The following is a 54,823-nucleotide window of genomic DNA, read 5'->3' as shown; positions in this document are numbered from 1 at the left end:
ACCGCGCCGCACGCGCCGCACGCGATGACGCAGGTGGTGCCGAACCACACGATGATCCAGCCGCGCGAGGAGCTGCCCGCGCGGCGCGCCGGTTTCAAGCCCAACTGGTTCCTGGTCGCGCTCGCCGCGGTCATGGTGGTGGCGGTCGCGCTGACGGGCTGGTATTTCTCGCAGACCACGTACGTGCCGGTGCCCGACCTGGTCGGCAAGGACCTGGCAGTCGCCCAGAGAGCCGCCGCCGGCCAGGGCTTCCAGGTGAAGACGGCCCCCGGCCAGCACGACGAGAAGGTCGCCGAGGGCCTCGTGCTGCGAACCGACCCGGGGCGCAACGTCGAGGTCGAGCGGGGCGCGGCCCTCACGCTGGTCCCCTCGCTGGGCCCGAAGCGGGTGCTGGTGCCCAACGTCGAGGGCATGACCGAGCCCGAGGCCCGCACCGCGATCGGCAAGGCCGGGCTCGACGTCAACCGCGTCAGCCGGCAGGCCAACCAGGAGATCGCCCGCGGCAAGGTGATCCGCACCTCGCCCGACGTGGGCGAGAAGGTCAGGGAGAACTCGAAGGTCAACCTCTACGTCAGCGCGGGGCTCGTGATGCCCGACGTCAGCGGCATGCCCAAGGACGAGGCGGCCAACTACCTCGGCACCCAGGGCTTCCAGGTGCAGGTCAACGAGGTCGACGACAGGGCCGAGCCGTGCACGGTGATCGCGCAGGCGCCCAAGGCCAAGGCCGAGGTCGACAAGGGCGCGCAGGCCATGATCACGGTGTCCCGGTGCCAGACCGACTTCTGGGACTGGTTCGGCGGTGACAATGAGGACAACGAGGCGCGTGACGACCAGGAGTTCCAGCTCGTTCCGTCGGTGGTGGGCAAGAACGTCAGCGACGCCAGGAACGAGTTAGTGGGTCTCGGCTTCAAGGTGCAGATCCGCAAGCTCTCCAACGATGGAGTCGTACGATTCCAGCGCCCGGCGGGCAACAGCGAGCGGCCACCCGCCTCGACGGTGGTCCTCTGGCAGTAACCCGGCAGTCGTCGTCTGGCAGTGACCCGGCAGCCAGGCGAGGGCCGTCAGGCGAGGTTGCCGTGCAGCCGGACCCTTGCCAGCCCACCATCGGGATAGATGTCGACGCGCACCCGCGTGACCGGCTCGGCGTGCTCCAGGCGGAATCGGTGCGGCGTGTCGGGCTGCAGCCGCGTCCTGGCCAGCAACTCGATTTCACGGTCACCGTCGTAACCGGTCAGTGACACCCAGCCGGGGGCGTTGAACAGCAGGTTCGTGGTGTCGATCTCGGCCAGCCGGATGACGCCGCGCGCGGCGAGCCTGATGACCAGCCACTCGTTTCCGGCCTCGCGCCGCCGCGCGGTCTCCCAGCCCTCCGCCTGGTGGCGGGCCAGCCCGGGGGCCAGGACATTGTCGGGCGCCGAGTAGAACTCGTTGGAGCAGGCGATGACCCGCCCCCCGTTCGCCAGGGCGGCCAGGTCGAGGCTGAGCCCGTCGTAGAGGGACAGATCCGGCCGTACCTCACCGTGGACGCGCAGCCGGGCGATTCCGCCGTCGGGATACATGTTCAGCCGGACGTGCGTATACCGGGAGTCGTCGGTCACCTCGAAAGCGTGCTCGGCGTCGCCCTTGAGGTCGCTCCTCGGCACGATCTCCACCCAGTCGGCGTCGGCGAGCTCGGCGGGCGACGGGTAGCCGTCCACGGCCGCGGCCTCGACCGAGGCGTGGGGCGGGTAGTTGCCCTTGAACCAGGCCGTGTCGATCACCACGCCGCGGACGACCCCCGGCAGGCCGAGCCGGACGATCGCCCAGTCGTGGCCGGGCTCGCGCCGGCGCCGGGTCTCCCAGCCGTCGTAGACCTGACCCTTGTTGCCGAACGTCTCCGCCTGGAAGCCGGGGCGTCCCGGCCGGATCAGGCTCTCCTTCTCGGCGAAGGACTCGTCGCTGGCGGCGACCACCGAGCCGCCGAGGGTACGCAGCGCGAGGTCGGGCAGGTCGGTGAAGCCGGGCATCTACTGCTCTCCCAACAGGAAGGCTCCGTGCGGTACGCCGTCGGTGGGCCGGCCACGGAGCCAGGTGGTAAGGACGGCGCCCTTGAGGAGGTGGCCGTGGTAGGGGGTCACCGGGTTCTTGTGGTGGAGCCGGGCCGCGTCGACCGGGTTGACGGCTGTGGCATCGAAAGCCACCAGATCAGCGTCGTTGCCAACCTTTATCGCGCCTTTTCCGGAAATATGGGACATTGCTGCTGGTTGGGTGGACATCCAGCGCACCACGTCGGCCAGCCCGTGACCGCGGCGCGACGCCTCGGTCCATACGGCCGGCAGGCCGAGCTGGAGCGAGGCGATGCCGCCCCAGGCCGCCGCGAACGAGGGCACCTTGAGGTCGGCCGGTGCGGGCGAGTGGTCGGAGACGACGCAGCTCAGCACGCCGCCGGCCAGCCCGTCCCAGAGCCGGTCGCGGTTGGCGGCGGAGCGGATCGGCGGGCAGCACTTGTAGGCGGTCTCGCCCTCGGGCACCTGTTCGGCGGCCAGGGTCAGGTAGTGGGGACAGGTCTCGGCGGTGACGCGTACTCCCTCGGCCTGGGCGGCGGCCAGCGGCTCCAGGCAGTCGGCGCTGGAGACGTGCAGGATGTGCACCCGGGCGCCGGTCTCCCGGGCCAGCCGGATCACCTGCTCGACCGCGCTGCGCTCGGCCGCGCCCGGCCGGGAGTCCACGAACTCGCGGTACGTCGGACCCGCCGGCTCGGCCAGCAGCGCCGGGTCCTCGGCGTGTACGACCATGAGACCGTCGAACCCGGCGAGCTCCGTGAGCGCCGCGCGTACCTCCGAAGGGCTGAGCGGCGGGAACTCCTCCACACCCGACGGTGACAGGAAGCACTTGAAACCGTAGACCCCACGGTCGTGCAGCGGGCGCAGGTCCTTGACGTTGCCGGGGATCGCGCCGCCCCAGAAGCCGACGTCCACGTGGCACTGCCCGTCGGCGGCGCGCAGCTTGGCGTCGAGGGCGTCCACGGTGACGGTGGGCGGGAGCGAGTTGAGCGGCATGTCCACGATCGTGGTGACCCCGCCGGCGGCGGCCGCCCTGGTGGCCGAGGCGAACCCCTCCCAGTGCGTACGGCCCGGCTCGTTGACGTGCACGTGGGTGTCGACCAGGCCGGGCAGCAGCGCGAGGTCACGCAGGTCGATGTCCTCGGCCGCCTCGATGGCGTCACCGTACGCGCCGATGGCGGCGATCAGGCCGTCGCGGACGGCCACCGAGACGGCCCGCTCGCCGTCGGGCGTGACGGTCCTGCGCGATCGAACCACGAGGTCATAGCCGCTCATATCAACTCCGGTCAGAGGCGGTCGGCGGCGAGCTTGGCGGCCAGGCGTTCGAGGAGCGCGGCGGCGTCGGCCATGCAGCGGGCCGGGTCGGGCTCCAGGTCGGTGAGGGCGTAGGCGGCCTCGATACCGGCTGCCCGGAGCTCGGCGTCGGACAGGGTACGGCGACCGCACACGGCGACCACCGGAACGCCCGCCCGGGCAGCCGCCTGGGCGACGCCGACAGGGGCCTTGCCGCGCAGCGACTGCTCGTCCAGCGAGCCCTCACCGGTGATCACCAGCCGGGCCCCCTTGACGTGCTCACCGAACCCGAGCAGGTCGAGCAGGTAGTCGATGCCCGGCTGAACCTCGGCGTGCAGGAACGCCAGCGCGGCGAACCCCACGCCACCGGCGGCCCCCGCGCCCGGAGCCCCGGCGACGCCCATCGGGCGGGGTACGTCATCGTGCTCGACGGCTCCCGCGAGACCGTGCGTGCGCGTGGCGACGGCGGCGAGGCGGCCGAGCGCCCGGTCCAGGACCGGCACGTCCTCCGGGGTCGCGCCCTTCTGCGGACCGTAGACCGCCGCGGCGCCGTGCGGGCCGAGGAGCGGGTTGTCGACGTCGCTGGCCACCACCACCTCGATGCCCGACATATCCGTGAAACCGGAGATGTCGATGCGGTCGAGCCCGCCCAGGGCGGCTCCGCCGTACTCGAGCTCGTCGCCCTGAGCGTCGAGGAAGCGGGCGCCGAGCGCCTGCGCCATGCCCGCGCCCCCGTCGGTGCAGGCGCTGCCGCCCAGGCCCAGCACGATGCGCTTGGCGCCCTGGCGGATCGCGTCGGCGACGAGCTCGCCGGTGCCGTAGCTGGTGGCGGTGAGCGGCTCGAGCCCGCCGGGGAGACGGCGCAAGCCGGACGCCTCGGCCAGCTCGACGACGGCCGTGTCCCCACGCCGCGCGTACGAAGCCTGGACGGGCTCGCCCGTGGGCCCGGTGACCTGGCGGGAGACGCGCGTGAAGCCGCAGGCCACGACCGCGTCCACGGTGCCGTCTCCCCCGTCGGCCACAGGCAGCTCTATCGCCGGGACGCCCAGCCCCGCCGACACATGGGCCGCCACCTCGGCGGCGGTCAGCGACCCCTTGAACTTGTCGGGGGCAACGAGCACATGCTCAACCACTACGAACTCCCACACGGTGACGAACGGCGAACGGCCCCGCCTCCGGGGAGACGCGACGATTCATCATCACATCCCGGCGGACGGCGCCTCGAACTGGCGTCCGGTGCGTGATTCACGACAGACGGGCGTGGTCACCGGTGGATCTCCTTGGCGGCGGTGATGCCATGCTTCTCGGCCAGCCGGCTCAGGCGGCGGTGGGCCTCAACGCCCGCGCGGCCGACGGCGTCATGGGCGACGGTCCTGAGCTCGTCGTCCTCGACGACCGTCTCGCCGCCGACCAGCAGCCGGGCCAGCGGCGGCTGGCGGGTGGCGAAGACCAGGCGGCAGACCGGGTCGGTCACCGCCGAGGCGAACGGCCCGTCCACCCGCCACAGCGCGATGTCCGCGAGCTTGCCCGCCTCCAGCGTGCCCAGTTCGCCCTCACGGCCGAGGTTGCGGGCCCCGCCGAGCGTGGCGAGTTCGAGTGCCTGCCGGGCGGTCAGCGCGCCGGGACCGTACACGGCCCGCTGGAACAGCAGTGCCTGCCGCATCTCGCCGGACAGCGTGGTCAGCTCCGAGGAGGCGCTGCCGTCCACGCCGAGACCGACGTTCGCGCCGCGGCGCAGCATCTCCGACACCCTGGCGATCCCGGCGCCGAGCCGGCCGTTCGACGAGGGACAGTGCGCGGAGCCGGTGCCGGTGGCGGCGAGCTTGCCGATGTCGGAGTCGCTGAGGTGCACCGCGTGCGCGAACCAGACGTCGGGACCGAGCCAGCCGAGCTTGTCCATGTACTCGACGGGCCGCATGCCGAACTGCGCGCGGCAGTGCTCCTCCTCGTCCAGCGTCTCGGCCAGGTGGGTGTGCAGGCGGACTCCCCGGTCCCTGGCGAGGGCGGCGGCCTCGGTCATCAGCTCACCGCTCACCGAGAACGGCGAGCAGGGCGCCACCGCGATCCGCAGCTTCGAGGAGAACGACGGGTCGTGGTAGACGTCGACGGCCTCGGCGGTGGCGGCGAGGATCTCGTCGAGCCGCTCGACGACGACGTCCGGGGGCAGGCCGCCCTGCGATTCGCCCCTGTCCATGGAGCCGCGCGCCGGGTGGAAGCGGATGCCCAGCTCGCGTGCCGCCTCGATCTCGGCGGCGAGCAGGTCGCCGCGGCCCTTGGGGAAGACGTAGTGGTGGTCGCTGGAGGTGGTGCAGCCGGACAGGGCCAGGTGGCCGAGTCCCGCCCCGGCCGCGCCCCTGACGACCTCGGCGTCCATGGCGGCCCACACGGGGTAGAGGGCCACCAGCCACTCGAACAGGGTCGCGTCCTGGGCCAGTCCCTGCGAGGCCCACTGGTAGAGGTGGTGGTGGGTGTTGACCAGGCCGGGCGTGGCCAGGCAGCCGGTGCCGTCGATCCGGGTGGCCGGCGGGGTGGCGGGCGCCTCGGCCATGGGGCCGAGGCCGGTGATCAGATCACCCTCGATACGGACATATCCGGACTCGACCTCCGGCCCGGCAACAGGCGCGATGTAGACGTTGTCGATCTGCACAGAGCCGGGCGTCATCTGGTCGCCGCCTTTCGCTCGGCCGCCAGCCGTACCGCGTCCAGGATCTTCTCGTAGCCGGTGCAGCGGCACAGGTTCCCCGCGAGGGCCTCGCGGATCTCCGCGTCGGACGGCCGGTCGACGCGTTCGAGCAGGTCGTGCGTCTGCACGATCAGACCGGGCGTGCAGAAGCCGCACTGCACCGCGCCGCTCTCGACGAACGCCTCCTGCACGGGGTCGAGCCGGTCGCCGTCGGCCAGGCCCTCGACGGTACGCACGTGGCGGCCCTCGGCCTGCCCGGCGGCGACCAGGCAGGCGCAGACCGGCGTACCGTCGAGGTAGACCGTGCACGATCCGCATTCGCCCTGCTCGCAGGCGTTCTTGGAGCCGGGCAGGCCGACCCGTTCGCGCAGCACGTACAGGAGGCTCTCGCCCTCCCACACGTCGTCGGCGCACTCCTCGCGGCCGTTGACGGTGAAGGTGACGCGCATCAGGCGGCCCTCCTTCCTCGGTAGTCGTTCCAGGCCCAGGTCAGCGTGCGGCGGGCCATCACGCCGATGGCGTGCCTGCGGTAGTCGGCGGTGCCGCGCACGTCGTCGATCGGCGAGGCGGCCCGGGCGCACAGCTCGCCGAACCGCTTCAGCACGGCGGGGTCGAGCCGGGCGTTCCAGTCGAGTTCGCGGCGCAGGAACTCCTCGGCCTCCAGCGCCCTGCGCGGCGTGGGCGCGGCCGATCCGAGGCCGGTGCCGACCCGCCTCTCCCCCGGATGCAGCGCGACCGCGAACGAGCACACCGCGATGACCATGGCGTTGCGGGTGCCGACCTTGGAAAAGTATTGGGGGCCGGTGGCGGGTTCGAGGTGGACGGCCCTGATCAGCTCGTCCGGCCGCAGCGCGGACCGCTTGACGCCCAGGTAGAACTCGTGCGCGGGGATCATCCTGACGCCGCCGTCGCGCGACTCCACCTCGATCACCGCTCCGGCGGCGAGCAGCGGCGGGTGGCTGTCCCCGGCGGGCGAGGCCGCGCCGAGGTTCCCGCCGACCGAGCCGCGGTTGCGGATCTGCGGCGAGCCGACCGTCCGGGACGCCTGCGCCAATCCCGGCAGCGGGCCGCCGAGCTCCTCGATGATCGTGGTGTACGGCACGGCGGCCCCTACCCGGTACCGGCCGTCCTCCAGGGACCAGGTACGCAGTTCGGGCACGCGGGTGAGGTCCAGCAGCGCCTCCGGCCGTCGCACGTCGAAGTTGATCTCGACCATCACGTCGGTGCCGCCCTGGATGGGCACGGCCCCGGGCCGGTCCGCCTTGGCGGCCAGCGCCTCGTCCCATGTCGTGGGGCGCAGGAATTCCATCGTTCTACTCCCAGGCGAATGCGGCGTCAGGGGCGTCCTCGCGCAGTACGCCGCCCTCGATCAGGCCATAGGGGCGGTCGGCCGCGAAGTAGACCTCGTTGTCGTTGTCCAGGCCGAACGGCGAGAGGTCCACCAGGAAGTGGTGCTTGTTCGGCATCGCGAACCTGATCTCGCAGACCTCGCCTCGGGTGTCCAGTACCCGTTTTCCCATCGCGTACAGCGTCTGCTGCAGGGACAGGCTGTGCGTGTCGGCGAACGCCTCGAGCAGGCAGCGCCGTACCTCCTCGTACGACTTGCCGTACGCGGACCCTTCTGAAGCGTGGCGCCACCGGGCGGCGACGGCGGTGGCGAGGACCCGGTCGGTGGTCGGCGGCAGCGTGGTGTACTCGTCCTGGATGTAGCCGTGGAACTCCGAGCCCGTCGAGTTGAGCACGACCAGGTCCTTCAGCCCGGAGACCACGGTGGTGCGGCCGTCCCGGTCATGGTGGACGACGCAGGTGCGCACCTCGCCGCCCTTGCGCGCGAACGAGTGCGGCCGGTCGCCGCCGATCCGCTCCCAGGCGTACTCCTCGATCTCCACCCTGGCGTGGTGGATCGACGGCTGTGCCGCGACGTAGTGCCTGGCCAGCAGCAGCGCGAACTCCTCGATCTGGTCGACGCCGTGCTTCTTGGCGAAGGCGTAGACGGTGTTCTTCTGCGAGTCGGTCGGCAGCACGGTGGCGTTGTCGCCGGTCAGGTGGACGGCCTCCATGTCGCCGGAGAGCGAGGAGCTGACGCTCAGGTCCTTGAGGTGGTGGACGTCGCCCTCCCGGACGACGCGGACGAGCCTGGTCTCCGCCTTGCCGTAGCGGTTGGGGCCCAGGATGACGTCGGGCACGTTCTAGCTCCCTCGGTAGGTGGAGTAGGCGAACGGGCTGAGCAGCAGCGGCACGTGATAGTGCGCGGCCGGGTCCGTCACGGTGAAGGTGATGACGACCTCGGGGTAGAACGTGTCGGCCAGGTACGCGCCGGTGTCGAAGACCACCCGGTGGACGCCGGCGCCGGGGTTCCAGCCCTTGATCCGGCCGTCGGCGTCGGTGCGGCCGTCGGCCACGACCTCGCCCTCGTGCTCCAGCCGTACGGCCACTCCGGCGGCGGGGCGGCCGGTGACGGCGTTCAGGACGTGCGTGGAGAAGCTCATCAGGACCCCTCCAGCAGCTTGACCAGCCGCAGCCTGGTGATCTTGGCCAGCTCGTCGCGAACGGTGGCGCGTTCGGTCTCCTCGTCGTGGAGCAGGCGTTCGCGCAGCCTGGCCAGCATCTCCGCGCCTGTCAGGCCGGTGGCGCAGATCAGGTAGACGTGGCCGAAACGGTCCTCGTACGCCCGGTTGCCCTCGGCCAGCTCGGCGCGCGTGTCGTCCGCCACGCCCGACTGCTCCTGCCTGGACCAGGCGCTCTGGGCGCGCTCCCCGATCCTGGGGTGGGCGCTGAGCGCTTCGAGTACGTCGGGCCAGGCCAGGCCGCGCACGGCCGCGTCCGCGGCGTCGGCGAGCCGGTCCGGGTCACTGTAGGGGCGCCGGGCCGCGACGGACCTGGCGAAGGCGCGGGAGGCGCAGCAGGCGAGCAGCTCCGCCTCGATGTCCTCCCGGGCGTTGAACCCGGCCAGACCGGTGAGCGTGTTGGGCATAGCAGCAGTACACACACCCGCGTGGTGCCCGGTCCATCCGCAAGAACTCTCAAGTGGCCCAGCGGTTGGCTAGGACTTTTCGTGTCATGCTCCAAGCTCGCCGCATATCCCACTCGGCCGGCCCGCTCCGCCACCCGCCTAAACTGGTAGCCATCATGACCCCAACCTCTCTCATCGGCGGGCACGTCTCCGTCGCGGGCGGCCTGGCGACGGGCGGTCTCGCGTACATGGCCGAGATCGGCGCCGAGATGATCCAGGTGTTCGTCACCAACCCGCGCGCCTGGGCGCTCACGCCGGGCAAGCCCGCAGAGGACGCCGCGCTGGCCGCGTCGGGTGTCGATACCTTCGTGCATGTGCCCTACCTGGCCAACTTCGGCTCGCCCAACCCCGAGACGGTGGCCGGCACCATCGCGCTCGTCCGCTACACGCTGCGCCGCGGCGCCGAGGTCGGCGCCAAGGGAGTCGTGGTGCACACGGGCTCGGCGGTGACGCAGCCACGCGACGACGCGATGCGCCAGCTGCGCGAGCACCTGTTGCCGCTGCTCGACGAGATCCCCGAGGGCGGCCCCGACCTGCTGCTGGAGCCGATGGCGGGCCAGGGGGCGATGCTCTGCGCCACGGTGCAGGATCTGGAGCCCTACCTGGCGGCGCTCGACTGGCACCCGCGGGCCAACATCTGCCTCGACACCTGCCACGCGTTCTCGGCCGGGCACGACCTGGTCGCGGCGAGCGGGGTCAAGGAGACGTTCGACGCGCTGCACGCGATCGCGCCGGGGCGGCTGAAGCTGATCCACGCCAACGACTCCAAGGACGTGTGCGGCTCGAAGAAGGACCGCCACGAGAACATCGGCGCGGGGCACATCGGCGCCCAGCCGTTCGCCGACCTGATGCGGCACCCGGCCGTGGCGGGCGTCCCGATCTGCATCGAGACGCCGGGGAAGGCCGACAAGCACCGCGAGGACATCGCCACCCTCAAGAAGCTCCGCGACGAGCCGTGATCTCCGGCCTGCTCGGTTGAGTCGGGCCTTGACGCACGTGTCGGGACGCCCGCTCTCGCGATCCGGCCACCCCCGTAAGCCGGATCGCGGTCCTTTCCGCGGCCACAGCGGGCGTCCCACACGTGCTCGGCAGGCGGGCCCTGCCCCCCGGTAGAGGGCCCGACAGCCGTGGTGACCTGCGCGGTCACCGGAGGATCCGACGCATCAGACTAATCAGCGAGCCATTCGGCTCGTCCCCCCCGATGCGCCGGGTGGCTTCCGATGCGCAAACACTACGGTCGCGATCTTGCGGGCGAACCCCCGTTTACGGACAGCTCGTCGAACGGTCTGTAGTCATCGCCATACGGAGCGTACGGGTACGACGAACGGCGGTTCCGGCACGACGAGCGGTCACTTCCGCGGCCCCGCGATCCCGGACACGACGGCCGTCCGGACGCCACAGAGCCACCCGACCCGGTGTGACCAGGGAACTCGCCACCATCACGGAGAAATCGCCCGGCGCGCCGAACCGCGCGGGCGGCCGTTCACACTCCCCGCGTTCACGCCCACCCCACCCGGGAAACGGGCGGCACAACGGGTCGGCGACGGGTCAGGAAATGGCGCCGCGATGCTGGCGGACCAGCTGCTCGCGCACCTGACGGCTGTGCCGCCTGCTCACCTGGAGCGTCTGGGTGCCGACGGTCAGCATCACCCTGCCGCCCTCGAACCTGAGCTCGCTCACGTGCCTGGCGGAGACGAGAGTGCTGCGGTGCACCCGGATGAACCCGGCGTCGGCCCAGCGCCGCTCCAGCGCCGCCAGGGACATGCGTACGAGGTAGCTGCCGTCGACCGTGTGCAGGCGTACGTAGTCGCCCTTCGCCTCGGCGTACCAGACCGCCTGCTGCGGGACGAACCTGGTGATCCCGCTCAGCTCAACCGGGATCACGTCGTCGAGGGCCGGCTCGGCGGGCGGCGCCACGGCCACCTCCAGCCTGCGCACCGCCTCGGCCAGCCGCTCGGCCCGGACCGGTTTCAGCAGGTAGTCGACGGCCTCCAGCTCGAACGCCCGCACCGCGCAGTCCTCGTGCGCCGTGACGAACACCAGCCTGGGCGGGCTGGGGAATCCGCCGACGAGCTTGGCCAGGTCGAGCCCGTCGATGCCGGGCATCCGGATGTCGAGGAACACCCCGTCGAGCCGCTCGCCGGTCCCGATCATCTGGACCATCTCCTGCAGGGCCGCGACGCCGTCGCTCGCGGTCGTGACCCGTTCCACTCTGGCATCCTTGCGCAGCAAGTAGGCCAGTTCTTCCAAAGCGGGCACCTCATCGTCGACGGCCAGCACGCGCAGCATGACCACCACGCTGCCTTAATAACGCTGAGGTCACAACCCACTTGCGCACGCAGCGCGAAGAATTGACTACAGAGGGCTGAGGCGCGTCTTGGGCACGCGCAGCCGCACGGTGGTGCCCGAACCCAGCGCCGTCTCCACCACCAGCCCGTAGCCGTCGCCGTAGATCTGGCGCATCCGCACGTCCACGTTGGCCAGGCCGATGCCGTTGCCCTCGCGCCTCGGGTCGTCGTCCAGCACCCGCCTGACGTGCTCCGGATCCATGCCGGTGCCGTCGTCCTCGACCGTGATGTGCGCCTCCGGCCCGGCGTCGCGGGCCACCACGCGGACCTGCCCGACGCCGCCGCGGCTGCCCATGCCGTGCTTGATCGCGTTCTCCACCAGCGGTTGCAGGCACAGGAACGGCACCGGCACCGGCAGCACCTCCGGCGCCACCTGCACGCTGAAGCGCAGCCGGTCGCCGAAGCGCGCCCGCTCCAGCAGCAGGTAGCGGTCGACGCAGGTCAGTTCGTCGGCCAGGGTGGTGAAGTCGTGCGCCCGGCGCAGCGCGTACCGGGCGAAGTCGGCGAAGTCCAGCAGCAGCTCCCGGGCCCGCGCCGGATCGGTGCGGACGAAGGAGGCGATCGTGGTCAGCGCGTTGTAGATGAAGTGCGGCGAGATCTGCGCCCGCAGGGCGCGCATCTCCGCCTCCAGCGCGCGCCGCCGCGAGGTGTCGAGCTCGGCCAGCTCCAGCTGGCCCGACACCCACCGGCCGACCTCGGTGACGGTACGCACCAGCGCCGCGCTCACCTCCTGGTCGAAGGCCGCCAGCGTGCCGACGAGCTTGCCGTCGACGAGCAGCGGCACCACGACCGCGCCGTACGGCTCCCCGGCGAACACCTGCGGCCGCCCGGACGCCAGCGCGGTGCGCGCGTAGGTGAGCACCTCGTCGGTGCACGGGCCGTCCCAGGCCAGCGCCGCCTCGGTCGAGGTGATCGCGACGGCGTAGGTGCCGAGCAGGGCGTGCAGATGGCGTACGGCCTTGCGGGCCGAGTCGCGGTTCAGCCCGGCGCGCAGCGAGGGGGCCGCCAGGGCCGCGATGTGCAGCGCCGTGTACGTCGCCTCGTCCCTCCAGTCGCCCGGGGGCGGCCCGGCCGGATCGGACGGCTCGCGCCGCTCCCGGCGTCCCCGCGGCACCAGGGCGACGACGTAGCCGAGGACGAAGGTCAGGCAGGACAGCACCACGTACGCGGTGGTCGACATGCGGGCAACCGTAGCCAACAACGGACCGTGTTCGGGCGGAAACCCTACGGAGGGCCCTCGCCGGGTTCTTCCTGGTAGGAGTAGCGTTGCTCGCGCCAGGGATCGGCCACGTTGTGGTAGCCGCGTTCCTCCCAGAAGCCTCGGCGATCTTCGAGGAGATACTCGATGGCCCGCACCCATTTGACGCTTTTCCAGGCGTACAGATGGGGCACGACGGCGCGTACGGGGAAGCCCCGCTCGGCGCTGATCGGCTTGTCGTCCAGCTCCATGGCGAACAGCGTGTCCGAGGCGGTGAAGTCGGACATCCGGAGATTGGCGCTGTAGCCGTACTCGGCCCAGATCATCACGTGCCGCACGCCCGGGTCGGGCGGGGCCGCCGCGACGATCGTCGCCGGGCTGACGCCCCGCCACTCGTTACCCATGATCGAGAACTTGGTGACGCAGTGGAAATCCGCGATGACGCCGGTGCGGGGCAGGCTCTCGAACTCCGGCCAGGTGAAGCGGTGTTCCTCGCCCGAGGCGGTGGCTCCGAAGACGCGGAAGTCCCAGCTCTCGGGCCGGAACTGCGGCACCCTGCCGTAGTGGATCACCGGCCGGCCGCGCGGGACGTACTGGCCCGGAGGCAGCCGCGATTCCTCCACGTACACTCCCCTCGCCGGTTTCCGTGGTCTTGGGCCATCCTGCCATCGGCCTGTGTCTGCCTCGCGCCCGGGTGCGGTGCGCTACGATGGCGACTATGCGTAAAGCGTTCGTGTTTTGGTATGGCGGCGGACCCGTGTCCGTTCGCCACCTGACGCTGCGCTAGCAGACAGGCGAACGAAAGGCCCCGGGTCCACATGGACCCGGGGCCTTTCGCCGTTTCCAGGGCTTTTCCGCGCTTGATCAAAGGAGCAGCAGATGGTGATCGTGATGGGCCAGGAGGCAACCGGGGATGACATCGCGTCGATCGTCGCGGTCGTCCAGGCGGCCGGGGTAGAGGCGTTCGTGAGCAGGGGTGTACGGCGCACGATCGTCGGGCTGGTGGGCGATGTGACCCAGCTCGACGAGGCGAGCCTGCGGGGCATGCCGGGGGTGCGTGACGTGATGCGGGTGAGCACGCCGTACAAGCTGGTGAGCAGGGAGAACCATCCCGAACGCTCCACGGTCCATGTGGGCGGCGTGCCGATCGGCCCCGGCACCGTGACGCTGATCGCGGGGCCGTGCGCGGTGGAGACGCCCCAGCAGACGCTGGAGGCGGCCAGGATGGCCATGGCGGCGGGCGCGACCCTGCTGCGCGGCGGCGCCTTCAAGCCCCGCACCTCGCCGTACGCCTTCCAGGGGCTGGGCGAGCAGGGCCTGCGCATCCTCGCCGACGTGCGCGAGGAGACGGGGTTGCCGATCGTCACCGAGGTGGTCGACGCGCAGGACGTCGCCCTGGTCGCCTCGTACGCGGACATGCTGCAGGTCGGCACCCGCAACGCGCAGAACTTCGCGCTGCTGCAGGCGGTCGGCGCGGCGGGCCGGCCGGTCATGCTCAAGCGCGGCATGAGCTCGACGATCGAGGAGTGGCTGATGGCCGCCGAGTACATCGCCCAGCGCGGCAACCTCGACATCGTGCTGTGTGAGCGCGGTATCCGGACGTTCGAAACCGCCACGCGCAACACCCTCGACGTCTCGGCCGTGCCGGTGGCGCAGCGGCTGTCGCACCTGCCGGTGATCGTCGACCCGTCGCACTCGGGCGGCCAGCGTGGCCTGGTGCTGCCGCTGACGCGCGCGGCGATCGCCGTGGGCGCCGACGGCGTCATCATCGACGTGCACCCGCATCCCGAGCAGGCGATCGTCGACGGGCCGCAGGCGCTGGTCGACACCGATCTGGGCGAGCTGGCCCAGGTCATGCGGGACTTCCCGCCGCTGCTCGGCAAGACCGCCGCCGCCGCGCTGACGGTCTGATCCGCCTGGGGTGAGTACGGCCGGCACCACGCGCCCGGTCGGCCGTACTCATGAGTAACTTGAGTACGCAACCCCATGTGCCGACATGTCGCCCAGCCTGATGATGGTCGGCATGACGAAGCCCATCCAACCCACCCAGACCACCGCCTACTACGTCCAGGCCATCCTGTCGTTCGGGGTCTCCGTGTCGTCCGTGGTGCTCGCCCTGGTCTACCTCCCGGCCTCCGGGTGGATCAGGGCCTTCCTCGCCCTGGGCGTCCTGTACGTCATCACCTCGACCATTACGCTCAGCAAGGTCGTACGCGACCGTCAGGAGCTGTCGGGGGTCAGCACCCGCGTCGACCAGGCCCGCCTGGACAAGCTGCTCGCCGAGCACGACCCGTTCAGGGTGGACGCGTCCTGACCGTGCTTATTTGCCGCACTCCGCGCGGCGGGCTCGGTCGCCCTCTCAAGCCTGAGGCCGGGCCGCCCAGCGGAATGGTCCCCCACGAGCGGCCCGGCCTCAGCCCGAGCTCAGAGCTTGTATTCCTGGATCGAGTCGGCGAGCTGGACGGCCAGCTCCTCGGCGTCCAGCCGCTTCTCGATCTGCTTGAGGTCCTCGATCTTCGCGCGCGTCTCGGCCCGCTTGGGGGCCAGCAGCGTGCAGCAGTCCTCGTCGGGCAGCTCGGAGATCTCCAGCGTGCCGATGCGCCGGGCCTCGGCCATGATCTCCGTCTTGTCCCAGCCCACCAGGGGGCGCAGGATCGGCAGCTCGACCGCGTGGTCCTGGGCCGTGATGTTGGTCAGCGTCTGGGAGGAGACCTGGCCGAGGGCGTCACCGGTGATCAGCGCGGCGGCGCGGATGCGATGCGCGACCTCCTCGGCCGTCTTGAGCATGAGCCGGCGCTGGGCGATCACCGCGAGCCGGTCCTGGCCGGAGGTGCGGATCGACTGCTGGGCCTTGCCGAACGGCACCACCCACAGCCGCGACCGGCCCTGGAACCGGTCGAGTTTCCTGACCAGCGCGTACGCCTTGTAGATCGACTCGGACGTGGTGAACGGGATGCCGGAGAAGTGCAGGAAGTCGACGTGCAGGCCGCGGCGCATCATCCGGTAGGCGGCCACCGGCGAGTCGATGCCGCCCGACATGAGCACCAGCGCCCGGCCGCTGCTGCCGACCGGCAGGCCGCCCTGGCCGGGGATGCCGCCGGTGAAGACGAACACCTCGTCCTTGTCGACCTCGATGGAGACGGTCAGCTCCGGGTTCTTCAGGTTGACGGGCAGGCCGTACTCGTCGTTGATGGCGCCGCCGACCAGCCGGTCGAGCTCGTTGGAGCGCAGCGGGAAACGCTTGTCGCGGCGGCGGGAGCGCACCGCGAACGAGGCGCCGCGCTTGACCTCCTCGCGCTCGGACACCAGCTCCAGGCTCGCCTTGAGCACGGCGTCGGGGTCCTTGGCGACCCGCCAGGCCGAGTGGATCCAGACCAGGCCGGGCACGTCGGCGACCCGCTTGGCCACGGTCTCGGACTGTTCGGCCGTGGCGCCGTCGGGCAGGAAGATCGCGATGACGCCGTGCCGCTTGCGCACGTCGAGCTTGAGGCCGAGCTCCTTGACGGCTTCGCGGATGTTGTCGACCAGGCGGCGTTCGAAAATGTCGCGGTTCTTACCTTTGAGGACGATCTCGCCCAGCTTGAGCAGAACGCACGGCTCGCCCAGGGCGGACATCGACATGGCAGAACCTCCGGGAGTGATGGGGACGTGCCGAGGCCAACGCCTCGACCCACCGAGTTTAGTCCGCGTCGAGCCCCCGCTCGATCGCATATCGCACCAGTTCTACCCGGTTGTGGAGCTGGAGCTTCTGAAGCGTGTTCTGGACGTGGTTCTGTACGGTCCGGTGCGAGAGCACGAGCCGGTCGGCGATCTGCCGGTAGGACAGGCCCTTGGCGACCAGCCGCAGCACCTCGGTCTCCCGCTCGGTCAGCCGGGGCCCCTCGGCCGGCGCGGACTGGGCGGCGAGCCGCCGGTACTCCCCCAGCACGAGCCCGGCCAGACCCGGCGTGAACACGGCGTCGCCGTCCGCGGTCCGCCGTACGGCGTCGAGGAACTCCTCCCGGCTCGCCGACTTCACCAGATACCCAGAAGCGCCCGCCTTGACCGCGTCCAGCACGTCGTCCTGCTCGGCACTGGCCGACAACACCAGCACCCGCGGCGGCACCGGCATCCCGGCCAGCCCTTCGGCCACCTCCGCCCCCGACATGTCGGGCAACCGCAGATCGAGCACCACCACCTCGGGCAGCACCGCCCCGGCCACACGAAGCGCCTGACGCCCCTCACCCACGGCGGCGACCACCTCGTAGCCCGCCTCGGCCAGATCCCTGGCAACCCCGTCGCGCCACATCGGATGGTCATCCACCACCATCACCCGCACCATGGCCGCCACTCTAGGGTCGCGACGCCGACCCGTCTCCTTCCACTCCCGAAGGGACATCCCCACAGAGCCCCCAGCCACCCTCTTTGGCCCCCCGGCGCCCACCCTTGGGACCCCAGCCACGACGGCCGCCCTCTTCCGCTCCCCCGAAGGGCGTACCCCACCCAAAGGACCCCCGCCACCCACAGACCGTCACAGGGACCGAGACAGCCGCGTGACGAACCACCCCGGGAAAACCCTCCCCTAGGCCGGGACCGTCAGCTCGATCTCCGTGCCCTCCCCCGGAACGCTGGTGATCGAGACCTTCCCGCCAAGACCCTCGATGCGCCCACGGATGGACTGGGAGACACCCAGGCGACCGGCCGCCGCGGCCTCCTCCAACCGGCCGGCCGGAATCCCCGGCCCCTCGTCGCGGACGCTGACCGTCACCGTGCCGTCCCCCGACTCGGCGAACACCCACGCCCGCGCCGAGGCCCCGCAGTGCGCACGGACGTTGGCCAGCGCCGCCCCGACGGCCGCCGCCGTCTGCTCCGCCACCGGCCCCGGCAGCGCCAGGGGCGTCGCCGGGGTCGAGACCGTCACGTACGCCGAGCCGTACCGCATGAGCAACGCCCGCAGATCCGCCACCCCAGCAGGCGGGGAGGCGGGCCGGATGAACAGCGAGCGCAGGGCCGATTCCTGCTCCCCGGCGAGCCGGCCCAGCTCCGCCGCCTCGCCGCCCAGCTCCTGGCCGCGGCGCCGGACCAGCGCCAGTACCTGCAGGACCGAGTCGTGCACGTCCCGCGCCAGCCGATCGCGTTCGCGCTGCGCCGCCTCCATCTCGACGGCCCGTTGCATGCGTTCCTCCGCCCGCTTGGCCAGCCGCGCCACGTGCCCGACCACCACGCCCGTCATGAACAGCAGCACCGCGCCGTTGATCAGGACGGGCGCGTCGGGCCCGTGGATCCGCAGCCACAGGTCCGCCGCCGCCACGACGGCCGCGGCCACCGTGCCGAGCCGCCGTCCCCCGTGCACCGCCCAGGCCAGCACCGGGCCCGCGATCCAGGTGGCCGGAACCGGCATGGTGCCCTCACCGGGCTGCTGGGCGCCCTGCACGTACGGCGAAGCCAGCAGGCAGGCCACGGCCACCAGCAGATCGAGCACGAGCAGCGGCCATCGGCGCAGCGCCTCGACGGAGTACGCGAAGATCGCCGCCGCCGTCCACAGCCCCATGACGCCGATCACCAGCCACCCCGTGAGCGGCTCCGCGTAGCCGCGGTGCTGCGCCATCAACACCGCCGCGTAGAGCAGCGAGGCGACGCGGAAGACCGCGATCGCGCGCCAGAACGGCCTCTCGATACCCATGAGCCCTTCTCACGTTCCGACATTACAGGTTGACAGATAGTCGAGATATCTATGTGAATCGGACAGGCCAGCTGGCACAATCCGGTGACCCCTAATGCAAGGAAACTGACTGAATGTCCGCTGTTAACCATTTCACCCACGGCCCGCTCACGCCGCTTCTCGCGTACGTGATGTCGTGCATAGGGTCGATGCTCGGACTGCGGCTGACCGCCCAGGCGCACGCCTCGCGAGGCGCCTCGCGGATCCGGTGGCTCATCGGGGCGGCCATCTCCATCGGCGGCACCGGCATCTGGGTCATGCACTTCATCGGCATGATGGGCTTCGAGGTCGAAGGCACCCAGATCAAGTACGACGTGCCGTTGACGGTCGCCTCCGCCGTGGTGGCCATCGTGGTCGTCGGCACCGGCCTGTTCCTGGTCTCGTACGGCGGCGGCCGGCTGCTCGCCCTGCTCGGCGGCGGCCTGCTGACCGGCCTGGGCGTGGCAAGCATGCACTACCTCGGCATGTACGCGATGAACATGTCCGCGCACGTCTCCTATGACCGAAAAGTGGTGGCCGCCTCCGTCGCGATCGCCGTGATCGCCGCGACCGTGGCCCTGTGGTTCACGATGCGGGTCAAGCGCCCCGTCTGGATCGCCGGCGCGGCGCTGGTCATGGGCGTGGCCGTCTCGGGCATGCACTACACCGGCATGTACGCGATGCTCGTCACGGTCGACCCCGAGCCCAGCGCCGTGCCGGGCGCCGACGCCCTCGACTTCCTCGTACCGCTCATGACCGTGATCAGCCTGATCACGCTGACCATGCTGCTCATGGTCATCCTGTCGCCGTCGGAGGAGGAGCTGCACGAGGACGCCGAGCTGGTCGCCCGGCTGGAGCTGCGCCGGCGTGCCAGCCAGCAGCCGCAGCCCTACCCCGCGCCCATTCCCCTTCACCCGCGGCCCGCCCAGCAGCAGTCCGCCCAGCGGCAACCCGTCCAACAGCAGCCCGCCCAGCAACGGCCCGTTCAGCCGCGGCCCGCTCGGCCGCAACCCGTCTTCGGCGCCCCCGTCCCCGAGCCGCAACCGATCTTGGGCGCGCCTACATCCCCGCAGCAGCAGGGGTTCCCGGAAGATTCGCCACGTTCCAAAATTAGACGGAGGTAGTTGCAAAATCACCTGAGCCCTGCTCATACTCCCTTATTCACCTCTAAGGGACGTGTGCGCCTATGTCGCCGATTGATCACTTCTCCTATGGGCCTCTGACCCTTCTTGTCGCCTACGGCATGTCCAGCATCGGGTCCATGCTCGGCCTGCTGCTGACCTCGCGGGCCCGGCTGGTCAGCGCCAGGGAGGCCCGATACTGGCTGGCGGGCGCGGCGGTGGCCATCGGCGGCACCGGCATCTGGACGATGCACTTCATCGCCATGCTGGGCTTCTCGGTGCAGGGCACGGTGATCCGCTACGACATGCCGCTCACCGCGGCCTCGGCGCTGCTCGCGGTCGTGGTGGTCGGCGCCGGGCTGTTCGTGGTCTGGCGCGGCGGTGAGCGCGCCTCGTACCTGCTCGGCGGCGGTGTCCTGACGGGCATCGGCGTGGCCGGCATGCACTACCTGGGCATGTACGCGATGAACATGGCGGGGGACGTCACCTACGACCCGCTGTTCGTGGCGCTGTCGGTGGTCATCGCGATCGTCGCGGCCACCGTCGCGCTCTGGTTCACCCTGCGGGTCCGCGGCGCGCTGAAGATCGGCGGCGCGGCGCTGGTCATGGGCGTCGCGGTGACCGGCATGCACTACACGGGGATGTACGGGATGTCGGTGCACGCGCACAGCCCGGCGGGGCCGGTCACCGGCGCGAAGGCCATCGACTTCCTGCTGCCGCTGATCGTGGGGCTCAGCGTGATCACCATGGGGCTGCTGCTCACCGTCATGCTCTCGCCCTCGGAGAAGGAACTGCACCGGGAGGCGGAGTTTCGTGCCCGGCTGGAGGGACGCACCCCGCCGCAGCCACAGGGCGGTGCCCGGGTGGCACAAAACGGGGGCGCGCCGGATGTGGATCTCTTCGGCACGCCCCGTTCTTGAGCTATGTCATAGGTACGGCTTGCGGCGCGTGGTGGGCCGCCGACTCGCCGCGGCGCAAGCCGTACCCTGAGGGGGTTGTAGCGGTAACCCCGCCGATACAGAAGCTACGGCCACCCGCTTGCAACCCGCTTTCAATCAGCCGAAGAACACCTCGGCCTCCGCGTAGCGCGACACCGGCACCGTCTTGAGCTCGGCCGTCGCCACGTCGAGCCCGACCCGGACTATGTCGGTGCCGCGCAGCGCCACCATGATCCCGTAGTCGCCCTCGTGCACCGCGTCGATCGCCTGCAGCCCGAACCTGGTGGCCAGGACCCGGTCGTAGGCCGTCGGGGTGCCGCCGCGCTGGATGTGGCCGAGCACGGTGGTGCGGGCCTCCTTGCCGGTGCGCTTCTCGATCTCCTTGGCCAGCACCTCGCCGATGCCGCCGAGCCGTACGTGGCCGAACGCGTCGAGCTCGCCGGCCTGCAGCGCGATCTGACCCTCGATCGGGTGCGCGCCCTCGGCGACCACGAGGATCGGCGAGTAGCGGGTACGGAAGCGCGACTCGACGTACTCGCAGACGCGGTCGATGTCGAACGGCCGCTCGGGGATCAGGATGACGTTGGCGCCGCCCGCCATGCCCGCGTGCAGCGCGATCCAGCCCGCGTGCCGGCCCATGACCTCGCAGATGAGCGCCCGGTGGTGGGACTCGGCGGTGGTGTGCAGGCGGTCGATGGCCTCCGTCGCGATGTTGACGGCGGTGTCGAAGCCGAAGGTGTAGTCGGTGCCCGACAGGTCGTTGTCGATCGTCTTGGGCACGCCGACGACCTTGACGTCGCGCTCGAAGAGTTGCCTGGCGACGCCGAGGGTGTCCTCGCCGCCGATGGCGATCAGCGCGTCGACGCCGGTGGCCGCCAGGTTCTCCTTGATGCGGTCGACGCCCCCCTCGATCTTGATGGGGTTGGTACGCGAGGAGCCGAGAATCGTGCCACCCCGCGGAAGGATGCCCCGTACGGCCTGGATGTCCAACGGCATCGTGTCGCCTTCGAGCGGGCCGCGCCAGCCGTCACGGAACCCGACGAACTCGTGACCGTAGACGCTCACCCCCTTCCGCACTACCGCCCTGATCACCGCGTTGAGTCCGGGACAGTCGCCGCCTCCGGTGAGCACTCCGATTCGCATGACGGGTTCCTCCTATGGGTTTCTTGCCGTTAGTGAAAACATCAGCTCTTCTCAGTCTTCGTCTGAGATTGTCGATATGTGAAGCTCTCGGAGTGGGCGCGGCGGAACGGCGTGCATTACCAGACCGCCTGGCAGTGGGCGCGAGACGGGAAGATGCCCGTCCCGGTGGTCAAGACCGCCACCGGTAGGTACATGGTCCTCGATCGGACGGCCGAGGTCACGGGCCGGACGGTCGCGTACTGCAGGGTGTCCGGCACCGACCAGCTGGCCGAGCTCGATCGGCAGGCGGTCCGCGTGGTCCGCGCGGCCACCGCGATGGGCCTGACGGTCACCGAGGTCGTCGGCGAGGTCGGCTCGGGCATGGACGGCGACCGGCCGAAGCTGGCCCGTCTGCTGCGCGACGCGTCCGTGGGCGTGATCGTGGTCGAGCGCCGTGACCGGCTCGCCCGGTTCGGGCTGGAGCAGCTGTCGGCCGCGCTGGAGGCCACCGGCCGCCGGATCGTGGTCACCGACGAAACGGAGGCCGGCGAGTCGGGCGCCGTCCCGGGCGCCCGGGTCGACGACGAGCTGTTGCGTGACATGGCGGAGGTCCTCACCTCGCTCTGCGCCCGGTTGTACGGCCGGCGCTCGGCCGCCCGCAGGGCCAGGGCCGCGCTCCGGGCCGCCTTCGAGGCAGCGTGAGGCGGCGCATGTCCCCGGCGAGCGAGGCGCATGCCGATGGAGCCGGCACGAGGATCACTAAGATTCTCCGAACGGTTTCACGACCTGGACCGCAATTCTGCCCGTCCACGCGGGCAGTGGTCTAGACCAAACGCGAGCGTAGCGAGCGAAACCCCTCTCCGGGAGGCGATTTCGTGAGTGTGTCGGCCATGGGCAGGCTCCCGGCGGCGGGGAGATCTCAGCCGAACAAGCGTTGGAGCCATCCGGCCAGCACCGAACCGATGGCGTCGGCCGCACCGCACACCACGCCATGCATGAATGGACGACCCCAGATCGTCAACCATAGGTTGACGGTTAGGCATCGTCAACCTATGGTTGACCCATGGACCAGACCGTGCGTCTCGACGACCTCATCAACGCGATCAAGAGCCGTCACCCCGACGGCGACCCCCTGGGCCAGCTCTCCGACGCCGTGACGTTGGGCGAGCACCTGGGCGAGGTGGCCGACCACCTCATCGGCCACTTCGTCGACCGGGCCCGGCACTCCGGCGCCTCCTGGACCGAGATCGGCCGCAGCATGGGCGTGACCAAGCAGGCCGCCCAGAAGCGGTTCGTCCCCAGGGAGGGGGGGCTGGCCGAAGAGCTCCGCGCCTACGCCCGCTACACCAACCGGGCGCGCTCGGTCATCGTGCGGTCCGAGCAGGCGGCCATCAGGGCGGGCAGCGAGTACATCGAGCCCGAGCACCTCGTGCTCGGGCTGCTGAGCGAGCCGGAAGCGCTGGCGGCCAAGGCCATGGTGACGCTCGGCGCGCCGCTGGAGCGGGTCGAGGAGGTCATGACGGCCATGCTCGCCCCGCCGAGTGAGAACGCGCCCGACAAGCCGCCCTACGCCCCGCAGAGCAAGAAGGCCCTGGAGCTGACGCTGCGCGAGGCTCTGCGGCTCGGCCACAACTTCATCGGCACCGAGCACATCCTGCTCGGCGTGCTGTCGCTCGGCGAGGGGACGGCCGTGGCCGCGCTCGACGGGCTCGGCGTGACCAAGGAGGGTGCCGAGCCCGAGATCCAGCGGATGCTCGCCGAGATCCTGCGCGGGCGCGAGGGGAAGGCTTAGGGCGCCCCGGCCGGACCCTGGGCGAACCTGGTCAGGATGTTGCGCGTCGCGCGGCGGGTGAAGGGGGCGGCTGCCTTGGTGACCCCGTGGCCGCACCGCCTTCCCCGCATCCCGCACACCCAGCGCATCGTGCCGGAGGCGAACACCCCGGCCCCTCCCGGTGCGGTGTAGTAGGTGCTGTCGGAGGACGTCGCCCGGCCGCCGCAGTCGACCGGCGAATGGGCCAGCACCTTGATGTTCTCGGGCGAGCCGTCGGACACCTTGTCGGTCTCGACGCCGGCCAGGCCGGGGAAGCGCCTGCCCCGGGTGCCCTCGAAGATCCAGTGGCCGGGTCTGCGCAGCACGTAGGCGGCCTCGGCGGGGAAGCAGTCGTACTCCTGCCCGACCAGCGCGCTCTCCGGCGCGGACGCGCGCCAGAGCGGGCACTGGCTCTCCTTGTCGCACATGATCATCCGGCCGTACAGCCCGATGCGCCAGTAGACGGCGTTGGCGCCGAGGAAGGCCAGGTTCGTGCCGGCGTCACGGGCTTTGGTGACGGCGGCGCGCATGCCGGGTGACCAGTACTCGTCATGCCCCAGGGACACCACGGCCCTGGCTCCATCGAGGACGCCGGGGCGCAGGTCCAGGCTGGTCAGGTAGGCCAGCGGCACGCCGCTGCGCTCGGCCAGTTCGATCGCGGACAGCTCGAAGTCGAGGAAGAGCCGCGCGCCCGAGGTGTCGTAGGGCCGGTCGAAGGTCACCTTGCGCGAGCGGTCGTCGAACCCGCCCGGACCCTGGTAGAGGCTGCGGCCGCCCCACAGGTTGTACGCCTGCCAGGTGGTCACCGCGTTGACCAGCACCACCCGCCCCTGCGTCGAGGCCGAACGTACGGTGATCGGCACGTAGCGCTGGCCGCCGCTGGAGGCGTCCAGGCGTACCAGGTAGGCGCCCTCCCGCCAGCCGGTCGTGTCGACGGTGAGCGAGGGCTTCCAGTGGGCGGCCGTGACCATGCCCTCCACCGTCTGGGGCGGCGCCTGACGTACCCCGGGAAGCGGGCCGGAGTGCCACACCTCCGCCGGGTGGGCGCCCACGCGGAAGGCGTGCGCGGTGAAGCGCGGCGCGGTCGTGGAGACGCGCATCCGGAACCGCTCGCCGGGCAGCACGCTGACGCGGTCGGCGTATCCCTCGATCTCGTGCTCCGCCCCGCGCTCGGTGATGCGCCAGCGCACCGGCCGAGCGGCCGGGACCTCAGCGGGGGCGGGCGCGGCGGCTTCGGGCGCCGAAGCGGGCGGGGCGGGCGGGTGGGCCGGGGCGGCGGGGGTGGTGCTGCCGCACGCGGACACCAGCAGGATCAGGACGATCAAGGACTTGCGCACAGCGCACCATGGTCACGCTCGCCCGCCCACCGGACCGGCGACTTGGGGAAGTCCTTACGCCCGCAGCACGCAAGCAGGCCCCGGACGCGCAAGGACCTTTACGTCGGCGGCACCCAAGAAGCTCCTTACGCCGGCAGCACGCAAGAGGGGCTGTCGACCTCCAGCACCTGACCCGTCGGCTCGGGTACGCCGTCCTTCAGCGCGAACTCGGTGACCACTCCCGAGTGCTGGTTGGCCACGTACAGGCGGTCGCCGGCGATGGCGAAGTGCCGGGGCCATTCGCCACCCGACGGCACCTCGGCCACCGGCGTCAGGTCTTCGGCCCGCAGCACGGTGATCGTGTTGGGGCCGCGGTTGGCCACGTACAGGAAGTCCCCGTCCAGGTCGAGGTGGGAGGGCTGGTTGACGCCCTCGGCGCGTGAGGCGAGGGCGCCCGCCGACTTCTCGCCGTCGATGAGGGTGACGATGCCGTCGAGCTCGCCCACGATGTACAGGCGCGAGCCGGAGAAGACCATGTGGCGCGGCCCGGTGCCCGGGGTCAGGCGCAGCGGCTCCAGCGCCTCGCCCTCGGGGGTGTAGCGGCGGATCTGGTCGGTGCCCAGGTCGGAGACGTACAGCAGGCCGTCGTGGAAGACCGTCTGGTGGGCGTGCGGGCCCTGCTGGCGCTCGGGGTGCGGCCCGGAGCCCTCGTGGCGCAGCACGATCGGGCGGCCCTCGAACGCGCCGCGGGAGTCGAGGTGATGCAGGCTGACCGTGCCGTCGCCGTAGTTGGCGACGGCGAGCAGCTCGCCCTCCGGATCGACCGCCACGTGGCAGGGGCTGTCACCCATGCTGGGCCGCTCGTCCAGCGGGGCCAGCGCGGCCGCCTCCGTGCTGAACGCGCTCAGCCAGCCCTGGGCCAGCTCGCCCACCGCGTACAGCACCGGCAGCTTCGGATGCGCGGCCAGGAACGAGGACGAGGTGAGGCGGGTCAACTCTCCGCCGGGGGTGACGATGCCGGGCCCATATCCGCCTATATACAGGTGCTTCACAGAAGGCATCCTCTCATGCTTGACTAAAGCAATGAGTTCGTTGACAAAGGCAAGAGTCGCCGAGATCAGAGCCTTCAACCGGTTCTATACGAAGGTCATCGGCGTCCTTCAGGCCGGAATGCTCGACTCGCCCTATTCGCTGGCCGAGTGCAGGGTGCTGTTCGAGCTCGGGCACGCGGGCCGGCTGGAGACGGGCGAGCTGCGCGCCCTCATCGGTCTCGACGCGGGCTACCTGAGCAGGATCCTGACCCGCCTCGAGGGCGACGGACTGATCTCGAAGGAGCGCGCGGCCACCGACGCCCGCAAGCAGGTCGTCCGGCTCACCGCGGCGGGCGTCGAGTCGTACGGGCTGCTGGACGCGCGGTCGGACGAGGAGGCCGAGCGGCTGCTGACCACGCTGCCCGAGCCGGGACAGGAACGCCTGGTCGCGAGCATGGCCACGATCAGGACACTGCTGGAGGGCGCCGGCGAGCGCGAGCCGTACGTGATCCGCCCCCTGCGCACGGGCGACCTGAGCTGGGTCGTCTACCGGCACGGCGTCCTTTACAGCCGGGAGTACGGCTGGGGCATGGACTTCGAGCGGCTGGTGGCCAGGATCATCGGCGCCTACGACCCGTCGCGCGACATGGGGTGGATCGCCGAGGTCGGCGGGGAGCCCGCCGGGTGCGTGTTCTGCGTACGGGAGGACGACACCACCGCGCGGCTCCGGCTCCTGCTGGTCGAGCCGTCGGCCCGCGGGCTGGGCCTGGGCGGACGGCTCGTGAGCGAGTGCCTGCGCCATGCCAAGGCCGAGGGCTACAAGCGGATCACGCTGATGACCCGCGACTGCCTGGACAGCGCGCGGCGCATCTACCAGGCCGCCGGGTTCGAGCTGGAAGCGGAGCACAAGGAGACGGAGAACGGGATCGAGGTCACCGAGCAGGAGTGGAGCCGCGACCTCTAGTTCACCGCCCGCTCAGAGCCTTCGCCTCCACGGTCGGCATCCTGGGCGCGCTGGTGCCGCTCGCCGTACCCTTCCTCGCGCAGGGCACGCTGGGACCGATCGCGATGACCGCGGCGCTGTCGGTGTCGTCGGCCATCGTGGACGTCAGCCCGTTCTCGACCACGGGCGCCCTGCTCGTAGCCAACGTCAGAGGCATGGACCGGGACGTCTTCTACCGCCGGCTCCTGACCTACGGCGCGGTGATCGTCGTGGCGGGCCCGCTCGCCGCCTGAGCGGTCCTGGTGGTCCCCGGCTGGCTCGGCCAGGCCCGTACTTCCGTTTTCCCCGCGATCGGCTTCCCCGCGATCGGCGGAGGTGGCGTGCGCGAACCGGGCTAGGCGCGGAAGGGGCCGGCCACCTCGAAGGTGCGGCCGTCGTCGCGGCCCCGTCTGGCCGAGAAGTAGAGCCGCCCGCCGTCGGGCGCGAACGCCAGCCCCGTGAGCTCGGCCCCGCTGAGGCCACCAAGCTTGAGGAACGGCGTGACCGCCCGATCGGGGGTGATGACGTCGATCTCCGTCGACTGCCTGGCCACGTAGAGGTCGCCCGAGGGGGCGGCGGTGATCGCGCGTACGCCGTCGCAGATCCGGTCGAGCGTGGAGGTCTCGGCGTCGTACGCCCACAGGCCGCTGTCGCCCTCGGTGGTGAAGTAGCAGACCCCGCCCGCGTAGTGGCAGCCCTCGCCGCCGTCGAAGTGGCGGGCGTCGTCTATCTGGTGGCGCGTGGCCTTGAGCACCGCGGCGGGCGACGGCACCGGCTTCCAGTCACCGGCGAGGCAGAGCACCTCCAGGGTGCCCTCGGTGAGATCGCCCCAGTCGCCGGGCCTGAACCGGTAGAAGCACCCGTCGGGCTCCCCCTCCGTCAGGTAGACGACCTGCCGGTCGGGGTCGCAGGCGGCGGCCTCGTGCTTGAACCGGCCCATGGCCAGGCGGGGGCGCCCGGCTCGCATGCCGTACGGATCGCACTCGAACACCCGGCCGCGGTCACCGAGCTCGCAGGAGAGCCAGCTGTGCCACGGCGTCGCGCCGCCCGCCCGGTTGCGGTCGGTCCCGGACAGGATGCGGTACGCGTCGGCGATCGAACCGTCGGCGCGGAACCGGAGCGCGGACGCGCCGCCGAGCAGCGGCAGCTCGGAGTTGGACACGTAGATCCAGCCGGTGCCGTCAGGGAAGCACGCGCCGCCGTCGGGCGCCGCGTGCCACGTCAGCCCGGCCACCTTCTGGCCCGAGCGGGCCACGACCCGGCCGCTGAACCCCCCGGGCAGCGCCAGATCGTCGCCACCTGGCGGCTCCAGCGGGCCGTAAGGGCTCATCCCGCCCTGCCAGAGCGGGCCCGTGCGGAGGAGAGTCTTGCTGGACATCGTGAGGCCTCCCTCTAGGTGCCACGCTAGTCGACCCCGCCGACATGAATGACAGGGAGGCGCGAGATCAAATTCTGCGCGAAATCTCTGGCCACCGGATGAGCGCGGCGGTGCGCCGCCAGGGACCCGGAGCGCGGGCCCCGGGCTGTGGCGGCGTCAGCGCTGGGCCTGGAACATCCAGTGCTGCTTGTCGATGTCCTGAGCCACCGCGATGAGCAGGTCCTGGCTGACCGGGTCGGGCTCGTCGGTCGCGGCGACGCGCTCGCGCATTCGCTTGCCGACGGCCTCCAGGATGTCGGTCATCGTCGCCACGACCTTGCCGTCCTCGATCCAGCCGTTCTCCGGCTGTGAGAGCTTGGTGGACTTGGCGATGGTGGCCGCCCGGCCGTCCGGATTGATGCTCAGGGCGACGGCGCGCTCGGCGATGGTGTCCGCGTGCTCACGGGCCAGGGCGGTGACCTCGTCGAGCTGGAGGTGGATCTGCCGGAAGTGCGGGCCGGTCAGGTTCCAGTGCATCTGCTTGGCGAGCAGCGAGAGATCGAGGAGATCGACCAGGGCTCCTTGCAGGGCCGTCGCGACCGTCTTCTTCGCGTCGCCCGAGAGCGGACCGGTGATCGTAGCCATGATGTGTTCCTCCCCGTGGTTCGACATCAGGGTCCCTATGCGATCCAGTCCCCTTTGCCCGCTTTCTCTTGGTTGACACTGCAATAGTGACAGTGTAATTGTGAAGGTATGAGCGAGACCTGGACCATCCGTGAGCTGGCGGAGCGCGCCGCCGACGCGTTGCGCGCGCACGCCCAGCCGCACGCGCAGCCGCTCAACGGCCGGGTCCGCGACGTGCCCGGCGAGCGGTTGATCAGGTGGTACACCACGATCGGCCTCGTCGACCCACCGCTGACCAGGCGTGGACGCATCGCCCAGTACGGCCGGCGGCATCTGCTGCAGCTCGTGGCCATCAAGCGGCTGCAGGCGGCCGGGCGGTCGATCGCGGAGATCCAGACCGCCCTGACCGGCGCCACGGACACGACCTTGGAGCGGACGGCCCACCCCGGCTGGTCGACTCTGGACGAGGACGTCGCGGCGACGGGGGCCGTTCTGGACGCCACGACGACTGGGACGACGGCGCCCCAGGGCGAGGCGGCTCAGGATGCGGCGGATCTTACGGAGGGCGAGACGGGCCTTGCGGAGGGCGAGACGCCTGAGGCGGCGGCCCTCCCCGACGGCTCGGCGACTCGATCCGGGAGCCCGCGCGGCCGGTTCTGGGCCGCGCACCCCGCCGATGCGACCGGCCCCGCCCTTCCGCATCCCCCGCCCACCGACGCTCCCCCGTCCACCGGCATCGCCGACGTGCCCCTGCCCGCCGACGTTCTCCGACCGGCCGATACTCCGCCGACCGACGGTGCGGGCCGACCCGCACACCTCCCCCGGCCCAGGGGGCACGGGGCGCTGGTGCGTGGGATCAGGCTGGCTGACGGAGTGACGCTCGTGCTCGACGGCGCCGGCCGTACCCCGGCTGAAGACGACATCCAGGCGGTACTCACCGCGGCGGCACCGCTGCTGGCGCTGCTCGAAGAGAGGAAGCTAGCATGAAGATCACTTCGCTCGAGCCCACCCGGTGCCTGCCGGTGCCGGACGCCGGGTTCGGCGCGCTGCGGACGGCGCGCGGGAACCTGCCTCTGGAGAGCGTCGACGTGTCCGCCGACATCTCCGGCCTGATGGCCGAGGTCGAGGTGACGCAGGGCTTCCGCAATCCGTACGACGTCACGCTGGAGGCCACCTACGTCTTCCCGCTGCCCGACAGGGCGGCGGTGACGGGGTTCAGGATGGAGGCCGACGACCGGGTGATCGACGGCGTGCTCAAGGAGCGCGGCCAGGCCAGGGCCGACTACGACCGGGCGCTGCGCGAGGGCAAGCGGGCCGCGATCGCCGAGGAGGACCGGCCCGACGTGTTCACGATCACGGTGGGCAACCTGCTGCCGGGCGAGCGGGTGACGGTCCGGCTCACGCTGAGCCAGCCGCTGCCGTACGAGGACGGCGCGGCCACGTTCCGCTTCCCGCTGGTCGTCGCCCCCCGCTACATTCCGGGCACGCCGCTCGACGGCCCCGGCGCCGGCGACGGCACCGCGCCCGACACCGACGCGGTCCCCGACGCCTCGCGCATCACCCCGCCGGTGCTCCTGCCCGGCTTCCCCGATCCGGTACGCCTGTCGCTGACGGCGACGATCGACCCCGCCGGGCTGGACCTGCGGGAGCTGGCTTCCAGCCTGCACGTGGTCGAGGAAGAGGGTCATACGGTACGACTGCGGCCGGGCGAGCGGCTGGACCGCGACTTCATCCTGCGGCTGTCGTTCGAGGCCTCGACCGCGCTGCAGCTCGACGGCCGGGGCGCGTTCTCGCTGACCGTGCTGCCCCCGGCGCTGGAGTCGCCGCGCACGCCGCGTGACCTCGTACTGCTGCTGGACAGGTCGGGCAGCATGGGCGGCTGGAAGATGGTCGCCGCCCGCCGGGCCGCGGCGCGGATCGTCGACACGCTGACGGAGCAGGACCGGTTCGCGGTGCTGACGTTCGACTCGGTGGTGGAGGAGGCGTTCGAGGGGCTCGTGACGGCCTCGGACCGCAACCGCTACCGCGCGGTCGAACATCTCGCGCGCGTGGACGCCCGCGGCGGCACCGAGCTGCTTGAGCCGCTGCGCCGGGCGATCTCCCTGCTCCACGACCAGGACGGGCGCGAACGCGTTCTGGTGCTGGTCACCGACGGGCAAGTGGGCCACGAGGACCAGATCCTGGAGCAGACCGGCGGCGCGCTGTCGGCCATGCGGGTGCACACCGTCGGCATCGACCGGGCGGTGAACGCCGGGTTCCTGGGCCGGCTGGCCGGTCTGGGCGCGGGTCGCTGCGAGCTGGTCGAGTCGGAGGACCGCCTGGACGCCGCCATGGAGCAGATCCACCGCCGCATCGGCGCGCCTCTCGTGACCGACCTGTCCCTCAAGGGCCTCGACGTGGAGCCGGGCACGGTCACCCACCTGGGCTCGATCTTCCCGGGCGTCCCGCTGCGCGTGCACGGCCGCTATCGGGACGGCTCGTCGGTGACCGTACGCGGGCTGGCGTCGGGCGCCCCGTGGGAGCAGCAGGTGACGGGCACCGTGGTGGACAACCCGGCGATCGGCGCCGTCTGGGCCCGCGCGCACCTGCGCGAGCTGGAGGACCGGTACGCCATGGGCGAGCACGAGCTGGAGGCGGAGATCGTCCGGGTCTCGCTGGAGAACGGCGTGCTGTGCCGCTTCACCGCCTACGTGGCGATCGACACCAGAAAGGTGGCGGAAGGCGAGCCGGAGCACCGCGTCATCCAGCCCGTGGAGCCGCCGAGCGGCTGGGAGCTGCCGCAGAACCCGCCGATGATGCCCTTCATGGCCCAGGCCGCGGTGATGGCCGCGCCCTCCCGCCCCATGTCGGTCCCCGACCCGGGCTTCGCCCCCGGCCAGAGTCACGGCCTCATGGGCACCCAGGAGACCGGCGCCTCAGACGCTACCCGCCGCTCCAGGGGGGTCGACTGGGAGGCGGAAGCGGGTCCCGGCGGCGCGCCCCGCAGCCCCGGCGGAGGCTCAGCCGGTGGTTTCGGCGGCAGCTCGGCCGGTGGGCGGATGAGCCCGTCGCCGCGGTTCGCGCCGCCCGCCGCTCCCCGTCCGGGCGGGCCCGGCCTGGAGTCCGTCAGGACGCAGCTGGTCGTCGAGCTCGACCGGCTCCGGGCGCTGTTCGGCGCTCCCGACCCGCTCTACTTGGCGGATCTGGGCTCTCGGCTCGCGGCGCTGGCCGCTTTCCTGGGCGGGCATCCGGAGCTGGCCGCCCTGGGCCGCGAGCTGCAGACGGCGGAGCAACCGGGCATCGACGCCGAAGCGCTGCGGGCGCACGTCATCGAGGTGCTCACCGCGCTCACGAGCGGATCCCCCTCGGCCCCGACCGGATCGCCCGCGCCGGGTACGCCCCGCCGCCCGTTCTGGAAGCGCACCTGACGGCACCGCCGTCGAACGCCAGCTGCACCACAAATCTCGCCATACCCGCACGCTAGGCCCGCGAGCTAGACGGTCGCCGCATCACCGGGCACGGCCGTGGTGTATCACCTGATACATGACGCACACGCTGGCCGCCCTCCCGATGTTCCGTGAGCTGGGCAAAGAAGGGCTGCGCAGGCTGGAGTCCGTCGCGCGGCAGCGGCGCTACCCGGCGGGGCAGGTGCTCTGCACCGAGGGCGACCCGGCCGACCAGCTGATCGTGCTGCTCGACGGCCGGGTCAAGGCCGGGCGGGTGAGCGTCGACGGCCGCGAGGTGGTGCTGTCGGTGGACGCCGCGCCCGTGGCGTTCGACAAGACGACGCTCCTGGTGGAGGGTACGCACCGGGCCACGCTGACGGCCCTCACGCCGGTGGAGGTGGCCTACCTGCCAAGCGTGGCGGTGCTCGAGGTGATCGCCACCGAGCCGTCGGTGGCGGCCCGGCTCATGCGTACACTCGCCCAGACCGTGCGCGACCTCGACGAGCGGCTCACGGACGCGGTCGTGCTCGACGTCTCCGCGCGGGTGGCCAAGTGGCTGGTACGACGCAGCGAAGGCGGCCGGGTCCAGCTGCACGCCGGGCAGGCGGGCCTGGGGGCCGAGATCGGCGCGACCAGGGTGAGCGTCAACCGGGCCCTGCGGTCCTTCGAACGCCGCGAGCTCGTCGAGATCGGCGAAGGCGAGGTGACGGTGAAGGACGCCGAAGCGCTCGCCCGCATCGCGAAGACCACTCCGGCCGGCGACGGAACGAACTCCGGCCAGGTTCACCGGAAAAAGGTTCATCGGAGCTACGAATAGGCGTCTATCGGAGTCCGGCGGGCTGTTCTATCGTCACCGTACATGGCGACCTCTCGCGCACCGCTGCGCTTCGCCGAGGCGGTCTCCGCCACCGTTTCCGCGGCCCGGGAATCGGGTTTCTTCTTCGATTTCGACGGCACTGTCGCACCCATCATGAATGATCCCGACGCGGTGCTCCCCGTCCCCGGAGCGGTGGAGCGGCTGGGCGCGCTGGCGGAGCTGTTCGCCCGCGTCGCCGTCGTCTCCGCGCGCCCCGCCGCGTTCCTGCGCGACCGCTTCTCCGGCGCCCCCGGTGTGCGGCTCTTCGGCCTGTACGGCCTGCAGACGGTGGTCGACGGCGAGATCATGAACGCCGGCGAGGCGGAGCCATGGGCGCCGGTCATCCGCCGCCTGGTCGCCGACGCCGCCCGCGATCTGCCGGGCAAGGTGCTGGTGGAGGACAAGGCGCTGATGGTGGCGCTGCACTACAGAGCGGATCCGGCGCTGCGTGGCGCGGTGGAGAGATGGTCGTCGGCCAAGGCCGCCGAGCTGGGCCTGGCCGAGCAGCTGGGCCGCATGGTGGTCGAGCTCAAGCCACCGGTGCACGGCGACAAGGGCACCGTCGTCGAAACGGAGTGCGCCGCCCTGGCCAGGGCCTGGTACTTCGGCGACGACCTGTCCGACGCCCGCGCCTTCGAGGCCCTGCGTACGCGCGAGGAAGGCGACCCGGAGTTCGTCGGAGTCAGAGTGGCGGTGGCGAACAGCGAAACCGGCGACGAACTGGCCCGGCAGGCGGATTTCACCGTGGCCGGCCCGGCCGACGTCCCGGCCATGCTGGACGAGATAATCCGCGCTTTCCATGACAACCGGCAAACGCAATAGCCCGGCCGGAAATTCACCCCGGCTTATTAGGGTCGTTCACCCGAGCCGGAAAGTGCTGTCGAGTACGCGGGGCACCATATTCTGGACGGGTGAGCACCCTTGTCCTGGACGGCGGTCTGGCCACCCGCCTCGAAATGCTCGGCGCCGACCTGAGCGACGAGCTGTGGTCGGCGCGGCTGCTGGTGGAGGATCCGGCGCTGATCCGGCGCGTGCACGCCGACTACTTCGCCGCCGGCGCCGACGTGGCCACGACCGCGAGCTACCAGGCGTCGATCCCGGGGTTCGTCCGGCGCGGGCTCGACGAGGCGCAGGCCGAGCGGCTGATCAGGCTCTCGGTCGAGCTGGCCGGCCAGGCCCGTGACGAGGCCGGGGGCGGGCTGGTGGCCGCCTCGATCGGCCCCTACGGCGCCTACCTGGCCAACGGCGCCGAATACACCGGCGACTACGACCTCGACGAGCTGGGCCTGCTCTCGTGGCACCGGCCGCGCTGGGAGATCCTCGCCTCAAGTGGGCCCGACCTGCTCGCCTGCGAGACCATCCCGTCCTACCCGGAGGCGCGGGCGCTGGCCAGGCTGCTCGCCGAGACGCCATCGGTCAAGGCGTGGGTGAGCTTCTCCTGCCGCGACGCCGCGCACCTCAACGACGGCACCCCGATCGCCGAGGCCGCCGCGTTGTTCGCCGGCAGCTCGCAGGTGGTGGCCGTCGGTGTCAACTGCACCGCGCCGCGGCACATCCCCGGCCTCATCGCCACGCTGGCCGGCGGCCTGCCGGTGGTCGTCTACCCGAACTCCGGCGAATACTGGGACGCCGAGCAGGGCCGGTGGCGCGGCACCGCCGAGCCCGTGGAGTACGGCCAGGCGGCCGAGGAGTGGCAACGGGCCGGCGCCTCGCTCATCGGCGGCTGCTGCCGTACCACTCCCGAGCACATCAAGCAGATCCGCGCCCACCTGTCCTGAGCACCGCGCCGCAGAAGCCCAGAAACGGGAGCCCGGAAACGGGGGCCCGGCGACGGAAGCCCCAGCCACCACGGTCAGGGGCGACGGCGGTCAGGCCGCGACGTTCTCAGGGGTGCGGCGGCGGGAGGACAGCACGCGGTCGAGGGCGAGCGCGCCGCCCCCGCTGAAGCCGACGGCCAGCGCGCCCGCCGCCAGCGACAGGACGAACTCGAAGCCGCCCTTGTCCACCCCGAACCCGTTGGCCCCATGGACGAACAGGATCGCGCCCGCCATGTCGAGCGCCAGCAGCGTCCCCACGACGGGCAGCGCCACACCGAGGATCAGCGCCAGGCCGCCCGCGACCTCCAGCACCGCCACCGCCGGAGCGGCGGCCGCGGCCAGCGGGATCCCGGCCGACTCGAAGAACTTGGTGGTCCCGGCGATCCCCATCGTGGCGAACTTCTGGTAGCCGTGCACCAGGAAGATCACGCCGACGGCCACTCGGGCGACCAGGATGGCTACGGAACGTGACTGGTCAAGCATGCGCTCTCCAAAAGGCAGTTGTTCAGATTTGAACCAGCACTCTACCCGGAAGTTCAAATCTGAACAACAAGTACACTGGACGCCGTGACGGACACCGCGTGGCTCGACGAGACGGAGATGGCCGCCTGGCGCGCCTTCCTGTCCACCTCCCACCTGCTGGAGCGGCGCATCGAAGAGCAGCTCAAGGCCGCGGCCGGGCTGACCCATCCGCAGTACGAGGTGCTGGCCCGCCTGGCCGACGCCCCCGGCCGCCAGATGCGCATGACGGAGCTGGCCAGGGGCGTCGTGGTGTCGAAGTCCGCGCTGACCTACCAGATCGGGCAGCTGGAGAAGGCGGGCCTGGTCGAGCGGACCACCTGCCCGTCCGACGAGCGCGGCGTGCTGGCCGTGCTGACCGAGGCGGGCGTCCGCTGCCTGGAGCGGGTCGCCCCCGGCCACGTGGAGGTCGTCCGGGCCTACCTCATCGACCGGATGACCCGCGGCGAGCTGGAGACGATGACCACCGCCATGCGCAAGACCGAGCAGGCACTCCGGCAGTGACCGCTGCTATGCGCAAGACCGGACAGGCACCACGGCAGTGACCGCCGCCGGGCGCGAGACCAGACAGGCACCACGGCAACCGCCGTGATGAACGGTGGTCAGCCCTTGGCGGCTCGGGCCGCGCGCTCCATCTCGACCTTGGCGCTGGCGGCGTACTTGTCGACGTACTCCTGCTCCGACAGCTCCATGAGCGCGTACATGATCTCGTCGGTCACGGCGCGCAGCACCAGCCGGTCCTCCTCCATCCCGTAATAGCGGGAGAAGTCGAGCGGCTTGCCGAAGCGGACCCCGGGCCGGATCCCGAGCTTGGGCAGCGGGTGGCCGGGGGGCATCATCTCGAAGGTGTGGACCATGGCCCACGGGATCACCGGCACCCGCGACATGAGGGCCAGGCGGGCGACGCCCGTCTTGCCCTTGTACAGGCGGCCGTCGGGTGAGCGGGTGCCCTCCGGGTAGATGCCCAGGACGTTGCCCTCGCGCAGCACCCGCATGCCGGTGCGCAGCGCGGCCTCGCTGGCCTTGCCGCCCGAGCGGTCGATCGGCACGGTGCCGACGCCGCTGAAGAACAGCCGGGTGAAGAAGCCCTTGACGCCCCGCCCGGTGAAGTAGTCGGACTTGCCGAGCGAGATGACCTTGCGGCGCAGATGCAGCGGCCCGAAGAAGTGGTCGGCGAACGACAGGTGGTTTCCGGCGAGAATGACCGGCCCCTGCCTGGGCACGTTCTCCACACCCTCCGCCCACGGCCGGAAGACGACGCGGAGGATCGGCCCCAAGATGGCCTTGACCACCCAGTAGAACACCCGGCCACCTCTTCCCCACAGCGCGATCTGTAAGCAAAGTCATCTTCGCATCTCAGAACCGATGCTCCTACCTCACCTCTCGCACAATCCACCTCGATCGTGCGACGATCGGGCAATTCCGGGATGAAATCCCACCGAGGAGCTGTTATGCCGCTCATGCCAGGCGCGGAGCCCTATCACCACGAAGCAGGCCAGGTCGGCGTACTGCTGTGCCATGGCTTCACCGGCACCCCGCAGTCGCTACGGCCTTGGGGCGAGTATCTCGCCGGGCAGGGGGTGAGCGTCTCCCTCCCCCGCCAGCCCGGACATGGCACCACCTGGCAGGAGATGAACCGCACCCGCTGGGACGACTGGTACGCCGAGGTGGAGAAGGCGTTCGAAAACCTCCAGGGCCGCTGCGCGAACGTGTTCGTGGCGGGGCTGTCGCTGGGCGGCTGCCTGGCGCTGCGGCTGGCCGAGGTGCACGGGGACGCGATCAGCGGCGTCATCGTGGTCAACCCGTCGATCGTGCGCGACGTGCCGCTGCTTATGCTGGCCCCGGTGCTCAAGTGGTTCCTGCCGTCGGTGCCGGGGGTGGCCAACGACGTCAAGAAGCCGGGCGTGACCGAACTGGCCTACGCGCGCACGCCGGTGAAGGCGGCCGCCTCGCTGCCCGGCCTGTGGTCACTGGTCCAGGCCGACCTGACGAAGGTGACGCAGCCGCTGCTGGTCTTCCACAGCACCGAGGACCATGTGGTGAAACCGAGGAGCGTGGAGATCATTCGCCAGAACGTACCGCAGGCCACGATCGAGGAGCTTACCGATAGCTACCATGTTGCGACGCTGGACAACGATGCCGACAAGATCTTTGCCGGTAGCCTCGACTTCATCCGGACACATGCCTCGGTACCCTTGCAGAGGGACTGATCGCACCCAGGGGGAAGTCGCGATCGCTGCGGAGAGGCCGATCTAGGTGACGCCCCAGAGTGACGAGGACGAGGTCTGGCGGCAGATCGTCGCGTCCTTCAACGACACAGCCGAGCGCGACTCGGCCGACCAGCCATGGCCGGACAGCGAGAACGTACCGGTCGAACCCATCGCGAGGGTGGTCAAACCCGCGGTCGACGAGGACGCCGACATGGAGGCGGAGCAGGGCGACGAGGACCTCGACGAGGATGAGGACGGCGAGGAGCGCTTCGTGCCCCCGCCGCCGCCCCCGCTGCCCAAGCTCGACCTGCCGACCAAGCTCGCCTGGGTGGCGTTGTTCGGCGGCCCCGCCTACCTGTTGATCGCCGCGATGGCCAACTGGCAGATGGAGGGCTGGGCGCTCTTCACCGCCGTGGCCGCGTTCATCGGCGGCTTCGTGGCGCTGGTGGTGCGGATGGGCGACGGCCCGCCCAACGACGGCTGGGACGACGGCGCCGTGCTCTGAGACCGGCTGGGACTCCTTCAGCGACCGGCTAGGAGTCCTTCAGCGAAGGCTCTCTGAGCCCGAACAGCTCCACCACGTCCGTGTACTGCTCGCGGGCGTCCACGGCGTGACCGACCGCCCAGACGTCGCCCTTGCCCGCGAGGTAGGTGACCGCCTGCAACCGCACGCTGTCCTTGCCCTTCGCGGCGCCGCCCCGGATGATCTCGCAGTCGCTCTTCTCGCAGCGCATCATGAACGGCTCGGTGGCCCGCGACGGGTCGAAGCCGGAGATCCAGAAGCGGCCCTTGCCGTCGCCGGTGACCCCGTAGAGCCGCGACTCGGTCTCGGGCAGCCGCTCGCGCTTCCAGCGCTTGCCGTTCCACGACAGGACGAGCGGGTCGACCTCGCCGTCACTGCCGTAGACCCCGCCCACGGCCAGCGCCCGTTTGGGGCCGTCGACCTGGATGTCGCGCAGGTAGCCGCCGGGAATGTCGGGCACGCGCATGGGCTTCCAGGTGGCGCCCGACAGGTGCATGATCAGCGGTGCCCGGCCGGTGTCGCCGACGGCGAACCCGTTGGACACACCATAGAGCGCGCCCGGCTCCAGGACCTTTCCGTCGTCGTCCCTGGGTGACTCCTGGGTGGTCCACTCGCCGCCCTGGCCGGTGAGGATGAGCCAGGAGTTGTCGCGGCTGCCGACGGCCACGACGCGCCCCGGACGGGCGTCGATGCCGCCGAGCCAGTCGCCCCCGCGCATCCCCTGCGCCCTGACCCGGTCGAAGCCGCCGGCGTCTCCGTGGGCGAGGTAGGGCAGGCCGTCGTGGCCGTCGCCCACGGCCCACACGTCGGACGGTGAGGCGGCGGCCACACCGCGCAGGTTGCCGGCCCCGGTGGCGTCGCGCAGGGTCACCTCGGACCAACTGGAGCCGTTCCAGTGGCGGACCGTGCCGCGGTTCTTCCAGACGTCCCAGATCTCCTGCTGGCCGACGGCCCAGACATCGCCTGACGAGAGCGCGGTAACGTCGGAAAGCGAGCCGTCGGCGTCCAGGCGGACGCTCGTCGACTGCTGCCACGCCTCGATGGTGGCGGGGCGGGGATCGGCATGCGCGGCGGGCGTGACCTGCGACAAGGCCACGGACGTCGCCAAGATCAGGGTGAGCGCACGCCGCTGATAGCGACGGGTCATGAGCAAATGCTACGGGTTCGCGGACCTCCCCGCCCCGTTAGGGCCTGACTAGCAGCTCGGCGAGTACCGGCAGGTGGTCGGTCGCGGCCGCCAGATCGGCCGCGGCGGCGTCCGCGCCGCCGCAGGAGACGACCGTCAGCTCGGGCGCCGCGAACACCGCGTCGATGCGCTCACGCGGTTGCCGGGCGGGGAAGGTCAGCCCGTCGCCCCGGGGCGCGGCCGGCCGGCAGTCGGTGAGCCGCCCGGCCAGATAGCGCCAGGTGGGCTCGGTCTCCTGCTCGTTGAGGTCGCCGCCGATCACGATGGCGGCGCCGTACGCGGCCGCCGTACGCTCCATCAGCGTCATGGCCTCGTACGCGTGCCGCAGCCGGGCCGCGCCGTGGAGATCGAGATGTATCGAGCCGACGGCCAGCGGCACCCCCTCGACGCGCAGGACCGCGACGGCCAGCCCCCGGACCTCCAGGCCGACGAACACCTTCAGCCGGTGGTGCTCGGCCGCCAGCACCTCGATCCCGGGGCGGGCGAACACCGCCACGCCGCCGAGCCGGCCCCCGGCCACCATCCGCAGGCCGCACGCCTCGGCCAGCTCGCGCCGCCGGCCGCGCCAGTTGAGGAAGCGCGGGACCTCCTGGAGGCACAGGATGTCGGCCCGCATCGACTCGATCACCCGGACCAGCGCGGGCACGCTGTCACGCAGCCCGCGGACGTTGTACGTGGCCACGCGCGCCATCGCGGGCGAACCCGGTCAGCGCATCCTGGCGAGGTCGGCCGCGCCGACGACCCCGGCGGCGGCGCCCAGCTCGGCCAGCCGGATCTCGGCCAGCGGCCGGTGTCCCTTGCCGGTGAGCTGCCGGGCGAAGGTCTCGCGGGCCCGGTCGAGGAAGAGATCGGCCGCGCGGGAGACGCCGCCGCCCACGATGAAGCAGCCCGGGTCGAGGATCGCGGCCAAGTCGGCCATGCCCTGGCCGAGCCAGTCGGCGAGGCTGGCGAAGGCGGCGAGGGAGGCCTCGTCGCCCAGCTTGGCCGCCTCGGTGACCTCCTCGCCCTCGATCTTGCCACCGGCCAGGCCGAGCAGGATCTGGGCCCGCTCCGGCTGGGCGGTGGAGATCTGCCTGGCCTCGATGACCAGGGCGTTGCCGCTGGCGTACTGCTCCCAGCAGCCGAGCTGGCCGCACCCGCACAGCCGGCCCTCGGGCACCACCTGCATGTGGCCGAGCTCGGCCCCCATGCCCCAGTGGCCCCTGAACAGCTTGCCGTCGAAGACCAGGCCGCCGCCGATGCCGGTGCCGAGCGTGATGCAGACGACGTGCGACTGACCGCGCCCAGCCCCGAACTTGGTCTCGCCCCAGGCCATGGCGTTGGCGTCGTTCTCGATGACGACCGGCAGCCCGATCAGCCCGCTGATCTTCTTCTGCAGGGGCTCCTCGCGCCAGGCCAGGTTGGGCGCGAACCGCACGACCGACCGGGTCTCGTCGACGAACCCGGCCGCGCCGACGCCGACGGCCTCGATCTCCCTGCCTTGGGCGAGCTCGCGCACGACCTCGGCCACCGTCGCGGCGACCTGCTCGGGCTGGTCGGCCGGGGTGGGCTTGAGCGTGTGGGCGATGATCTCGCCGTCGTCGTCGACCACGCCCGCGGCGACCTTGGTGCCACCGATGTCCACACCGATCGTGAGCATGCCCCTGTGTCTCCTCTATTCCAAACCTGGTCTAACCCAGATCAATATGTTCTACATCGCTGTCGCGACCGCGATCGCCACTCTGATCGTCGCGTGGCCTGCGAGGGGCCGGCCTGCTCAGCGCGTCGATCGTCTGGCGGAACGCGGCGAACAGCTCGCCGCCGGCCGCCACCAGGTGCCCGGCCACGTCGTTGCCGGACTCCCGCTGAGCCGCGATGGCCCGGCAGACCGGGCAGGCGCGGCAGATGTACTCATCGTGGGGCTCGGACACCGCCTCGCTCCACACGTCTCTGTCCCTCTGCCCGCCGCCGCCCCCGGTGAACGAGTTGAGCACGGTCCTGCCGACCTGGCGGGTGGCCCGCCCCTGGATGGTGTCGAAGAGCTTGCGCGCCTCGTCCGTGACGGTGCCGATCGGGTCTCTGTTGCTCTCAGTCATCTGGCCCTCCTGCTGTGAACCGTACCCGGAGCAGGCCGTCGCGGAGCGCCGCGCCGCTGATCCGTCTGCGGGCCAGCGCCGCCGGCAGGGCCAGGATCCTCCGGTAGGGGCCGGCGGTGATGATCAGCTCGTCGCCCTTGCGGGCCAGGTCCACCTCGGCCCGGTCGGCGCCCGGCAGGGCCAGGGTCAGCTCGTCGGCGGACAGCCGCAGCGGCGGCTCCACCTCCGGGGCGGCGAACGGGTCCACCTCGCCGTAGATCGCCCCGCCCACCTGGGCCAGCGCGTCCTTGCCGACCGGCTCGGCCGGAAGGTAGGGCACGACGTGGATGGGCAGCGGCGCGAACGACTCCTCGGCCTCGGCCAGGAGCCTCGACTGGGCCGCCACCCACTGGGCGCGCCACTCGTCGGCGCCCTCGGCGGGGAAGACCCGGTTGGCGATCACCGCGTCGACGCGGTAGCCGTACAGGTTGAGCGAGGTGAGGGTGCGCCTGGCCTCGGCGAGCACCACGGCCTCCGGCGTGAACACCAGGCGCACGGAGGCGTTGTCGCCGGTGAGCAGCTCGCGCACCTCCAGCAGGCCCCGGTGGAAGCGCTCCCCCGCGCTCATGACCTCCTCGCCGGGCGCGCTGACGCGGGCGACGCTGCGCACGAACGGCGAGACGATCTTCATGATCTTGCGGCCGACCGGCATCAGCCTGGTCATGTGCCAGTCGAGCGCCTCGGGCAGGGCCAGCAGGCGCAGGGTCTCGGCGGTGGGGGCGCAGTCGACGACGATGACGTCCCAGCGGCCTTCGCGGGCGTGCTCGCGCAGCTCCAGGAGGGCGATGACCTCCTCGGCGCCGGGCAGGATGGTGATCTCCTCGGAGGTGATCTCGTCCAGGCCCAGCTCGGTGAGCAGCCCCCTGGCGTAGTCCTGCAGCTCGCCCCAGTGGCGCTCCAGCGTCTTCTGGGTGTCGACCTGGTGCAGGTGCAGCCCCGGCGCGACCTCGCCCGGCTCGACGCCGAGCGCGTCGGCCAGCGAGTGGGCGGTGTCGGTGGAGACGATCAGCGTCTTCAGGCCGCGCTTGGCGGCCAGCGTGGCGGTCGCCGCGGCGGCGGTGGTCTTGCCCACACCACCCTTGCCGGTGAAGAGCAGAACTCGCGGGCTCACCTCAGTGCCCTTCGACGCGCTTCTTGAGGCCCTTGAGCGCGGTGTCCACGATGACCTTCTCCGCCTTGCGCTTGATCATGCCGATCATGGGGACCTTGAGGTCGGCCGAGAGCTCGTACGTCACCTCGGTGCCGGTGCCCGTCTCGGCCAGCTGGTAACTCCCCGCGAGCTCGGCGAGCATCTTGCCCGGCTCGACGACCTGCCAGCGGACGCTCTCGTCGTCCTGCCAGGTGTAGCCGAGGGTGTAGGCGTCGCTGATCACTCCGGCGTCCAGGACGAACCGCACCGTCTCCGGCCTGCCGTCGGCCCCGGTGCTGAGGACCTCCGCCTCCTTCACCTGACCCGCCCATTCGGGGTAGGCCGCGAAGTCGGCGATGACGGCCATCACGGCGGCCCGGTCGGCGCCGACGGTGATGCTCGAAGTGGTGCGATCAGCCATGCGACCACCGTACCGGTCGGGTCACCATTCGAGGATGAACGGAACCCCCTTTCCCCGGAAATGACCCACGTTCACGCACTCGGTGCGCCCGATACGGGTGCGCCGGTGCAGTGGCTGGTGCACATGCCCGAACAGGGCGTAGCGCGGCTGCGTCCGCCTGATCGCCGCCAGCGTCGCCTCGCTGCCGCGCTCGAAGCGCCTGGCCACCACGTCGTACAGCAGCTCGGGCACCGCGGGCGGGATGTGACAGCACAGCACGTCGACCTCGCCGACCGCCTCGACCTTGGCGGCGAACTCCTCGTCACTGATCTCGTACGGGGTGCGGTAGGTGGTCTTGAGCCCGCCGCCGACGAAGCCGAACCGCCAGCCGCCGATCTCCACGCTCTGGCCGTCGAGCACCTGGTGACCGTCCTGGAGGTAGTCGGACCACAGGCGCGGGATGTCGACGTTGCCGTAGGTGAGGTAGGCCGGCGCGGGCATGGCCGCGAAGAGCTCTTTGTACTGGGCGCGTACGTTGCGCTCGATGTGCTCGCGCGGATCGCCGTCGAGGGTGGACCACAGCCGCGCCGACATGGCTCTGGCCTCGTCGAAGCGCTTGGCCGTGCGCAGCGCGATGAACTCCGCGGCCCGCTCGGCGCCGAACAGGTCCGGGAAGATGCCCTGCGCGTGGTCGTCGTAGTCGATGAAGAGGATCAGGTCACCGAGACAGATCAGCGCGTCGGCCCCCGCCCCGGCGCCGGCCAGCGCGTCCGCTCTGCCGTGTACGTCGCTGATGACATGGACCCTCATGCGGGAAATCCTATGAGAGCGGCTGCTAGCGTGAGAATGACCCCTACCCGTGGGTAATTCAACGCGATAGCGTCCAGGCGGTCCCCCCGAACAGGAGTTGATTCCGTGCGCGAGTACAGCGTCCCGGTGCTGGTCGACGTACCTGCCTCCGCGAGCCTGCCCGACACGGTCTTCAGGCGGGCCGAACAGGAGCCCGGCGCGGTCGTCATGCGGCGCAAGCAGGACGGGGGCTGGCCCGCCGTCACCGCCTCCGAGTTCCGCGACCAGGTGGTCGAGCTGGCCAAGGCGCTGATCGCGGCGGGCATCGAGCACGGCGACCGGGTCGCGCTCATGTCGCGCACCCGCTACGAGTGGACGCTGATCGACTACGCGATCTGGTCGATCGGCGCGGTCACCGTGCCGATCTACGAGACGTCGGCGGTCGAGCAGGTCAAGTGGATCCTGTCCGACAGTGAGGCCAAGGCGGTGTTCGTCGAGCTCGACGGGCACGAGGAGACCGTGCGCGAGGCCGCGCCCGGCCTGAAGCCGATCTGGCGCGTCGACGAGACCCTCGACGGCTCCGAGGTGACCGACGCCGCCTTCGAAGAGCGGCGCGCCGGGGTCGGTTCGGCCGACCTGGCCACAGTCGTCTACACCTCCGGCACCACCGGCCGGCCCAAGGGCTGCCGGATCACGCACGACAACCTGCTGTTCACCGCCCGCAACGTGGTGGCGGGCCCCCTGGAGGCGCTCTTCGTCGGCAAGTCGCCGGCGGCGCTGCTGTTCCTGCCGCTCGCGCACATCTTCGCCCGCATGATCCAGGTCGCCATCATCGAGGCGGGCGCGATCCTGGCCCACACCCCGAACATGAAGAACGTGGCCCCGGACCTGGCCGAGTTCCAGCCGACGTTCCTGCTCGGCGTGCCCCGCGTGTTCGAGAAGGTCTACAACGGCGCCGAGCAGCGGGCCATCGCCGGCGGCAAGGGCGCGATCTTCGCCCGCGCCGCCGACACCGCCGTCGCGTGGAGCAAGGCCGAGAGCTCCGGCGGCGCGGGCCTGGGCCTGCGCCTGCGGCACGCCCTGTTCGACCGGCTGGTGTACGGCAAGCTCCGCACGGCCACGGGCGGCCGGCTGACGGCGGCGGTGTGCGGCGGCTCGGCCCTCGGCGACCGGCTCGGCCACTTCTTCAGGGGTGTCGGCATCGAGGTGTTCGAGGGCTACGGCCTGACCGAGACCTCGGCGCCCTGCTCGGTCAACATGCCGGGCGCCAACAAGATCGGCACGGTCGGCAAGCCGCTGCCCGGCGTGTCGATCCGCATCGCCGACGACGGCGAGATCCTGGCCAAGGGCCGCCACGTCTTCCACGGCTACTGGCACAACGACCAGGCGACCGCCGAGGCGATCGACGCCGACGGCTGGTACCACACGGGCGACGTGGGCGAACTCGACGCCGACGGCTACCTGCGCATCACGGGACGCAAGAAGGAGATCCTGGTGACGGCGGCGGGCAAGAACGTCGCCCCCGGCCCGCTGGAGGACGCGCTGAGGGCGCACCCGCTGATCTCCCAGGCCATGATCGTCGGCGACGGGCGGCCCTTCGTGGCGACGCTGATCACCCTGGACCCGGAAGCGCTGGACCACTGGAAGTCGGTCAACGGCCTGCCGACGGCTACGCTGAGTGAGCTTTGCACGGATCCGCGGGTGCTGGCGGAGGTGCAGAAGGCCGTGGACACGGCCAATCTGACGGTGTCGAAGGCGGAGCAGATCAAGAAGTTCGCCATCCTGGATGTGGACATCACCGAGGACAGCGGGCACCTGACGCCGACCCTGAAGATCAAGCGCAACGTGGTGATGCGGGACTTCGCCAAGGATGTGGACGCACTGTACAAATGATTACGCTGGGTATAGAAGTCGCTACCCGTTGTCCCGGATTCTCTGGACGCTCTTGACGCCACCCCGCTAGCCTGAGACAGCAATCGGGACCGGAGATCTGATACATCCCCGGTCCCTACCTTCAAAGGTAGGGGAGATAACGGTGAGCATCAAGGAAGCGGGTATGCAGTTCATCGGCAGCATCGAGAACGAATTCGTCCGGATAGGGGCCGACCAGATGGAGATGGGCCAGCAGCTCACTGAACGCATCAACGGCGTCGCGGACCGGGTCAAGACACTGGACGGCAAGGTCGCCGTCCTGGACACCAAGGTCACCGCCCTGGACGCCAAGGTCACCTCCATGCAGGCGTCAATAGACGAGCTCCAGGCCGGGCAGGCATCGATGCAGCAGACCCAGACGGAGATGATGCACATCCTCATCGCCATCCAGCGCAAGCTCGACGTCAACTAACCAGCCACGCGCACGGCCCCCGGCACCACGCCGGGGGCCGTTCGTGTGTCAGCCCTTCGTCGCCCCGCCCGTGAGCCCCTTGACGAACTGCTTCTGCAGCAACAGGTAGAACACCAGGATCGGCAGCGTGGCCAGGAACATGAGCGCGAACATCCCGCCGAAGTCCGCCGCGTACTGCCCGAGCGACTTGTAGATGCCCGTCATGATCGTCGTACCCTCGCGCGGCCCATAGATGATCAGCGGGTTGAGGAAGTCGTTCCAGATCCACACCCCGAGGAAGATCAGCACGCTGGCCGTCGCCGGGCGCAGCAGCGGGAAGACGATCTTCCAGAACGTCTGCCACCGCGTGGCCCCGTCGATGGCCGCGGCCTCCTCCAGCTCCCGCGGCACGCCCTTCATGAAGCCGGAGAAGACGAAGACCCCGAACGGCACGTAGTAGCCGACGTTGAAGAGCACGAGGCCCTGCAGCGTCGACATCAGCCCGAGCGCCTTGAGCACCTGAGTGATCGGGATCAGGATCACCTGCGGCGGGATCATCAGCCCGCACAGCAGCAGGACCATGATCACTCGGGACCACCAGGTGTTCTGCCGGGCCAGGTAGTGGCCGAGCATGGCCGACAGCACCGTCAGGATGATGATCGACAGGGAGGTGACCAGGACGCTGGTCCGCAGCGACGACCAGAAGAGGCTGTCCGGGCTGGTCAGCACCCTGATCAGGTTGTCGAAGGTGGGCGGGATCGGCAGCGACATGGCGCCACTGGCGACCTGCCGGCTCTCCTTGAAGACGTTGATCAGCGCGATGTACAGAGGGATGAAGAACACCCCGCCGACGACCAGCGCGACCAGCGGGCGCAGCCACGGCACGGTGGAGCGCATCAGAGCTGCACCTCCCTTCGCCCCAGCACGCGCAGCGTGATCACCGACAGCAGCGCGATGACGATCAGCATGACGACGGCCTCCGCCGAGGCGTAGCCGGTGCGGTTCTCCACGAACCCCTCCTGCAGGATGACGAGCGCCACGCTCGCGGTCGTCCCCGTACCGGGTCCGCCGTTGGTGATCACCTTCACGTGGTCGAAGATCTTGAACGCGGAGATCAGCAGGACGACCGTGTTGATGGTGAGCGCGGGCGCCAGCAGCGGCCAGGTGACGCTCCAGAACCTGCGCACCGGACCCGCGCCGTCGATCGCCGCCGCCTCGGCCAGCTCCTGGGGTACGCCCTGCAGCCCGGCGAGATAGACGACCACGCAGAATCCGAGCATCTGCCAGCAGACGATCGACGACAGCGAGTAGAGCGCGATGTCCGGGTCGGACAGCCAGCCCGGCGGCTCACTGACGCCCAGCGCCCTGAGCGTCTGGTTGATCGGCCCGTCGTCGGCGAGAATGCGCGTCCAGATGACGCTGATGACCACGGAGCTGATCACCATCGGGGTGAAGAAGACGCTGCGCAGCGCGTTGTACAACCAGCCGCGGCGGTCGAGGAGCACCGCGATGGCGACGCCCAGGACGTTCGGCACGATGACGACGATCAGCGTGAGGATCGTGGTCACCCGCAGCGACTGCAGGAACGTCTCGTCCTGCAGGAGCAACTGGTAGTTGCGCAGCCCGACGAAGTGCGTCTTGGGCCGCAGCAATGCCTGGTCGGTCAGGCTGTAGCCGAAACTGAGCGTGATCGGCAGCACGACGAGGCAGAAGTAGATGAGCGTGCCGGGCGCGGCGAACGACAGGAAATGCCACAGCCCGGCCCCTTTGCCGCCCGGCCGTCGCCGGCGTACTCGGGCCTGCGCGTGGCCGGGCTTGTGATGGTGGATGGTGGTGCCAGCGGCCATCAGGCCAGACCCCTCCTGGTCGGAATCGGATCCCGGTCAGACCGAGGGGCGGGCGCTCGGCGGCCCGCCCCGCCGGATCAGCCGGATTTCTCCCACTCGGTGTCGAGGAAGGCCAGTGCCTGGTCGACCGTCTTCTTGCCGCTGACCAGGTCCTGCGCCGTGGACCAGAACTTGCCCTGCATGCCCGGCAGCATCGCCGTGTCCCCGGCCTCCCAGCTGAACGCGGGGACGGTCGCCTTCTCGTTCAGCGCCTTCTGCCACAGGTCGTAGACGGCCTTGAACACCGGGCCCGTGTCCGACGGCGGCGTGTATCCCTTGATCGCCGGGAAGAGCGCGTCGGCCTTGACCGAGGCGTCCAGGTTCTCCTTGGTGAGCTGGAAGGCCAGCGCAAACTTCTTGGCCGCGGCCATGTTCTTGGCCGTCGCGCTGACGGACAGCCCGCCGCCGGTGAAGGTCGGCATGTGCAGGGCGCCGTCGTCGCCGGGCCAGGCGAAGACCCCGATGTCGTCCTTCATGGGCGAGCCGTCGGCCGCGGCGGCGAACCAGCTGCCCATCGGGTACATCGCGCCCTTGCCGCCGAGGAAGGCCTCCTGCGTCTTGGGGTAGTCCTGCCCGATCTGCCGCTTGTCGAGGTAGCCCTTGGCGGCCAGGTCGGTGAACTTCTGCGTGGCGGCCTTCATGGCCGGGTCGGTGGCGAACTTCACCTCGCCGTTGCGCCGCTTGGTCATCCAGTCGGGCGTCTTGGCGTACAGGTCCGTGGCCAGGATGGCGGTCCACGGCTGGGAGGTGACGAACACGCCGCCCGACACGAACGGGGTGATGCCCTTAGCCTTCAGCTTCTCGGCGTCGGCCAGCAGGTCGGCGTAGGTCTTCGGCGGCTCGGCGATGCCGGCCTTCTGGAACAGCTTCTTGCTGTAGTAGACGTTCGGGATCGTCTGCGTGTTGGTCGGCAACTGGAGGATCTTCCCGTTGACCGCACCGCAGGTCGGACAGAGGAAGTCCTTGAGCTCCTCCGGCGTCCACGTGGCCAGGCTCGGCTCCAGGGCGATCAGGTCCTGCATGCCGATCTGTACGTCAGGCAGCTGCCCGGAAGCGGCCAGTTGCTTGGCGTAGTCGTTGCGCTCGGACTCCGAAGGCGCGGCGACCAGCTCGACCTCCAGGTCGGGGTTGGCCTTGGTCACCAGATCGACCTGGGCCTTCCAGTACGACTCCGGCAGGTTCGGCGAGGGGAACACCAGGAAGGAGACCTTCTGTTTGCCCCCGGAGGCCGGCGCCGAGGACTGGCTTCCGCTGGGCGAATTGCTTGAGCAGGCACTAAGCGCGAGCGCGACGGCGAGTGTCATCGCCCCAGCCGCGAACAGCTTGTTCACTGTGCCACCCTTCTCACTCATCCGATCATTCGGTGGGGGCGCGAAATGATACGTGTGAATAGGTAGGACCACTACTAGGGGTAACAGCTAAGCACTGACAACATAAGGGTTGATCCCACAGAAAGGTAGGATCACTCAGGCTCAGCGCATGCCATGTGATCGGATTGGTATGCGGGGACCGTCAGGGCCCGGCCCCGTCAAGATCAAACGATGACCAGCTCGCCCGCCTGCTCGGACAGCGCGGTCCTGGCCGTCTCGGGCAGCCCGCCGTCGGAGATCACCACGTCGGCCTCGCTGAGCCGGGCGATCGTGCTGATGCCCACGGTCCCCCACTTGGTGTGATCGGCCAGCACGACCAGGCTGCTCGCGGCCTCGACCAGGGCGCGGTCGGTCTCGGCCTCCATCATGTTCGGCGTGGTGAACCCGGCCCGCGTGGTCATCCCGTGCACGCCCAGGAACAGCATGTCCACGTTGAGCAGCCGGATCGCGGCGACCGCCACCGGGCCGACGAGGGCGTCCGATGGGGTACGCACGCCGCCCGTCAGCACCACCGTCTGGTCCGGCCGCCCGCCGTGCTGGAAGACGTCGGCGATGCGCACCGAGTTGGTCACCACGGTCAGGCCGGGCGTGTTCACCAGCTGGTGGGCGAGCGTCCAGGTCGTGGTCCCGGCCGAGAGCGCCACGGCGGTGCCCGGGAACACCAGCTCGGCGGCGCGGCGGGCGATGACCAGCTTCTCGTCCTCCTGCTGGACCGACTTGACGGCGAAGCCGGGCTCGTCGGTCGAGCCGGCGCCGATGACGGTCGCGCCGCCGTGCACCTTGGCCAGCAGCCCCCGCTCGGCCAGCAGCTCGAGGTCGCGGCGGATCGTGATGTCCGAGACGCCGAACTCGCGCACCAGGTCGACCACCTTGACGGCGCCGTTCAGCCGTACGAGCTCCAGAATCGTCTGCTGTCGCTGGACGGCGAGCATCGCATCACCCAGTTCCCAACAGTTTCCCGACATTTCCCGACATGCCATTCGGACGCATCATGACACGCCACCTGCGGATTTCAAGGCCCGTGCTCGGTTGTGGTGGTAAGTGAGCGGCGTTCGACATCAAATCGTGCGTTGACAGCTGGTTGAGTGTGCTCTTCTCTGAAGGAAATCGAGCGAATTCGGGGGAATTTGAGGGTCCTGGCAAGGAGGAACCACCATGGTCCAACGTCTGCCGATCTCCCGTCGTAACCTGCTGCTCGGCGCGGCCGCCACCTTCGGCGTCCCGGCCATCCTGGCCGGCTGCGGCTCCAGTCAGCCCGCCGCGCCGCCGGGTGGTAAGTCATCCGGAAACCTGGGCACGGTCACGTTCGGCTCCAACGCCTCGGACGAAATCCCCAAGAAGTCCCTCGAAACCGTGTTAAAGGGCTTCACCCAGGCCCAGGTGAAGATCAATACCGTGGACCACAACACGTTCCAGGAGAACATCAACCGCTACCTCAAAGGCACGCCGGACGATGTCTTCACCTGGTTCGCCGGATATCGCATGCAGTTCTTCGCCGAGCAGGGGCTCGCGACCGACATCTCGGACGTGTGGCGGGAGATCGGGAGCGACTACACACCCGCCTTCAAGGCCGCCTCGACGGGCACCGACGGTAAGCAGTACTTCGTGCCGTTCACGTACTATCCGTGGGCCGTCTTCTATCGCAAGAGCGTGTGGCAGGAGAAGGGCTATGAGCCGCCCAAGACGCTGGACGAGTTCACCGCGCTGGCCAAGAAGATGAAGGCCGACGGGCTGATCCCGATCGGGTTCGCCGACAAGGACGGCTGGCCCGCGATGGGCACGTTCGACATCATCAACATGCGGACGAACGGCTACGACTTCCACATCTCGCTCATGGGCGGCAAGGAGTCGTGGACCGACCCCAGGGTCAAGCAGGTCTTCGACACCTGGCGCGGGCTGATGGAGTATCACCAGCCCGCCGCGCTGGGCCGTACCTGGCAGGAGGCCGGGCAGGCGCTGCAGCAGAAGAAGACCGGCATGTACCTGCTCGGTATGTTCGTCGCCCAGCAGTTCCCGGAGAACGAGCGCGACGACATCGACTTCTTCACCTTCCCCGAGATCAATCCGACCTACGGCACCGACTCCATCGACGCGCCGATCGACGGCTACATGATCTCGGGCAAGGCCAAGAACGTCGACGGGGCCAAGGCCGTGCTCAAGCACCTGGCCCAGGGCAGCTCGCAGAACATCGCCACCAAGCTGGACCCGGGCACCCTGGCCGCCAGCTCCAAAGCCGACACCAGCGGGTACAGCACGCTGCAGAAGCGGGGCGCCGAGCTGGTGTCCAAGGCGACGCACCTGGCCCAGTTCCTCGATCGTGACACCCGGCCCGACTTCGCCTCAACGGTGATGATCCCGTCGCTGCAGTCGTTCGTCGGCAAGCCGAACGAGATCGACTCCTTGCTGGCGAGCATCGAGAAGCAGAAGACCAACATCTTCCGCTGATGGCCGCCAAGACCCGTCGCTACTCCGCCCGCGACGTGACCATCCTGGTCATCGGGCTGGGGGTGGCCATCATCGTCAACGTGGGCCTCATCTGGGGGCCCACGCTGGCCTCCATCGGATTGTCGGGCACCGACTGGAACGGCATCAAGCCGATGGAGTGGGTGGGCGGCCGGAACTACACCGACCTGGTCAACGACTATCCGCCGTTCTGGTCGGCCATCCGCAACAACGTGCTCTGGCTGGGCTTCCTCGGCCTGGTCGCGACGCCGTTCGGGCTGTTCTGCGCGGTGCTGCTGGACCGGCGGCTGCGGCTGTCGCGCGTGTACCAGAGCGCGCTGTACACGCCGGTCGTGCTGTCGCTGGCCGTCGTGGGATTCATCGCGCAGCTCGTCTACTCCTCCGACTACGGCGTGCTGAACGCGGTGACCGGGCTGACCGTGGACTGGCTGGGCGACCGGTCGATCAACATCTGGGTGGTCATGGTGGCGGCCGGCTGGCGGCACGTCGGGTACGTGATGATCATCTATCTGGCCGGGCTGAAGGCGGTCGATCCCGCGCTCAAGGAGGCGGCCGCGATCGACGGGGCCAACGAGGCGCAGGCGTTCTTCCGGGTGGTGTTCCCGACGCTGCGCCCGGTCAACGTGATCGTGCTGGTGATCACGGTCATCGAGGCGCTGCGCGCCTTCGACATCGTCTACGCCATCAACAAGGGCAGGAACGGGCTGGAGCTGCTGTCGGTGCTGGTCACCGAGAACATCGTGGGCGAGGCGAGCCGCATCGGGTTCGGCTCGGCCATCGCGGTGATCCTGCTGGTGATCACGCTCGGGTTCATCGTCACCTACCTGTCGCAGCTGTTCAGGGAGGAACGATGACGCTCACCGCGCCCATCACCACGCCCCCGGTCCAGGATCGCCGGGAGCCGGTGCGCCGCCGGGCGCGTCCGCTGCGGATCCTGCTGCACGTCTTCCTCGGCCTCGTGGCGCTGGGCTGGGTCCTGCCGCTCGCGCTGGCGCTCTACGCCTCGCTGCGCCCGTACGACGAGACCGCGCGGCTGGGGTACTTCTCGCTGCCCGAGCACCTGACGCTGGACTACTACGGACAGGCGTGGAGCCAGGCCGACCTGCCCCGCTACTACCTCAACACGCTGATCATCGTGATCCCGGGGGTGCTGATCACGCTGTTCATGGCCTCGTTCACCGCGTTCGCGATCGCGCGGCTGCGCATTCCGGGGCGCAAGGCGCTGCTGATCACGTTCACGGCGGGCAACCTGCTGCCGCCGCAGGTGCTCATCACCCCGCTCTACACCCTCTACACGCTCGTGCCGCTGCCCGCGTGGCTGTCGGACTCGCAGTCGCTGTACGACTCCTACCTCGGGCTGATCCTGGTGCACGTGGCGTTCCAGTTCGGCTTCTGCGTGTTCGTCATGTCGAACTTCATGCGCACGATCCCGGAGGAGATCACCGAGGCGGCGCTGGTCGACGGAGCGAGCGTGTGGCGCCGCTACTGGCAGCTCACGCTGCCGCTGTGCCGCCCGGTGCTGGCGGCGCTGGCCACGCTGGAGTTCACCTTCATGTACAACGACTTCCTGTGGGCGCTGGTGCTGATGTCGTCGGGCGACAAACTGCCCGTCACCTCGGCCCTGAACAACCTGCGCGGCCAGTTCTTCACCGACTACAACCTGCTGGCGGCCGGGTCGATGCTGGTCGCGCTGCCGACGCTGATCGTCTTCCAGATGCTGCACAAGCAGTTCGTCGCCGGACTCACCCTGGGGGCCACCAAGGGCTAAAGGAGCGCCTGGAAGCGGGCGGCGACCAGGTCCCAGGTCCACTCGCCGGCGATCCAGTCGCGGCCCCGGGCGCCCATCTTCCGGGCCCGTTCGGGGTCGCCGAGCAGCTCGATCAGGGCCGCTGCGACCTCCGCCACGTCGGTGCCGTCGACGACGAGGCCGGTCTCGCCGTGCCGTACCGCGTCCGGGGCGCCGCCGGACGCGCCCGCGACGACCGGCAGGCCGGTCGCCGATGCCTCCAGGAACACGATCCCCAGCCCTTCGACGTCGACGCCGCCCAGCCGGGTACGGCACGGCATCGCGAACACGTCGGCGGCGGCGTAGTAACCGGCCAGGCTCCCCGCCGGGACCGTCCCGGTGAAGCGGACGGACTCCTGCCCCCGCGCCAGCTTCTCCAGCCTCTTGCGGTACGGCCCGCCGCCCACGAACAGCAGCACCGACTCCGGCACCGCCCGCAGCACCCGGGGCCAGGCCCTGATGAGCTGGTCCTGGCCCTTGCGCGGCACCAGCCTCGACACGCAGATCACCACCGGCCGCCCGGCCAGCCCGAGCTCGGCCTTGGGCGCGTCCGGGTGGAACTGGCCGGTGTCCACGCCCGGCGCCAGACGTACCAGCTTGGCCGGCGAGATCGCCGCGGCCAGCCGGGCGCGCGTGTACTCGCCGAGGTAGGTCACCACGTCGGCGTGCGCGCCGATCCTGCGCAGCGCCCCGCGGAACAGCGGCGCGCTCGCCCACGACGCCTCGTGGCCGTGGGTGAGCATCACCACGCGCCGCGCGCCGGCCGCCCGTAACCCCGGCGCGAGCAGGCCCAGCGGGGCCGCCGAGCCGAACACCACGGTGTCCGCCCGCTGCTCGGCCAGCAGGCGGGCGGCCCGGCGGGCGACCGCCGGGGTGGGCAGCATGAGCGAGGTGGGGTGCCGGACGATCCGGTACGGCTGGCGGCTGTCGAACTCCGCGCACCCCTGCCAGGCCGGAGCGTAGACGGCCACGCCAGGGGTGCGCAGGGCCAGCCCGTGCACGAACGACTGGATGCCGCCCGGCCGGGGCGGGAAGTCGTTCGTGACGATGAGCACGCCGGTCACGGCTGCTGCTGGCCGTTCAGCGCGGCCCACTCCCGGGCCATGGCGATGCGTTGGGGGCCGGTGGGGTGTGACGCATAGAGGGCATATTCCACCGGATCCGGCGACAAGTCGGAAATATTGGTAATTGCCAGGCGTTTCTGCATGGAGATGAAGGTGGCCGGGTCCTTCGTGAGGTTCAGGGCGTGGAGGTCGGCGCGGGCCTCGATGTGGCGGCTGACCACGTTCTGGGCCGGTCCTGAGATGACCGTGGCCAGGCTCATCAAGCCCATGATCACTCCTACCGCCCGTGGATCGGCCGCCGAGGCGATGCCCGTGCGCCGCCGCAGCATGCCCAGCAGCAGGAACAGCAGGATCGCGCCGAACGCGGCGCCCAGCCCGCCCACCAGCGTGCCGACCAGCACGTCC

General features: G+C 70.5%; 58 protein-coding genes (2 of these 58 running past the window's edge). 23 read left to right on the top strand and 35 right to left on the bottom strand.

Going from position 1 to position 54,823, the window contains the following annotated elements; translation table 11 throughout:
- Nucleotides 1-1,014, top strand: partial view of a Stk1 family PASTA domain-containing Ser/Thr kinase gene (pknB, locus tag ACGFJ2_RS24960; RefSeq protein WP_393472003.1) — the 3' portion only. It extends 927 nt beyond the left edge of the window; 1,014 of the gene's 1,941 nt are visible here — the last part of the coding sequence; its start codon lies beyond the left edge, outside the window; the stop codon is at nt 1,012-1,014.
- Nucleotides 1,015-1,061: 47 nt separating this feature from the next.
- Here the strand turns inward: pknB and alc are convergent, their stop codons facing one another.
- The 9 genes from alc to uraD form a co-directional block, all read right to left on the bottom strand.
- The gene (alc, locus tag ACGFJ2_RS24955) at nt 1,062-2,006 is read right to left on the bottom strand and encodes an allantoicase (RefSeq protein WP_393472000.1); all 945 of its coding nucleotides are present in this window, start codon (nt 2,004-2,006) and stop codon (nt 1,062-1,064) included.
- A complete protein-coding gene (gene allB / locus ACGFJ2_RS24950; protein ID WP_393471997.1) occupies nt 2,007-3,317 on the bottom strand; it encodes an allantoinase AllB in 1,311 nt (436 codons plus the stop codon).
- Between the two features lie 11 nt (nt 3,318-3,328).
- Entirely contained in the window at nt 3,329-4,468 is a 1,140-nt protein-coding gene (locus ACGFJ2_RS24945) for a glycerate kinase (RefSeq protein WP_393471994.1), read from the bottom strand.
- A 131-nt stretch (nt 4,469-4,599) separates the two neighbouring features.
- On the bottom strand, nt 4,600-5,997 hold the full coding sequence (locus ACGFJ2_RS24940) for an 8-oxoguanine deaminase (protein WP_358187905.1): 1,398 nt from the start codon (nt 5,995-5,997) through the stop codon (nt 4,600-4,602).
- Complete coding sequence (locus tag ACGFJ2_RS24935) at nt 5,994-6,467, bottom strand: (2Fe-2S)-binding protein (protein ID WP_357945137.1); 474 nt, start codon at nt 6,465-6,467, stop codon at nt 5,994-5,996. Before ACGFJ2_RS24935 ends, ACGFJ2_RS24940 begins: the two co-directional genes overlap by 4 nt.
- Complete coding sequence (locus tag ACGFJ2_RS24930) at nt 6,467-7,327, bottom strand: xanthine dehydrogenase family protein subunit M (protein ID WP_358187913.1); 861 nt, start codon at nt 7,325-7,327, stop codon at nt 6,467-6,469. The genes ACGFJ2_RS24935 and ACGFJ2_RS24930 overlap by 1 nt, the downstream gene beginning before the upstream one ends.
- Before the next feature lie 4 nt (nt 7,328-7,331).
- Nucleotides 7,332-8,204, bottom strand: a complete 873-nt coding sequence (gene pucL, locus ACGFJ2_RS24925; RefSeq protein WP_357945131.1) for a factor-independent urate hydroxylase — start codon at nt 8,202-8,204, stop codon at nt 7,332-7,334.
- 3 nt (nt 8,205-8,207) lie between these two features.
- Entirely contained in the window at nt 8,208-8,510 is a 303-nt protein-coding gene (gene uraH / locus ACGFJ2_RS24920; protein WP_393472725.1) for a hydroxyisourate hydrolase, read from the bottom strand.
- Nucleotides 8,507-8,992, bottom strand: a complete 486-nt coding sequence (gene uraD / locus ACGFJ2_RS24915) for a 2-oxo-4-hydroxy-4-carboxy-5-ureidoimidazoline decarboxylase (RefSeq protein WP_357945128.1) — start codon at nt 8,990-8,992, stop codon at nt 8,507-8,509. The genes uraH and uraD overlap by 4 nt, the downstream gene beginning before the upstream one ends.
- 155 nt (nt 8,993-9,147) lie before the next feature.
- Between uraD and ACGFJ2_RS24910 the strand changes: the two genes are divergently transcribed.
- The gene (locus ACGFJ2_RS24910; RefSeq protein WP_393471988.1) at nt 9,148-9,990 is read left to right on the top strand and encodes a deoxyribonuclease IV; all 843 of its coding nucleotides are present in this window, start codon (nt 9,148-9,150) and stop codon (nt 9,988-9,990) included.
- A 589-nt stretch (nt 9,991-10,579) separates the two neighbouring features.
- On the opposite strand, the gene ACGFJ2_RS24905 is transcribed toward ACGFJ2_RS24910, so the two are convergent.
- From ACGFJ2_RS24905 to ACGFJ2_RS24895, 3 genes are all read right to left on the bottom strand, one after another.
- Entirely contained in the window at nt 10,580-11,320 is a 741-nt protein-coding gene (locus ACGFJ2_RS24905) for a LytTR family DNA-binding domain-containing protein (protein WP_357946337.1), read from the bottom strand.
- 66 nt (nt 11,321-11,386) lie between these two features.
- Entirely contained in the window at nt 11,387-12,559 is a 1,173-nt protein-coding gene (locus ACGFJ2_RS24900) for a sensor histidine kinase (RefSeq protein WP_393471985.1), read from the bottom strand.
- 44 nt (nt 12,560-12,603) lie between these two features.
- Nucleotides 12,604-13,200, bottom strand: coding sequence for a sulfite oxidase-like oxidoreductase (locus ACGFJ2_RS24895; protein WP_357945120.1), 597 nt, complete (start codon nt 13,198-13,200; stop codon nt 12,604-12,606).
- A 256-nt stretch (nt 13,201-13,456) separates the two neighbouring features.
- Between ACGFJ2_RS24895 and aroF the strand changes: the two genes are divergently transcribed.
- Together aroF and ACGFJ2_RS24885 are read left to right on the top strand one after the other, a co-directional pair.
- Nucleotides 13,457-14,488: a 3-deoxy-7-phosphoheptulonate synthase gene (gene aroF, locus ACGFJ2_RS24890; RefSeq protein WP_357945117.1), complete on the top strand. Its 1,032-nt coding sequence runs from the start codon at nt 13,457-13,459 to the stop codon at nt 14,486-14,488.
- 112 nt (nt 14,489-14,600) lie between these two features.
- Nucleotides 14,601-14,891: a YiaA/YiaB family inner membrane protein gene (locus ACGFJ2_RS24885; protein WP_357945114.1), complete on the top strand. Its 291-nt coding sequence runs from the start codon at nt 14,601-14,603 to the stop codon at nt 14,889-14,891.
- A gap of 110 nt (nt 14,892-15,001) precedes the next feature.
- On the opposite strand, the gene thiI is transcribed toward ACGFJ2_RS24885, so the two are convergent.
- From thiI to macS, 3 genes are all read right to left on the bottom strand, one after another.
- A complete protein-coding gene (gene thiI, locus ACGFJ2_RS24880) occupies nt 15,002-16,198 on the bottom strand; it encodes a tRNA uracil 4-sulfurtransferase ThiI (protein WP_357945112.1) in 1,197 nt (398 codons plus the stop codon).
- Nucleotides 16,199-16,256: 58 nt separating this feature from the next.
- Nucleotides 16,257-16,898 (bottom strand): response regulator transcription factor, encoded by a 642-nt coding sequence (locus ACGFJ2_RS24875; RefSeq protein ID WP_357945109.1) that lies wholly within the window; start codon nt 16,896-16,898, stop codon nt 16,257-16,259.
- A gap of 240 nt (nt 16,899-17,138) precedes the next feature.
- On the bottom strand, nt 17,139-18,239 hold the full coding sequence (gene macS / locus ACGFJ2_RS24870) for a MacS family sensor histidine kinase (RefSeq protein WP_357945106.1): 1,101 nt from the start codon (nt 18,237-18,239) through the stop codon (nt 17,139-17,141).
- A gap of 113 nt (nt 18,240-18,352) precedes the next feature.
- On the opposite strand from macS, the gene ACGFJ2_RS24865 reads away from it, so the two are divergent.
- Together ACGFJ2_RS24865 and ACGFJ2_RS24860 are read left to right on the top strand one after the other, a co-directional pair.
- Complete coding sequence (locus tag ACGFJ2_RS24865; RefSeq protein WP_357945103.1) at nt 18,353-19,381, top strand: MHYT domain-containing protein; 1,029 nt, start codon at nt 18,353-18,355, stop codon at nt 19,379-19,381.
- Nucleotides 19,382-19,443: 62 nt separating this feature from the next.
- Nucleotides 19,444-20,298 carry an MHYT domain-containing protein gene (locus tag ACGFJ2_RS24860; protein WP_357945100.1) on the top strand — a complete coding sequence of 285 codons (855 nt, stop codon included), beginning with the start codon at nt 19,444-19,446 and terminating at the stop codon, nt 20,296-20,298.
- Between the two features lie 135 nt (nt 20,299-20,433).
- Here the strand turns inward: ACGFJ2_RS24860 and ACGFJ2_RS24855 are convergent, their stop codons facing one another.
- Entirely contained in the window at nt 20,434-21,459 is a 1,026-nt protein-coding gene (locus tag ACGFJ2_RS24855; protein ID WP_357945098.1) for a 6-phosphofructokinase, read from the bottom strand.
- Between the two features lie 78 nt (nt 21,460-21,537).
- Here ACGFJ2_RS24855 and ACGFJ2_RS24850 point away from each other — a divergent pair, with 78 nt between their 5' ends.
- Nucleotides 21,538-22,140, top strand: coding sequence for an IS607 family transposase (locus ACGFJ2_RS24850; protein WP_357945096.1), 603 nt, complete (start codon nt 21,538-21,540; stop codon nt 22,138-22,140).
- A 361-nt stretch (nt 22,141-22,501) separates the two neighbouring features.
- Nucleotides 22,502-23,230, top strand: a complete 729-nt coding sequence (locus ACGFJ2_RS24845; protein WP_393471976.1) for a Clp protease N-terminal domain-containing protein — start codon at nt 22,502-22,504, stop codon at nt 23,228-23,230.
- On the opposite strand, the gene ACGFJ2_RS24840 is transcribed toward ACGFJ2_RS24845, so the two are convergent.
- Nucleotides 23,227-24,585, bottom strand: a complete 1,359-nt coding sequence (locus ACGFJ2_RS24840; protein ID WP_393471973.1) for a N,N-dimethylformamidase beta subunit family domain-containing protein — start codon at nt 24,583-24,585, stop codon at nt 23,227-23,229. The genes ACGFJ2_RS24845 and ACGFJ2_RS24840 overlap by 4 nt on opposite strands.
- Nucleotides 24,586-24,710: 125 nt before the next feature.
- Nucleotides 24,711-25,625, bottom strand: a complete 915-nt coding sequence (locus ACGFJ2_RS24835; protein WP_358187969.1) for a lactonase family protein — start codon at nt 25,623-25,625, stop codon at nt 24,711-24,713.
- 31 nt (nt 25,626-25,656) lie between these two features.
- On the opposite strand from ACGFJ2_RS24835, the gene ACGFJ2_RS24830 reads away from it, so the two are divergent.
- Entirely contained in the window at nt 25,657-26,559 is a 903-nt protein-coding gene (locus ACGFJ2_RS24830) for a helix-turn-helix domain-containing GNAT family N-acetyltransferase (RefSeq protein WP_357945085.1), read from the top strand.
- The gene (locus ACGFJ2_RS24825) at nt 26,541-26,831 is read left to right on the top strand and encodes a hypothetical protein (protein ID WP_393471968.1); all 291 of its coding nucleotides are present in this window, start codon (nt 26,541-26,543) and stop codon (nt 26,829-26,831) included. The genes ACGFJ2_RS24830 and ACGFJ2_RS24825 overlap by 19 nt, the downstream gene beginning before the upstream one ends.
- A 101-nt stretch (nt 26,832-26,932) precedes the next feature.
- On the opposite strand, the gene ACGFJ2_RS24820 is transcribed toward ACGFJ2_RS24825, so the two are convergent.
- Entirely contained in the window at nt 26,933-27,955 is a 1,023-nt protein-coding gene (locus tag ACGFJ2_RS24820; protein WP_393471966.1) for an alkaline phosphatase PhoX, read from the bottom strand.
- A gap of 156 nt (nt 27,956-28,111) precedes the next feature.
- Entirely contained in the window at nt 28,112-28,579 is a 468-nt protein-coding gene (locus ACGFJ2_RS24815) for a DNA starvation/stationary phase protection protein (protein WP_357945077.1), read from the bottom strand.
- Between the two features lie 108 nt (nt 28,580-28,687).
- Between ACGFJ2_RS24815 and ACGFJ2_RS24810 the strand changes: the two genes are divergently transcribed.
- The 5 genes from ACGFJ2_RS24810 (at nt 28,688) to mmuM (ending at nt 34,617) form a co-directional block, all read left to right on the top strand.
- On the top strand, nt 28,688-29,545 hold the full coding sequence (locus ACGFJ2_RS24810; protein ID WP_393471963.1) for a helix-turn-helix domain-containing protein: 858 nt from the start codon (nt 28,688-28,690) through the stop codon (nt 29,543-29,545).
- A complete protein-coding gene (locus ACGFJ2_RS24805) occupies nt 29,542-31,965 on the top strand; it encodes a VIT domain-containing protein (protein ID WP_393471960.1) in 2,424 nt (807 codons plus the stop codon). The genes ACGFJ2_RS24810 and ACGFJ2_RS24805 overlap by 4 nt, the downstream gene beginning before the upstream one ends.
- A 115-nt stretch (nt 31,966-32,080) precedes the next feature.
- Entirely contained in the window at nt 32,081-32,800 is a 720-nt protein-coding gene (locus ACGFJ2_RS24800; RefSeq protein WP_393471957.1) for a Crp/Fnr family transcriptional regulator, read from the top strand.
- Nucleotides 32,801-32,842: 42 nt separating this feature from the next.
- The gene (otsB, locus tag ACGFJ2_RS24795; protein WP_357945065.1) at nt 32,843-33,661 is read left to right on the top strand and encodes a trehalose-phosphatase; all 819 of its coding nucleotides are present in this window, start codon (nt 32,843-32,845) and stop codon (nt 33,659-33,661) included.
- Nucleotides 33,662-33,750: 89 nt separating this feature from the next.
- Nucleotides 33,751-34,617, top strand: a complete 867-nt coding sequence (gene mmuM, locus ACGFJ2_RS24790; protein ID WP_357945062.1) for a homocysteine S-methyltransferase — start codon at nt 33,751-33,753, stop codon at nt 34,615-34,617.
- A gap of 90 nt (nt 34,618-34,707) precedes the next feature.
- On the opposite strand, the gene ACGFJ2_RS24785 is transcribed toward mmuM, so the two are convergent.
- Nucleotides 34,708-35,139 carry a DoxX family protein gene (locus tag ACGFJ2_RS24785; protein WP_358188007.1) on the bottom strand — a complete coding sequence of 144 codons (432 nt, stop codon included), beginning with the start codon at nt 35,137-35,139 and terminating at the stop codon, nt 34,708-34,710.
- Nucleotides 35,140-35,223: 84 nt separating this feature from the next.
- Here ACGFJ2_RS24785 and ACGFJ2_RS24780 point away from each other — a divergent pair, with 84 nt between their 5' ends.
- Nucleotides 35,224-35,679, top strand: a complete 456-nt coding sequence (locus ACGFJ2_RS24780) for a MarR family transcriptional regulator (protein WP_358538527.1) — start codon at nt 35,224-35,226, stop codon at nt 35,677-35,679.
- Between the two features lie 98 nt (nt 35,680-35,777).
- Here ACGFJ2_RS24780 and ACGFJ2_RS24775 read toward each other — a convergent pair whose 3' ends face one another.
- Entirely contained in the window at nt 35,778-36,479 is a 702-nt protein-coding gene (locus ACGFJ2_RS24775; RefSeq protein ID WP_225298509.1) for a 1-acyl-sn-glycerol-3-phosphate acyltransferase, read from the bottom strand.
- A 147-nt stretch (nt 36,480-36,626) separates the two neighbouring features.
- On the opposite strand from ACGFJ2_RS24775, the gene ACGFJ2_RS24770 reads away from it, so the two are divergent.
- The gene (locus ACGFJ2_RS24770) at nt 36,627-37,385 is read left to right on the top strand and encodes an alpha/beta fold hydrolase (RefSeq protein ID WP_357945054.1); all 759 of its coding nucleotides are present in this window, start codon (nt 36,627-36,629) and stop codon (nt 37,383-37,385) included.
- 46 nt (nt 37,386-37,431) lie between these two features.
- Complete coding sequence (locus tag ACGFJ2_RS24765) at nt 37,432-37,890, top strand: hypothetical protein (protein WP_357945051.1); 459 nt, start codon at nt 37,432-37,434, stop codon at nt 37,888-37,890.
- A 28-nt stretch (nt 37,891-37,918) separates the two neighbouring features.
- On the opposite strand, the gene ACGFJ2_RS24760 is transcribed toward ACGFJ2_RS24765, so the two are convergent.
- Genes ACGFJ2_RS24760 through ACGFJ2_RS24730 form a run of 7 tightly spaced genes read right to left on the bottom strand, consistent with a single transcriptional unit; the run spans nt 37,919 to nt 43,547 of the window.
- A complete protein-coding gene (locus tag ACGFJ2_RS24760) occupies nt 37,919-39,055 on the bottom strand; it encodes a hypothetical protein (RefSeq protein WP_357945049.1) in 1,137 nt (378 codons plus the stop codon).
- Nucleotides 39,056-39,092: 37 nt separating this feature from the next.
- Entirely contained in the window at nt 39,093-39,785 is a 693-nt protein-coding gene (locus tag ACGFJ2_RS24755) for an endonuclease/exonuclease/phosphatase family protein (protein WP_357945046.1), read from the bottom strand.
- 15 nt (nt 39,786-39,800) lie between these two features.
- A complete protein-coding gene (locus ACGFJ2_RS24750; RefSeq protein WP_357945043.1) occupies nt 39,801-40,733 on the bottom strand; it encodes an ROK family glucokinase in 933 nt (310 codons plus the stop codon).
- Nucleotides 40,734-40,764: 31 nt separating this feature from the next.
- Nucleotides 40,765-41,169, bottom strand: coding sequence for a hypothetical protein (locus tag ACGFJ2_RS24745; RefSeq protein ID WP_393471947.1), 405 nt, complete (start codon nt 41,167-41,169; stop codon nt 40,765-40,767).
- The gene (locus ACGFJ2_RS24740; RefSeq protein WP_393471944.1) at nt 41,162-42,319 is read right to left on the bottom strand and encodes an ArsA family ATPase; all 1,158 of its coding nucleotides are present in this window, start codon (nt 42,317-42,319) and stop codon (nt 41,162-41,164) included. Before ACGFJ2_RS24740 ends, ACGFJ2_RS24745 begins: the two co-directional genes overlap by 8 nt.
- Nucleotide 42,320: 1 nt before the next feature.
- Complete coding sequence (locus ACGFJ2_RS24735) at nt 42,321-42,758, bottom strand: SRPBCC family protein (RefSeq protein WP_357945038.1); 438 nt, start codon at nt 42,756-42,758, stop codon at nt 42,321-42,323.
- Between the two features lie 21 nt (nt 42,759-42,779).
- On the bottom strand, nt 42,780-43,547 hold the full coding sequence (locus tag ACGFJ2_RS24730) for a metallophosphoesterase (RefSeq protein WP_357945035.1): 768 nt from the start codon (nt 43,545-43,547) through the stop codon (nt 42,780-42,782).
- A gap of 105 nt (nt 43,548-43,652) precedes the next feature.
- Between ACGFJ2_RS24730 and ACGFJ2_RS24725 the strand changes: the two genes are divergently transcribed.
- Nucleotides 43,653-45,419: an AMP-dependent synthetase/ligase gene (locus ACGFJ2_RS24725; protein WP_393471941.1), complete on the top strand. Its 1,767-nt coding sequence runs from the start codon at nt 43,653-43,655 to the stop codon at nt 45,417-45,419.
- Between the two features lie 142 nt (nt 45,420-45,561).
- Nucleotides 45,562-45,870: a hypothetical protein gene (locus tag ACGFJ2_RS24720; RefSeq protein WP_393471938.1), complete on the top strand. Its 309-nt coding sequence runs from the start codon at nt 45,562-45,564 to the stop codon at nt 45,868-45,870.
- Nucleotides 45,871-45,918: 48 nt separating this feature from the next.
- Here the strand turns inward: ACGFJ2_RS24720 and ACGFJ2_RS24715 are convergent, their stop codons facing one another.
- The 4 genes from ACGFJ2_RS24715 to ACGFJ2_RS24700 form a co-directional block, all read right to left on the bottom strand.
- Nucleotides 45,919-46,746, bottom strand: a complete 828-nt coding sequence (locus tag ACGFJ2_RS24715) for a carbohydrate ABC transporter permease (protein WP_357945026.1) — start codon at nt 46,744-46,746, stop codon at nt 45,919-45,921.
- Nucleotides 46,746-47,696, bottom strand: coding sequence for a sugar ABC transporter permease (locus tag ACGFJ2_RS24710; RefSeq protein WP_357945024.1), 951 nt, complete (start codon nt 47,694-47,696; stop codon nt 46,746-46,748). Before ACGFJ2_RS24710 ends, ACGFJ2_RS24715 begins: the two co-directional genes overlap by 1 nt.
- Nucleotides 47,697-47,773: 77 nt before the next feature.
- Entirely contained in the window at nt 47,774-49,066 is a 1,293-nt protein-coding gene (locus ACGFJ2_RS24705; protein WP_393471934.1) for an ABC transporter substrate-binding protein, read from the bottom strand.
- A 203-nt stretch (nt 49,067-49,269) separates the two neighbouring features.
- Nucleotides 49,270-50,037 (bottom strand): DeoR/GlpR family DNA-binding transcription regulator, encoded by a 768-nt coding sequence (locus ACGFJ2_RS24700; RefSeq protein ID WP_357945019.1) that lies wholly within the window; start codon nt 50,035-50,037, stop codon nt 49,270-49,272.
- Nucleotides 50,038-50,260: 223 nt separating this feature from the next.
- Between ACGFJ2_RS24700 and ACGFJ2_RS24695 the strand changes: the two genes are divergently transcribed.
- Genes ACGFJ2_RS24695 through ACGFJ2_RS24685 form a run of 3 tightly spaced genes read left to right on the top strand, consistent with a single transcriptional unit; the run spans nt 50,261 to nt 53,336 of the window.
- Nucleotides 50,261-51,550: an ABC transporter substrate-binding protein gene (locus tag ACGFJ2_RS24695; protein WP_393471930.1), complete on the top strand. Its 1,290-nt coding sequence runs from the start codon at nt 50,261-50,263 to the stop codon at nt 51,548-51,550.
- Nucleotides 51,550-52,422, top strand: a complete 873-nt coding sequence (locus ACGFJ2_RS24690) for a sugar ABC transporter permease (RefSeq protein ID WP_357945015.1) — start codon at nt 51,550-51,552, stop codon at nt 52,420-52,422. Before ACGFJ2_RS24695 ends, ACGFJ2_RS24690 begins: the two co-directional genes overlap by 1 nt.
- Nucleotides 52,419-53,336 carry a carbohydrate ABC transporter permease gene (locus tag ACGFJ2_RS24685; protein WP_357945012.1) on the top strand — a complete coding sequence of 306 codons (918 nt, stop codon included), beginning with the start codon at nt 52,419-52,421 and terminating at the stop codon, nt 53,334-53,336. The genes ACGFJ2_RS24690 and ACGFJ2_RS24685 overlap by 4 nt, the downstream gene beginning before the upstream one ends.
- On the opposite strand, the gene ACGFJ2_RS24680 is transcribed toward ACGFJ2_RS24685, so the two are convergent.
- Together ACGFJ2_RS24680 and ACGFJ2_RS24675 are read right to left on the bottom strand one after the other, a co-directional pair.
- Nucleotides 53,333-54,418, bottom strand: a complete 1,086-nt coding sequence (locus ACGFJ2_RS24680) for a glycosyltransferase family 4 protein (RefSeq protein ID WP_393471925.1) — start codon at nt 54,416-54,418, stop codon at nt 53,333-53,335. The two genes, ACGFJ2_RS24685 and ACGFJ2_RS24680, sit on opposite strands and share 4 nt — an antisense overlap.
- A protein-coding gene (locus tag ACGFJ2_RS24675; RefSeq protein ID WP_393471922.1) for a M48 family metallopeptidase crosses the window boundary here: on the bottom strand, nt 54,415-54,823 show its end. It continues 1,115 nt past the right edge of the window; 409 of the gene's 1,524 nt are visible here — the last part of the coding sequence; its start codon lies beyond the right edge, outside the window; its stop codon occupies nt 54,415-54,417. Before ACGFJ2_RS24675 ends, ACGFJ2_RS24680 begins: the two co-directional genes overlap by 4 nt.

Source organism: Nonomuraea sp. NPDC049028, from assembly GCF_043197735.1.
Lineage (GTDB): Bacteria > Actinomycetota > Actinomycetes > Streptosporangiales > Streptosporangiaceae > Nonomuraea.
Note: the sequence above shows the minus strand (reverse complement) of the source record. Positions and strands in the feature narration are given on the sequence as shown.

Bases quoted from the DNA above. Each gene is read 5' to 3' on its own strand.
- alc (WP_393472000.1), bottom strand. From the start codon at position 2,006: ATGCCCGGCTTCACCGACCTGCCCGACCTCGCGCTGCGTACCCTCGGC.
- allB (WP_393471997.1), bottom strand. From the start codon at position 3,317: ATGAGCGGCTATGACCTCGTGGTTCGATCGCGCAGGACCGTCACGCCC.
- ACGFJ2_RS24940 (WP_358187905.1), bottom strand. From the start codon at position 5,997: ATGACGCCCGGCTCTGTGCAGATCGACAACGTCTACATCGCGCCTGTT.
- ACGFJ2_RS24935 (WP_357945137.1), bottom strand. From the start codon at position 6,467: ATGCGCGTCACCTTCACCGTCAACGGCCGCGAGGAGTGCGCCGACGAC.
- ACGFJ2_RS24930 (WP_358187913.1), bottom strand. From the start codon at position 7,327: ATGGAATTCCTGCGCCCCACGACATGGGACGAGGCGCTGGCCGCCAAG.
- uraD (WP_357945128.1), bottom strand. From the start codon at position 8,992: ATGCCCAACACGCTCACCGGTCTGGCCGGGTTCAACGCCCGGGAGGAC.
- ACGFJ2_RS24910 (WP_393471988.1), top strand. From the start codon at position 9,148: ATGACCCCAACCTCTCTCATCGGCGGGCACGTCTCCGTCGCGGGCGGC.
- ACGFJ2_RS24905 (WP_357946337.1), bottom strand. From the start codon at position 11,320: ATGCTGCGCGTGCTGGCCGTCGACGATGAGGTGCCCGCTTTGGAAGAA.
- ACGFJ2_RS24900 (WP_393471985.1), bottom strand. From the start codon at position 12,559: ATGTCGACCACCGCGTACGTGGTGCTGTCCTGCCTGACCTTCGTCCTC.
- aroF (WP_357945117.1), top strand. From the start codon at position 13,457: ATGGTGATCGTGATGGGCCAGGAGGCAACCGGGGATGACATCGCGTCG.
- ACGFJ2_RS24885 (WP_357945114.1), top strand. From the start codon at position 14,601: ATGACGAAGCCCATCCAACCCACCCAGACCACCGCCTACTACGTCCAG.
- thiI (WP_357945112.1), bottom strand. From the start codon at position 16,198: ATGTCGATGTCCGCCCTGGGCGAGCCGTGCGTTCTGCTCAAGCTGGGC.
- ACGFJ2_RS24875 (WP_357945109.1), bottom strand. From the start codon at position 16,898: ATGGTGCGGGTGATGGTGGTGGATGACCATCCGATGTGGCGCGACGGG.
- macS (WP_357945106.1), bottom strand. From the start codon at position 18,239: ATGGGTATCGAGAGGCCGTTCTGGCGCGCGATCGCGGTCTTCCGCGTC.
- ACGFJ2_RS24865 (WP_357945103.1), top strand. From the start codon at position 18,353: ATGTCCGCTGTTAACCATTTCACCCACGGCCCGCTCACGCCGCTTCTC.
- ACGFJ2_RS24860 (WP_357945100.1), top strand. From the start codon at position 19,444: ATGTCGCCGATTGATCACTTCTCCTATGGGCCTCTGACCCTTCTTGTC.
- ACGFJ2_RS24855 (WP_357945098.1), bottom strand. From the start codon at position 21,459: ATGCGAATCGGAGTGCTCACCGGAGGCGGCGACTGTCCCGGACTCAAC.
- ACGFJ2_RS24845 (WP_393471976.1), top strand. From the start codon at position 22,502: ATGGACCAGACCGTGCGTCTCGACGACCTCATCAACGCGATCAAGAGC.
- ACGFJ2_RS24835 (WP_358187969.1), bottom strand. From the start codon at position 25,625: ATGCCTTCTGTGAAGCACCTGTATATAGGCGGATATGGGCCCGGCATC.
- ACGFJ2_RS24820 (WP_393471966.1), bottom strand. From the start codon at position 27,955: ATGTCCAGCAAGACTCTCCTCCGCACGGGCCCGCTCTGGCAGGGCGGG.
- ACGFJ2_RS24815 (WP_357945077.1), bottom strand. From the start codon at position 28,579: ATGGCTACGATCACCGGTCCGCTCTCGGGCGACGCGAAGAAGACGGTC.
- ACGFJ2_RS24810 (WP_393471963.1), top strand. From the start codon at position 28,688: ATGAGCGAGACCTGGACCATCCGTGAGCTGGCGGAGCGCGCCGCCGAC.
- ACGFJ2_RS24805 (WP_393471960.1), top strand. From the start codon at position 29,542: ATGAAGATCACTTCGCTCGAGCCCACCCGGTGCCTGCCGGTGCCGGAC.
- ACGFJ2_RS24800 (WP_393471957.1), top strand. From the start codon at position 32,081: ATGACGCACACGCTGGCCGCCCTCCCGATGTTCCGTGAGCTGGGCAAA.
- otsB (WP_357945065.1), top strand. From the start codon at position 32,843: ATGGCGACCTCTCGCGCACCGCTGCGCTTCGCCGAGGCGGTCTCCGCC.
- ACGFJ2_RS24785 (WP_358188007.1), bottom strand. From the start codon at position 35,139: ATGCTTGACCAGTCACGTTCCGTAGCCATCCTGGTCGCCCGAGTGGCC.
- ACGFJ2_RS24770 (WP_357945054.1), top strand. From the start codon at position 36,627: ATGCCGCTCATGCCAGGCGCGGAGCCCTATCACCACGAAGCAGGCCAG.
- ACGFJ2_RS24760 (WP_357945049.1), bottom strand. From the start codon at position 39,055: ATGACCCGTCGCTATCAGCGGCGTGCGCTCACCCTGATCTTGGCGACG.
- ACGFJ2_RS24755 (WP_357945046.1), bottom strand. From the start codon at position 39,785: ATGGCGCGCGTGGCCACGTACAACGTCCGCGGGCTGCGTGACAGCGTG.
- ACGFJ2_RS24750 (WP_357945043.1), bottom strand. From the start codon at position 40,733: ATGCTCACGATCGGTGTGGACATCGGTGGCACCAAGGTCGCCGCGGGC.
- ACGFJ2_RS24745 (WP_393471947.1), bottom strand. From the start codon at position 41,169: ATGACTGAGAGCAACAGAGACCCGATCGGCACCGTCACGGACGAGGCG.
- ACGFJ2_RS24735 (WP_357945038.1), bottom strand. From the start codon at position 42,758: ATGGCTGATCGCACCACTTCGAGCATCACCGTCGGCGCCGACCGGGCC.
- ACGFJ2_RS24730 (WP_357945035.1), bottom strand. From the start codon at position 43,547: ATGAGGGTCCATGTCATCAGCGACGTACACGGCAGAGCGGACGCGCTG.
- ACGFJ2_RS24715 (WP_357945026.1), bottom strand. From the start codon at position 46,746: ATGCGCTCCACCGTGCCGTGGCTGCGCCCGCTGGTCGCGCTGGTCGTC.
- ACGFJ2_RS24710 (WP_357945024.1), bottom strand. From the start codon at position 47,696: ATGGCCGCTGGCACCACCATCCACCATCACAAGCCCGGCCACGCGCAG.
- ACGFJ2_RS24700 (WP_357945019.1), bottom strand. From the start codon at position 50,037: ATGCTCGCCGTCCAGCGACAGCAGACGATTCTGGAGCTCGTACGGCTG.
- ACGFJ2_RS24695 (WP_393471930.1), top strand. From the start codon at position 50,261: ATGGTCCAACGTCTGCCGATCTCCCGTCGTAACCTGCTGCTCGGCGCG.
- ACGFJ2_RS24690 (WP_357945015.1), top strand. From the start codon at position 51,550: ATGGCCGCCAAGACCCGTCGCTACTCCGCCCGCGACGTGACCATCCTG.
- ACGFJ2_RS24685 (WP_357945012.1), top strand. From the start codon at position 52,419: ATGACGCTCACCGCGCCCATCACCACGCCCCCGGTCCAGGATCGCCGG.